General features: G+C 52.9%; 55 protein-coding genes, 1 tRNA gene and 4 pseudogenes (2 of these 60 only partly in view). 29 read left to right on the top strand and 31 right to left on the bottom strand.

Translation table 11 applies throughout. From position 1 onward, the window contains the following. Together pyrB and argF are read right to left on the bottom strand one after the other, a co-directional pair. Positions 1–413, bottom strand: partial view of an aspartate carbamoyltransferase gene (gene pyrB, locus ACVKSX_RS19915; RefSeq protein WP_010251681.1) — the start only. It extends 523 nt beyond the left edge of the window; the window shows 413 of its 936 coding nt (coding positions 1–413); it begins with the start codon at positions 411–413; the stop codon falls past the left edge of the window. 316 nt (positions 414–729) lie between these two features. Beyond that, a complete protein-coding gene (gene argF, locus ACVKSX_RS19910) occupies positions 730–1,737 on the bottom strand; it encodes an ornithine carbamoyltransferase (protein WP_061901816.1) in 1,008 nt (335 codons plus the stop codon). 160 nt (positions 1,738–1,897) lie between these two features. Here argF and rraB point away from each other — a divergent pair, with 160 nt between their 5' ends. From rraB to ACVKSX_RS19890, 4 genes are all read left to right on the top strand, one after another. Further along, a complete protein-coding gene (rraB, locus tag ACVKSX_RS19905; protein WP_010251675.1) occupies positions 1,898–2,314 on the top strand; it encodes a ribonuclease E inhibitor RraB in 417 nt (138 codons plus the stop codon). 54 nt (positions 2,315–2,368) lie between these two features. Then, on the top strand, positions 2,369–3,130 hold the full coding sequence (gene miaE, locus ACVKSX_RS19900) for a tRNA isopentenyl-2-thiomethyl-A-37 hydroxylase MiaE (RefSeq protein ID WP_010671789.1): 762 nt from the start codon (positions 2,369–2,371) through the stop codon (positions 3,128–3,130). Positions 3,131–3,500: 370 nt separating this feature from the next. Then, positions 3,501–4,829, top strand: coding sequence for a hypothetical protein (locus tag ACVKSX_RS19895; protein WP_354438964.1), 1,329 nt, complete (start codon positions 3,501–3,503; stop codon positions 4,827–4,829). 10 nt (positions 4,830–4,839) lie between these two features. Further along, entirely contained in the window at positions 4,840–5,625 is a 786-nt protein-coding gene (locus ACVKSX_RS19890; protein ID WP_010251666.1) for a histidine phosphatase family protein, read from the top strand. Here ACVKSX_RS19890 and ACVKSX_RS19885 read toward each other — a convergent pair. From ACVKSX_RS19885 to pepA, 4 genes are all read right to left on the bottom strand, one after another. After that, on the bottom strand, positions 5,620–6,129 hold the full coding sequence (locus tag ACVKSX_RS19885; RefSeq protein ID WP_354439079.1) for a GNAT family N-acetyltransferase: 510 nt from the start codon (positions 6,127–6,129) through the stop codon (positions 5,620–5,622). The genes ACVKSX_RS19890 and ACVKSX_RS19885 overlap by 6 nt on opposite strands. 79 nt (positions 6,130–6,208) lie before the next feature. Then, a complete protein-coding gene (locus ACVKSX_RS19880) occupies positions 6,209–9,064 on the bottom strand; it encodes a valine--tRNA ligase (RefSeq protein ID WP_010671782.1) in 2,856 nt (951 codons plus the stop codon). A 5-nt stretch (positions 9,065–9,069) separates the two neighbouring features. After that, complete coding sequence (locus ACVKSX_RS19875) at positions 9,070–9,528, bottom strand: DNA polymerase III subunit chi (protein WP_010251657.1); 459 nt, start codon at positions 9,526–9,528, stop codon at positions 9,070–9,072. Between the two features lie 65 nt (positions 9,529–9,593). After that, the gene (gene pepA / locus ACVKSX_RS19870; protein ID WP_010251654.1) at positions 9,594–11,105 is read right to left on the bottom strand and encodes a leucyl aminopeptidase; all 1,512 of its coding nucleotides are present in this window, start codon (positions 11,103–11,105) and stop codon (positions 9,594–9,596) included. Positions 11,106–11,373: 268 nt separating this feature from the next. On the opposite strand from pepA, the gene lptF reads away from it, so the two are divergent. Together lptF and lptG are read left to right on the top strand one after the other, a co-directional pair. Further along, positions 11,374–12,474: an LPS export ABC transporter permease LptF gene (gene lptF / locus ACVKSX_RS19865; protein WP_010251651.1), complete on the top strand. Its 1,101-nt coding sequence runs from the start codon at positions 11,374–11,376 to the stop codon at positions 12,472–12,474. Next, positions 12,474–13,550 (top strand): LPS export ABC transporter permease LptG, encoded by a 1,077-nt coding sequence (gene lptG / locus ACVKSX_RS19860; protein WP_010251648.1) that lies wholly within the window; start codon positions 12,474–12,476, stop codon positions 13,548–13,550. Before lptF ends, lptG begins: the two co-directional genes overlap by 1 nt. Positions 13,551–13,696: 146 nt before the next feature. On the opposite strand, the gene ACVKSX_RS19855 is transcribed toward lptG, so the two are convergent. Continuing rightward, on the bottom strand, positions 13,697–14,332 hold the full coding sequence (locus tag ACVKSX_RS19855) for an NADPH-dependent F420 reductase (protein ID WP_354438967.1): 636 nt from the start codon (positions 14,330–14,332) through the stop codon (positions 13,697–13,699). Positions 14,333–14,433: 101 nt separating this feature from the next. On the opposite strand from ACVKSX_RS19855, the gene ACVKSX_RS19850 reads away from it, so the two are divergent. Then, positions 14,434–15,342, top strand: a complete 909-nt coding sequence (locus ACVKSX_RS19850) for a LysR family transcriptional regulator (protein WP_346553623.1) — start codon at positions 14,434–14,436, stop codon at positions 15,340–15,342. A 9-nt stretch (positions 15,343–15,351) separates the two neighbouring features. On the opposite strand, the gene ACVKSX_RS19845 is transcribed toward ACVKSX_RS19850, so the two are convergent. From ACVKSX_RS19845 to ACVKSX_RS19835, 3 genes are all read right to left on the bottom strand, one after another. Further along, positions 15,352–16,632, bottom strand: a complete 1,281-nt coding sequence (locus ACVKSX_RS19845) for a DUF445 domain-containing protein (protein ID WP_187494584.1) — start codon at positions 16,630–16,632, stop codon at positions 15,352–15,354. Between the two features lie 26 nt (positions 16,633–16,658). Next, entirely contained in the window at positions 16,659–18,161 is a 1,503-nt protein-coding gene (locus ACVKSX_RS19840; RefSeq protein ID WP_010251635.1) for a helicase HerA-like C-terminal domain-containing protein, read from the bottom strand. A gap of 120 nt (positions 18,162–18,281) precedes the next feature. Beyond that, positions 18,282–19,853 carry an ABC transporter substrate-binding protein gene (locus ACVKSX_RS19835; protein WP_354438969.1) on the bottom strand — a complete coding sequence of 524 codons (1,572 nt, stop codon included), beginning with the start codon at positions 19,851–19,853 and terminating at the stop codon, positions 18,282–18,284. 688 nt (positions 19,854–20,541) lie between these two features. Here ACVKSX_RS19835 and ACVKSX_RS19830 point away from each other — a divergent pair. From ACVKSX_RS19830 to ACVKSX_RS19820, 3 genes are read left to right on the top strand one after another with little or no spacing between them, the layout of a single operon-like run. Then, positions 20,542–21,270, top strand: coding sequence for a gluconate 2-dehydrogenase subunit 3 family protein (locus tag ACVKSX_RS19830; RefSeq protein WP_010251628.1), 729 nt, complete (start codon positions 20,542–20,544; stop codon positions 21,268–21,270). A gap of 36 nt (positions 21,271–21,306) precedes the next feature. Beyond that, a complete protein-coding gene (locus ACVKSX_RS19825) occupies positions 21,307–23,076 on the top strand; it encodes a GMC family oxidoreductase (RefSeq protein ID WP_010251625.1) in 1,770 nt (589 codons plus the stop codon). Positions 23,077–23,080: 4 nt separating this feature from the next. Continuing rightward, a complete protein-coding gene (locus ACVKSX_RS19820) occupies positions 23,081–24,343 on the top strand; it encodes a c-type cytochrome (RefSeq protein WP_033769526.1) in 1,263 nt (420 codons plus the stop codon). A 43-nt stretch (positions 24,344–24,386) separates the two neighbouring features. On the opposite strand, the gene ACVKSX_RS19815 is transcribed toward ACVKSX_RS19820, so the two are convergent. The 3 genes from ACVKSX_RS19815 to ACVKSX_RS19805 form a co-directional block, all read right to left on the bottom strand. After that, positions 24,387–25,055 carry a MarC family NAAT transporter gene (locus ACVKSX_RS19815; RefSeq protein ID WP_010671772.1) on the bottom strand — a complete coding sequence of 223 codons (669 nt, stop codon included), beginning with the start codon at positions 25,053–25,055 and terminating at the stop codon, positions 24,387–24,389. A 24-nt stretch (positions 25,056–25,079) separates the two neighbouring features. Further along, the gene (locus ACVKSX_RS19810) at positions 25,080–25,715 is read right to left on the bottom strand and encodes a hypothetical protein (RefSeq protein WP_010251615.1); all 636 of its coding nucleotides are present in this window, start codon (positions 25,713–25,715) and stop codon (positions 25,080–25,082) included. Between the two features lie 129 nt (positions 25,716–25,844). Further along, entirely contained in the window at positions 25,845–26,354 is a 510-nt protein-coding gene (locus ACVKSX_RS19805; RefSeq protein ID WP_010251612.1) for a DUF2501 domain-containing protein, read from the bottom strand. Positions 26,355–26,897: 543 nt separating this feature from the next. Here ACVKSX_RS19805 and ACVKSX_RS19800 point away from each other — a divergent pair. Both ACVKSX_RS19800 and ACVKSX_RS19795 read left to right on the top strand, forming a co-directional pair. Continuing rightward, entirely contained in the window at positions 26,898–27,299 is a 402-nt protein-coding gene (locus ACVKSX_RS19800) for a DUF2382 domain-containing protein (protein WP_010251609.1), read from the top strand. A 16-nt stretch (positions 27,300–27,315) separates the two neighbouring features. Beyond that, entirely contained in the window at positions 27,316–28,311 is a 996-nt protein-coding gene (locus ACVKSX_RS19795; protein ID WP_033770902.1) for a YsnF/AvaK domain-containing protein, read from the top strand. A gap of 104 nt (positions 28,312–28,415) precedes the next feature. Here ACVKSX_RS19795 and ACVKSX_RS19790 read toward each other — a convergent pair whose 3' ends face one another. Further along, positions 28,416–29,018, bottom strand: a complete 603-nt coding sequence (locus ACVKSX_RS19790; RefSeq protein ID WP_354438974.1) for a class I SAM-dependent methyltransferase — start codon at positions 29,016–29,018, stop codon at positions 28,416–28,418. Positions 29,019–29,080: 62 nt separating this feature from the next. Further along, entirely contained in the window at positions 29,081–30,094 is a 1,014-nt protein-coding gene (locus tag ACVKSX_RS19785; protein WP_354438975.1) for an HNH endonuclease family protein, read from the bottom strand. Positions 30,095–30,472: 378 nt separating this feature from the next. On the opposite strand from ACVKSX_RS19785, the gene ACVKSX_RS19780 reads away from it, so the two are divergent. The 4 genes from ACVKSX_RS19780 (at position 30,473) to ACVKSX_RS19765 (ending at position 32,825) form a co-directional block, all read left to right on the top strand. Beyond that, the gene (locus tag ACVKSX_RS19780) at positions 30,473–30,934 is read left to right on the top strand and encodes a hypothetical protein (protein WP_354438977.1); all 462 of its coding nucleotides are present in this window, start codon (positions 30,473–30,475) and stop codon (positions 30,932–30,934) included. A gap of 41 nt (positions 30,935–30,975) precedes the next feature. Beyond that, positions 30,976–31,350 (top strand): hypothetical protein, encoded by a 375-nt coding sequence (locus tag ACVKSX_RS19775; protein ID WP_069025766.1) that lies wholly within the window; start codon positions 30,976–30,978, stop codon positions 31,348–31,350. A 149-nt stretch (positions 31,351–31,499) separates the two neighbouring features. Next, positions 31,500–32,531 carry a DUF1176 domain-containing protein gene (locus tag ACVKSX_RS19770; protein ID WP_354439081.1) on the top strand — a complete coding sequence of 344 codons (1,032 nt, stop codon included), beginning with the start codon at positions 31,500–31,502 and terminating at the stop codon, positions 32,529–32,531. A gap of 209 nt (positions 32,532–32,740) precedes the next feature. Next, positions 32,741–32,825, top strand: a tRNA-Leu gene (locus ACVKSX_RS19765). Between the two features lie 246 nt (positions 32,826–33,071). On the opposite strand, the gene ACVKSX_RS19760 is transcribed toward ACVKSX_RS19765, so the two are convergent. The 3 genes from ACVKSX_RS19760 to ACVKSX_RS19750 form a co-directional block, all read right to left on the bottom strand. Next, entirely contained in the window at positions 33,072–33,305 is a 234-nt protein-coding gene (locus tag ACVKSX_RS19760) for a MarR family transcriptional regulator (RefSeq protein WP_354439083.1), read from the bottom strand. A gap of 184 nt (positions 33,306–33,489) precedes the next feature. Continuing rightward, the gene (locus ACVKSX_RS19755) at positions 33,490–33,765 is read right to left on the bottom strand and encodes a hypothetical protein (protein ID WP_033759756.1); all 276 of its coding nucleotides are present in this window, start codon (positions 33,763–33,765) and stop codon (positions 33,490–33,492) included. Next, entirely contained in the window at positions 33,759–34,811 is a 1,053-nt protein-coding gene (locus ACVKSX_RS19750; protein WP_354438978.1) for a hypothetical protein, read from the bottom strand. The genes ACVKSX_RS19755 and ACVKSX_RS19750 overlap by 7 nt, the downstream gene beginning before the upstream one ends. 203 nt (positions 34,812–35,014) lie before the next feature. Between ACVKSX_RS19750 and ACVKSX_RS19745 the strand changes: the two are divergent. From ACVKSX_RS19745 to symE, 3 genes and pseudogenes are all read left to right on the top strand, one after another. Further along, positions 35,015–35,260 (top strand): annotated as a pseudogene (locus ACVKSX_RS19745) (type II toxin-antitoxin system RelE/ParE family toxin); the annotation flags it as partial. Next, positions 35,244–35,567: a helix-turn-helix domain-containing protein gene (locus ACVKSX_RS19740; protein WP_354438980.1), complete on the top strand. Its 324-nt coding sequence runs from the start codon at positions 35,244–35,246 to the stop codon at positions 35,565–35,567. The pseudogene ACVKSX_RS19745 and the gene ACVKSX_RS19740, both read left to right, overlap by 17 nt. Positions 35,568–36,081: 514 nt before the next feature. Further along, the gene (symE, locus tag ACVKSX_RS19735; RefSeq protein ID WP_033770916.1) at positions 36,082–36,411 is read left to right on the top strand and encodes an endoribonuclease SymE; all 330 of its coding nucleotides are present in this window, start codon (positions 36,082–36,084) and stop codon (positions 36,409–36,411) included. 78 nt (positions 36,412–36,489) lie between these two features. Here symE and ACVKSX_RS19730 read toward each other — a convergent pair. Next, positions 36,490–36,731: pseudogene (locus tag ACVKSX_RS19730) on the bottom strand (hypothetical protein); the annotation flags it as partial. Positions 36,732–37,142: 411 nt separating this feature from the next. Here ACVKSX_RS19730 and ACVKSX_RS19725 point away from each other — a divergent pair. Both ACVKSX_RS19725 and ACVKSX_RS19720 read left to right on the top strand, forming a co-directional pair. Continuing rightward, positions 37,143–37,670, top strand: coding sequence for a DUF2778 domain-containing protein (locus tag ACVKSX_RS19725; RefSeq protein WP_354438981.1), 528 nt, complete (start codon positions 37,143–37,145; stop codon positions 37,668–37,670). A gap of 1,381 nt (positions 37,671–39,051) precedes the next feature. Beyond that, positions 39,052–39,690 (top strand): acyl-homoserine-lactone synthase, encoded by a 639-nt coding sequence (locus ACVKSX_RS19720; protein WP_354438983.1) that lies wholly within the window; start codon positions 39,052–39,054, stop codon positions 39,688–39,690. Between the two features lie 14 nt (positions 39,691–39,704). Here ACVKSX_RS19720 and ACVKSX_RS19715 read toward each other — a convergent pair whose 3' ends face one another. Continuing rightward, entirely contained in the window at positions 39,705–40,397 is a 693-nt protein-coding gene (locus tag ACVKSX_RS19715) for a helix-turn-helix transcriptional regulator (RefSeq protein WP_061703595.1), read from the bottom strand. 754 nt (positions 40,398–41,151) lie between these two features. Between ACVKSX_RS19715 and ACVKSX_RS19710 the strand changes: the two genes are divergently transcribed. The 5 genes from ACVKSX_RS19710 to ACVKSX_RS19690 all read left to right on the top strand — a co-directional run bounded on the left by ACVKSX_RS19710 (position 41,152) and on the right by ACVKSX_RS19690 (position 43,641). Further along, complete coding sequence (locus ACVKSX_RS19710; RefSeq protein WP_307381034.1) at positions 41,152–41,475, top strand: putative T6SS immunity periplasmic lipoprotein; 324 nt, start codon at positions 41,152–41,154, stop codon at positions 41,473–41,475. A gap of 110 nt (positions 41,476–41,585) precedes the next feature. Further along, positions 41,586–42,011: a hypothetical protein gene (locus ACVKSX_RS19705; protein WP_307381032.1), complete on the top strand. Its 426-nt coding sequence runs from the start codon at positions 41,586–41,588 to the stop codon at positions 42,009–42,011. A gap of 59 nt (positions 42,012–42,070) precedes the next feature. Continuing rightward, complete coding sequence (locus tag ACVKSX_RS19700) at positions 42,071–42,808, top strand: CDP-diacylglycerol diphosphatase (protein WP_354439085.1); 738 nt, start codon at positions 42,071–42,073, stop codon at positions 42,806–42,808. Positions 42,809–43,113: 305 nt separating this feature from the next. Continuing rightward, positions 43,114–43,362, top strand: a complete 249-nt coding sequence (locus ACVKSX_RS19695) for a CopG family ribbon-helix-helix protein (protein WP_022625341.1) — start codon at positions 43,114–43,116, stop codon at positions 43,360–43,362. A gap of 3 nt (positions 43,363–43,365) precedes the next feature. Beyond that, on the top strand, positions 43,366–43,641 hold the full coding sequence (locus ACVKSX_RS19690; protein ID WP_307381028.1) for a type II toxin-antitoxin system RelE/ParE family toxin: 276 nt from the start codon (positions 43,366–43,368) through the stop codon (positions 43,639–43,641). Positions 43,642–43,778: 137 nt separating this feature from the next. Here the strand turns inward: ACVKSX_RS19690 and ACVKSX_RS19685 are convergent. Further along, positions 43,779–44,042: pseudogene (locus tag ACVKSX_RS19685) on the bottom strand (class II fructose-bisphosphate aldolase); the annotation flags it as partial. Between the two features lie 238 nt (positions 44,043–44,280). Here ACVKSX_RS19685 and ACVKSX_RS19680 point away from each other — a divergent pair. From ACVKSX_RS19680 to ACVKSX_RS19670, 3 genes are read left to right on the top strand one after another with little or no spacing between them, the layout of a single operon-like run. Further along, positions 44,281–44,796: a DUF2778 domain-containing protein gene (locus tag ACVKSX_RS19680; protein ID WP_307381026.1), complete on the top strand. Its 516-nt coding sequence runs from the start codon at positions 44,281–44,283 to the stop codon at positions 44,794–44,796. After that, positions 44,777–45,298: a hypothetical protein gene (locus ACVKSX_RS19675; RefSeq protein WP_354438986.1), complete on the top strand. Its 522-nt coding sequence runs from the start codon at positions 44,777–44,779 to the stop codon at positions 45,296–45,298. The genes ACVKSX_RS19680 and ACVKSX_RS19675 overlap by 20 nt, the downstream gene beginning before the upstream one ends. 1 nt (position 45,299) lies before the next feature. Further along, complete coding sequence (locus tag ACVKSX_RS19670; protein WP_287061189.1) at positions 45,300–45,785, top strand: Hcp family type VI secretion system effector; 486 nt, start codon at positions 45,300–45,302, stop codon at positions 45,783–45,785. A 230-nt stretch (positions 45,786–46,015) separates the two neighbouring features. Here the strand turns inward: ACVKSX_RS19670 and ACVKSX_RS19665 are convergent, their stop codons facing one another. From ACVKSX_RS19665 to ACVKSX_RS19620, 10 genes and pseudogenes are all read right to left on the bottom strand, one after another. Then, the gene (locus tag ACVKSX_RS19665; RefSeq protein WP_354438987.1) at positions 46,016–46,876 is read right to left on the bottom strand and encodes a ketose-bisphosphate aldolase; all 861 of its coding nucleotides are present in this window, start codon (positions 46,874–46,876) and stop codon (positions 46,016–46,018) included. A gap of 5 nt (positions 46,877–46,881) precedes the next feature. Continuing rightward, positions 46,882–48,306, bottom strand: coding sequence for a PTS fructose transporter subunit IIC (locus tag ACVKSX_RS19660; protein WP_354438989.1), 1,425 nt, complete (start codon positions 48,304–48,306; stop codon positions 46,882–46,884). Between the two features lie 106 nt (positions 48,307–48,412). Continuing rightward, positions 48,413–48,886, bottom strand: a complete 474-nt coding sequence (locus tag ACVKSX_RS19655) for a PTS sugar transporter subunit IIA (RefSeq protein ID WP_050679765.1) — start codon at positions 48,884–48,886, stop codon at positions 48,413–48,415. A gap of 18 nt (positions 48,887–48,904) precedes the next feature. Then, the gene (locus ACVKSX_RS19650; RefSeq protein WP_229518688.1) at positions 48,905–50,110 is read right to left on the bottom strand and encodes a BglG family transcription antiterminator; all 1,206 of its coding nucleotides are present in this window, start codon (positions 50,108–50,110) and stop codon (positions 48,905–48,907) included. Between the two features lie 126 nt (positions 50,111–50,236). Then, positions 50,237–50,416: pseudogene (locus ACVKSX_RS19645) on the bottom strand (HTH domain-containing protein); the annotation flags it as partial. Between the two features lie 282 nt (positions 50,417–50,698). Next, on the bottom strand, positions 50,699–52,090 hold the full coding sequence (gene uhpT / locus ACVKSX_RS19640; protein ID WP_010251526.1) for a hexose-6-phosphate:phosphate antiporter: 1,392 nt from the start codon (positions 52,088–52,090) through the stop codon (positions 50,699–50,701). Positions 52,091–52,242: 152 nt separating this feature from the next. Then, positions 52,243–53,571 (bottom strand): MFS transporter, encoded by a 1,329-nt coding sequence (gene uhpC / locus ACVKSX_RS19635; protein WP_010671736.1) that lies wholly within the window; start codon positions 53,569–53,571, stop codon positions 52,243–52,245. A gap of 9 nt (positions 53,572–53,580) precedes the next feature. Next, complete coding sequence (gene uhpB / locus ACVKSX_RS19630) at positions 53,581–55,080, bottom strand: signal transduction histidine-protein kinase/phosphatase UhpB (protein ID WP_354438992.1); 1,500 nt, start codon at positions 55,078–55,080, stop codon at positions 53,581–53,583. Further along, on the bottom strand, positions 55,077–55,670 hold the full coding sequence (uhpA, locus tag ACVKSX_RS19625; RefSeq protein ID WP_010251517.1) for a transcriptional regulator UhpA: 594 nt from the start codon (positions 55,668–55,670) through the stop codon (positions 55,077–55,079). Before uhpA ends, uhpB begins: the two co-directional genes overlap by 4 nt. Before the next feature lie 181 nt (positions 55,671–55,851). After that, positions 55,852–56,273, bottom strand: partial view of a YecA/YgfB family protein gene (locus ACVKSX_RS19620; RefSeq protein ID WP_033769584.1) — the 3' portion only. Its footprint extends 247 nt past the window's final position; the window shows 422 of its 669 coding nt (coding positions 248–669); its start codon lies off the right edge, out of view; the stop codon is at positions 55,852–55,854.

Here is a 56,273-nt window from a genome sequence, read left to right as displayed (position 1 = left end):
TGGGTCGGATGCTGGTTCGCGCCGTCACCGGCGTTGAGAATCGGGATGCCGCCGGAGAACTCGGTCGCCAGCCGCGCCGCGCCTTCCTGCGGGTGACGCATCACGATCGCATCGACGTAGGTGCTGATCACTGAAATGGTGTCGGCCAGGGTTTCGCCTTTTTTGCCCAGCGACGTATTACTGCCGTCAGCAAAGCCCACCGCTGACGCGCCGAGGCGATGAATGGCGGTTTCAAACGACAGGCGGGTACGGGTAGACGCCTCAAAGAAGCAGCTGGCGATAACCTTGTGCTTCAGCAGTTCCGGCTGCGGGTGGGCTTTCAGCTTTGCGGCGGTGTGCAACGCCAGTTCCAGCTCTTCACGACTGAGGTCGTTAATTGAAATAATGTGTTTGCGATATAGCGGGTTAGCCATAGCTTTCTCCTCTGCGCGGCCGGATTGCGGACAAAAAAAAGCCCCTGCTTAAGGGGCTTTTTTAAGATCGGGTCGATGACCGAAAGAAACAGTAGCACCGCCTGCGGTCAGGCGTGATTGAGCGTCAAGTTGTCCGCTGTGCTGTAGCATATTTCCTCCGGCAAATTGGGCCGCATTATACCCGTTCGCGGTGGGTCAGCAAGAGGAAAACGTTTGCGCCTGCCTGGCCGATCGGCGTCCAGGCCAGATCCGGCGGATGAATAGGCCGGTATGAGCGGGCGCGACTCAGCGTCCTCAGCCGCGCGATGCTGGTCGGTCAGCGCTGGCCCAGCGTGGCCACCATTACCGCTTTAATCGTGTGCATCCGGTTCTCGGCCTGGTCGAACACAATGCTGTGTGGCGACTCAAACACCTCGTTGCTCACTTCCATGCCGTTGGGCAGATCGTACTGTTCCGCCATCTGCTGGCCCAGCGTGGTCTGATCGTCGTGGAAGGCGGGCAGACAGTGCAGAAATTTAACCTGCGGGTTGCCGGTCAGATCGAGCATCGCCCGGTTCACCTGATAGTCACGCAGCAGCGCGATACGCTCGGCCCACACCGCTTTGGCTTCGCCCATCGACACCCAGACATCGGTGTAGATAAAGTCAGCGCCTTTCACGCCGTCGGCAATATGTTCGGTGAGGGTAATTTTCCCGCCGGTCTGCTGCGCGGCTTCACGGCACTGCGCCACCAGTTGCTCCTCTGGCCAGCAGCTCTTTGGTGCCACCAGACGCAGATCCAGCCCCACCTGTGCGGCGGCTTCCAGCATGGTGTTGCCCATGTTGTTGCGCGCATCACCCACATAAACCAGCGTCATCTCGCTGAGTTTTTTGCCCGGCAGATGCTCCTGCATGGTCAGCAGGTCGGCCAGCAACTGGGTCGGATGAAACTCGGTGGTCAGGCCGTTCCACACCGGCACACCGGCATGTTCCGCCAGTGTTTCCACCAGTTCCTGTCCGTAACCGCGATACTGAATGCCATCGTACATCCGGCCCAGCACCCGCGCGGTGTCGCGCATCGACTCTTTATGGCCGATCTGGCTGCCACTCGGGCCAAGATAGGTGACGTTCGCACCCTGATCGTAAGCGGCAACTTCGAAAGAGCATCGGGTACGGGTCGAGTCTTTTTCGAAGATGAGCGCGATGTTTTTACCTTTCAGATGCTGTACTTCCTGGGCGCTTTTTTTCGCCCGTTTCAATTCAGCGGAAAGGGTAAGCAGGTGATCAATTTCGGCGGGCGTAAAATCCAGAAGCCTGAGGAAATGGCGCTGATACAGCTGACTCATACAACACTCCGGTAATCATTAAAGTGAATTAAAATTCAATCTAACCGTATGAATATGCATTTTCAAGTGCGGGGCTAATAAACTTTTCGTTTTGTGTAGTGGCGCGACGGGCAGTATGGGAAAATAATTGATTATTGCCGAACTCAGAGAGGATATCGTCATGGCATATGAAGCATTACTGGAAGAGCAGCAGGAAGAGACGCGGCAGATTATCGAAGAGCTGCTGGAGGATGGCAGCGATCCTGATGCGCTCTATACCATCGAGCACCATCTCTCATGCAATAATTTTGATTCGCTGGAAAAAGCGGCCGTTGATGCGTTCAAGCTGGGTTATGAAGTGACCGAGCCGGAAGAGCTGGAGCTGGAAGATGGCACCACCGTGATGTGCGTCGATATCATCAGCGAATCCGCCCTGAAGCCTGAACTGATCGATGTGCAGGTTGAGCAACTGGTGAACCTGATTGGTAAGTACAACGTCGATTACGACGGCTGGGGCACCTATTTCGAAGATCCCGATGCCGAAGATGAAGATGACGACGCCATCGAAGATGAAGATGATGATGGTATTCGCCACTAAGTAGCCGGGGCGGAGAGTTCTCCGCCTGTCACCCCTGCCACCTGTTTTAACATCATGAACTACGCACCCTTACTTGAACCGATCTATCAGTTTCTGCACTGCCGCACGCCACAGGCCTGGATTGATGAGGCGCGCAAGCCGGAAAATCTGACCCTGCTGTTAACCGACCATCTGGTGTGCGAACTGAAAGCCGCGCAGACCGCGGTGTGGTTGATCCGCAAATATGTTGCCGACAAACCCAGCGGCGACGCCATTCTGGCGTGGCTGAAACCCTATGAAGATTTTATCTTCCGCGAAGATGGCGACAGCGACTTTATCAACGCCCATAAGAACCTGACAAAACGTATCATCGTGCGCAATGCGCTGCCGTGGGCGGATGAGCTGGTGGAGAAGATGGTGCTGCTGATTAAAGAGGAGCTGCATCACTTCTATCAGGTGTGGGAAATTATGCAGTCGCGCGGGCTGGTCTATCAGAAGATCACTTCCAGCCGCTATGCCAAATCGCTGCTGCGCGAAGTCACCACCCATGAACCGGAAACGCTGGTGGATAAGCTGATATGCGGCGCTTACATCGAGGCGCGCTCCTGCGAACGTTTCGCCAGTCTGGCACCTTATCTTGATGACGAACTGGCGAAGTTCTATCTGTCGCTGCTGCGCTCAGAGGCGCGGCATTATCAGGACTATTTAACCCTGGCGGCGCAGATTGCCACCAGAGACATCACGCCGCGGGTGCAGGTGATTGGGGCAACAGAAGGGCGGTTAATTAGCGAACCCGACAACGAATTACGCTTTCACAGCGGCGTACCGGCGTTCTGAAAAGAGTAAACGGCGCTCTTACGATGGCCGTTTATTTTTTATATTGAACCGGGTTGATTTTATTAATAATAAAAATATAAATATTAACTGTTAATCTAATGTGAACGCGTTACCTCCGAAAAATATAATTTGAGTGACCCCTCACAAAATATTTTATCTCTTCTGTTTTTTCTTTGCGGAATAACTATAGTGCTCTTGCCGGATTAGGATTGTTATTTTTCAAGCAAAACCTGATTCATAACGCCTCTTTGCCAGAGAGGGTTGTGAATCAGGTTTTTTTTTGCACCGGGTATAGCCGGGGAAAAGAATCAGCGACTTTTTTTTGGCGTCCAGTTTTGCTAATAAGCATTTAATGGAAGGAGTCATTAACATGAGGGGAAAGCGCGGTATTCCGTTATTTATTTTACTGTTTTTGCAGCCACCTGGCGCATGGGCTGACTTTTCCGACGCATTATCGTTCTCTGACACTGCTTTCCTGCGTGATTCGCAACTCGATCTCAGACTGCGTAATCACTGGAAGTATCTCAAGGAAAATGAAGCGCAGCCTACCGCTGTTCATAATGCCTGGGGACAGGCGTCAAGCCTGAATTTTCGTTCCGGCTATCAGTGGGACTGGCTGGGTTTCGATGCAACTTATACCCGAGCGATCAGGCTGGGAGCCAGCGACTACTTTGCCACGCGCAGCCTGCTTTACGACAGCGGCGGTCATCAGCAAAAAGCTGACGCGCACGGCTTCAGCAAGTTTGGTGAACGCTATCTGAAAGTGAAGCTGGGGGACGCGAATGCGGGATTTAAAGGAAAAGCGGGCTGGCAGGAGTTTAAAAACATCGGCGTGCTGACCACCACGGACCGCTTGTCACGCAACAGTTACTCAGGCTATAGCGGCGCGCTGAACGTGCAGAAGATACGGCTGGATTTGGCTTACGTGACCAAAACGCTTCGCCACGACTCGCCGGAGAGTCTTGCCCTGCAAACCCAGGACCGACGAAAAATTAATGCGATCTATACCGGCGCACTGAGCTATACCGGTGATCGCGGACGTCTCGCCTACGCATTTGGCGAAGCGGAAGCCTACCAGCGGCGTCATGTTATCGAAGCGAATTATTCGCTCTCGCCGGACTGGCGCTTGTCCTCTCAAATTTATGGCAGTCAGGGGCTGGAAAATTATAAAAGCATGGCGGCCAGCAAAAGATCGTACGATAACCACGCGTGGCACTATGTCGGTGAAGCAGACTGGATTAACGACAGATGGACACAGAAATTCGCTGCCGCCTGGACTTCGGCACCCAAACATAATGCGGTGGGATATTATGTGCGCCCGCTGACAAAAAATACCCGTGGGCGTTTCAACGCCCTGACCTCTGCCGGAAAAGATTATACCCGTGATAAAGAACTGGCGCTGGTGTCGCAGACGGAATTTGAAATTTCAAAAGGCATTTTTAGCGGATTTCAGATTAACTATGGACAGTTTAATTATCGTAATACGCGTATACGTTCGGGGGAAGTCGCGCTCATAAACCGCTTCATCGAACCCCATCCGGTCCTGAAGGATTTATCGGTCTTTACGCTATTCGGTTATGGCTGGTCATATAAGAATAATAAAGAAACCCCGGTTTTTAATGCGCAAGGGAAATATATGCGTTCTCCCAGCCTTTCTGCAGAGATCGCGGTTGAATATAAATTAAATCTGTTCAGATAAGGAAAATACGATGAAAAGAATTTTTAAAGCGTTGCTGATTCTTATTGTGGTTGGGGCTGTCGCAGGCGAAGCCTTTGCCGCCGATGTCACTCTCTACGTTACGCGGCATGGTAAAACGATGTTCAACACGGTGCATCGCGCGCAGGGATGGGCAGATACTCCGCTAACGCCAGCGGGGGTAGAGGTGGCGCAAAAGCTGGGACGCGGTCTGCAGACGATCCCGTTTATCGCCGTCTGGTCCAGCGATGCTGGCAGAGCGAGAGAAACCGCGCAGCTTGTGATGCAGGCATGGAAAACGCCGCTGCCGCTGAACGAACGCCGGGAATTGCGGGAAGTGGGCTTTGGCCTGTATGAGGGCGATCTGAATAATAATATGTTGAACGATGCCGCCCATCAGTTGGGATTTGCATCCGATACGGCGCTAATGGAGGCCTATGGCAAAGGCAAGGTTCATGTCGACAGGATCATAGACGCTATCCGGCAGGCAGAAGCGTCAGGCACGCCGGCACTGAGAGGCATTAAATCAGCAGGCATGGCCGAAAGCTATCAGCAGGTTGCGAAGCGAATGGTCGATAGCCTGACTGAGATAGCGCAGCAGGCCCGGCAGCAGGGCGGCGGTAACGTTCTGGTGGTCACGCATGGCCTGGCGATTACAGCGCTACTGCAGGCGCTTGGCGATACGTCGTTAAACCAGACGCTGGACAATGCGAGCGTAACCCGGCTGCGCTATACCGACAGCGGAGAGTTCGTGATTGAATCCATCAACGATATGAGTTACGTAGAGCGCGGCTTATAACTTCCGCAACATACGCAATTCGCAATCGACATGGCCTGTGCAGCCCATCGCGCTGTCGATATGCTCGAAGCCGAGTGACTCATAAAGTTTAATGGCCCGCGTCAGGCTGGCGGTGGTTTCCAGATAGCAGCGACGGAAACCGTGGCTGCGTGCATGTTCTATCGCCCGCAGCGCCAGTTCGCGTGCCAGACCCTGACCGCGCACCTCCGGCAGAAAGTACATCTTTTGCAGTTCGCAGATATCGGGCGCGCTGCAGGCGAGCGGCGCAACACCGCCGCCGCCGACCACCTTGCCCTGATACTCAACAATCCAGTAGGCGCTCTGTTCTGCACTGTAGAGCTCAAACAGCTGGTCGAGCTGCGGATCGGAAACGGTGTAGCCCTTGTCAGCCGTCAGGCCGAACTCCGCGGAAACGTCGCGGATCACCTGGGCGATATGCGGATTATCGGCGGCAGTAATCGGTCGCACCTGGAGGTCAATAAGCGGGGTGGCGCTGGTCGTCATCATCTCTTCCGGATTTGTACGAGGTCAATAAAAAAGCCGGGCAAGCCCGGCTTTATGAATAAGCTGTCAGCTAAGACGCTTACAATGCCGCAATGACCGCCTGCTGTTCAATCAGTTTTGCTTTTGATTGTTGCAGGTCCGCTACGCGTTCGCGCTCTTTCGCCACCACCGCTTCCGGGGCGCGCGAAACAAAGCCTTCGTTCGCCAGCTTGGTCTCGATCTTCTCGATTTCTACATCCAGCTTAACCAGCTCTTTCGCCAGACGCTCCAGCTCGGCGGTTTTATCCACCAGATCCGCCATCGGGATCAACAGCTCTGCGCCTTCAACCAGTTTGGTCACCGACACCGGACCTTTCTCGCCCGCAGGCAGAATGGTCAGGCTTTCCAGACGCGCCAGGCGCGACAGGAAGTTGCGGTTAGCTTCAACGCGACGCAGTGCCGCAGGCGAGCAGTCACGCAGCAGCACATCCAGCGGCTTGCTCAGTGCGATATTCATCTCGGCACGGATATTACGCACCGCCACGATCGCCTGTTTCATCCACTCGATGTCCGCTTTCGCTTCGGCATCTTCTTTCGCCGCATCGTACTGCGGGAAAGGCTGCAGCATGATGGTGTCGTCGCTGATATTTTTCAGCCCCTTCACGCGCTGCCAGATGGTTTCAGTGATAAACGGAATGATCGGATGCGCCAGACGCAGCAGCGCTTCCAGCACGTGAACCAGCGTATGACGGGTGCCACGCAGTTCAGATTCACTGCCGCTGTTCATGACCGGCTTGGTCAGCTCCAGATACCAGTCGCAGAACTGGTTCCAGGTGAAGTCATACAGCAGGTTAGCCGCGATATCGAAACGGTAGCTATCCAGCGCTTCACGGTACGCTTTCACCGTGTTGTTGAACTCGGTCAGGATCCAGCGATCTGCCAGCGACAGCGTCATTTCGCCGCCATTCTGTCCGCAATCCTGCTCTTCGGTGTTCATCAGCACAAAGCGGCTGGCGTTCCACAGCTTGTTACAGAAGTTGCGATAGCCTTCCAGGCGCTTCATGTCCCAGTTGATGTCGCGACCGGTAGAGGCCAGTGCCGCCAGGGTGAAACGCAGCGCATCGGTGCCTGATGGCTCGATGCCGTCCGGGAACTGCTTCTCGGTACGTTTGCGGATTTTCTCCGCCAGCTGTGGCTGCATCATGTTGCCGGTGCGTTTTTCCAGCAGCGCTTCCAGTGAAATGCCGTCGACCATATCCAGCGGGTCAATCACGTTGCCCTTGGATTTCGACATCTTCTGACCTTCTTCATCACGGATCAGACCGGTCATGTAGACGGTTTTAAACGGTACCTGTGGTTTGCCGTTTTCATCTTTGATGAAGTGCATGGTCAGCATGATCATGCGGGCAATCCAGAAGAAGATGATGTCGAAGCCGCTGACCAGCACGCTGGTCGGATGGAAAGTACGCAGCGCTTCGGTGTTTTCCGGCCAGCCCAGGGTGGAGAAGGTCCACAGACCTGAGGAGAACCAGGTATCCAGCACGTCATCATCCTGACGCAACGCGACGTCGGCGGCCAGGTTGTTCTCAGCCCGCACTTCGTCTTCGGTGCGACCGACATAGACGTTACCGTTGTCGTCATACCACGCCGGGATGCGGTGACCCCACCAGAGCTGACGGGAGATACACCAGTCCTGAATATCGCGCATCCAGGAGAAGTACATGTTTTCGTACTGCTTCGGTACAAACTGGATGTCGCCGTTTTCAACGGCTTCAACCGCGACTTTCGCCAGCGGTGCGGTACGCACATACCACTGGTCAGTCAGCATCGGCTCGATAACCACGCCGCCACGGTCGCCGTAAGGCACAGTCAGATCGTGGGGTTTGATCTCTTCAAGCAGGCCGAGTTCATCGACAGCGGCAACAATCGCTTTGCGCGCCGCGAAGCGTTCCATGTTCTGGAAAGCCGCCGGGATCTCATCGGAACAGGCATCGCTGGCTTCGCCATTGGTGTCATACACCTGAGCACGGTCGCGGATATCGCCGTCGAAGGTCAGGATGTTGATCATCGGCAGTTTGTGACGACGGCCGACTTCATAGTCGTTGAAGTCATGCGCCGGGGTGATCTTGACGCAGCCGGTGCCTTTTTCCATGTCGGCATGTTCGTCGCCAACGATAGGGATCAGGCGGCCAACCAGCGGCAGCATCACAAATTTGCCGATCAGATCTTTGTAACGTGGATCTTCCGGGTTAACGGCGACGCCGGTATCACCCAGCAGGGTTTCCGGACGGGTGGTGGCGACCACCAGGTAATCTTTGCCGTCGGCGGTTTTTGCGCCGTCAGCCAGTGGATAGCGGATATGCCACATCGAGCCTTTGCTCTCGCGGTTTTCCACTTCCAGGTCGGAGATTGCGGTACGCAGTTTTGGATCCCAGTTCACCAGGCGTTTGCCACGGTAGATTAGGTTCTCTTTATAGAGGCGAACAAACACCTCTTTCACGGCGTTGGAAAGGCCATCGTCCATGGTGAAGCGCTCGCGCTCCCAGTCGACGGAGTTGCCCAGACGGCGCATCTGGCGGGTGATGGTGCCGCCGGACTCTGCTTTCCACTGCCAGATTTTGTCGATGAACGCATCACGGCCATAGTCCTGGCGCGTCTTGCCCTCTTCAGCCGCAATTTTGCGCTCAACTACCATCTGCGTGGCGATGCCCGCGTGGTCAGTACCGGCCTGCCACAGGGTATTTTTCCCCTGCATGCGCTGGTAACGGATCATGGTGTCCATGATGGTTTGCTGGAAGGCGTGACCCATGTGCAAGCTACCGGTGACGTTCGGCGGCGGGATCATGATGCAAAAGCTTTCCTGGCTGGTATCGCCATTCGGTTTGAAGTAGCCCTGCTTTTCCCAATGCTCGTAAAGCGGCTGCTCGATATCTTGCGGGTTATATGTCTTTTCCATTTCTGCTATGTCGTTTGCGGCTGTGGTGGCGCTGCCGTATTCAATTGGAATCCAACGCTGCGATACGCTTTATAGCGGTCGCGCGCCAGTTGTTTGAGCGTGTCTTCGTAAGGAACGAAGTCTATCACTTCATGGAAAGCAGTAGCAAAATCTGCGAAGTGGGGCAGCAGGCTAATCAGCAGGTCACGCGGTGAACTGCCGCGACGCTGTGGCCAGGCCAGCTCAACCGGCGCACCGTAGCGCGGGCCTTCACCCGCCAGGTTATGCGGCACGAAGGCGTTTGCCGGTCGTTGCCACAGCGCTTCGTCAAGTCGAATGGCTTGCTGTTCATCTTCGCAGGCGATCAACACCCGCTTTCCGGCCCGCCAGCGTGTTTCCGCCAGATTGCACACCAGCGCTTCAACGGCGCTAAGGCCATCGCTCGTTGCATCGGTTTCCAGCACGTAGAAGGTTGCGTTTTTCATCGGTTTGCTCATCAGAAGATCAAGGGCGGAATGATATCCGCCCTTGCTGTCAGAAAAGAGGGCGCTTAATCGTCGCCGTTCAATCCTGCCCGATTCAATAGAAATTGCGATAGCATCGGCACCGGACGTCCGGTGGCGCCTTTGGCCTTGCCGGAGCGCCAGGCGGTACCGGCGATATCCAGGTGTGCCCAGTTATATTTGCGGGCAAAGCGTGCCAGGAAGCAGGCGGCGGTAATCGCGCCGCCGGGACGGCCACCAATGTTCGCCATATCGGCAAAGTTGGACTCCAGCTGCTCCTGGAATTCATCCGCCATCGGCAGACGCCAGGCGCGATCGCCTGACTGCTCCGAGGCGCTGATCAGCTCATGCGCCAGCGGATTGTGGTTCGACAGCAGGCCGCTGATGTGATGACCCAGCGCAATCACGCAGGCACCGGTCAGCGTCGCGACGTCAATCACCACTTCCGGATCGAAACGTTCAACATAGGTCAGCGCATCGCACAGGACCAGGCGGCCTTCGGCATCGGTGTTCAGCACCTCAACCGTCTGGCCAGACATGGTGGTCAGCACGTCGCCCGGACGCATCGACCGGCCATCCGGCATGTTTTCACAGCCCGCCAGCACGCCAACCACGTTCAGCGGCAGATTCAGCTCTGCCACCATACGCATCACGCCATAGACGGCAGCCGCGCCGCACATGTCATACTTCATTTCGTCCATGCTGTCGGCAGGCTTGATGGAGATGCCGCCGGAGTCAAAGGTCAGCCCTTTACCCACCAGCACAATCGGACGCGCTTCCGCATCCGGATTGCCTTTGTACTCAATTACCGACATCAGCGATTCGTTTTGCGATCCGGCCCCGACAGCGAGATAGGCGTTCATGCCCAGCTCTTTCATCTGCTGTTCGCCAATGACGCGGGTGGTGACATTTTTGCTGAAGGCATCCGCCAGCTGACGCGCCTGTGACGCCAGATAGGCGGCGTTACAGATATTAGGTGGCATGTTGCCGAGATCTTTAGCCGCTTTCATACCGGCCGCGACTGCTAATCCATGCTGGATCGCCCGTTCGCCGCTGGTCAGTTCACGGCGGGTCGGCACGTTAAAGACCAGCTTGCGCAGCGGACGACGTGGCTCTGCTTTGTTACTTTTCAGCTGGTCAAAGTTGTAGAGCGCCTCTTTGGAGGTCTCTACTGCCTGACGCACTTTCCAGTAGGTGTTGCGGCCTTTGACATGCAGTTCGGTCAGGAAGCAGACCGCTTCCATTGAGCCGGTGTCGTTGAGCGTGTTAATGGTTTTCTGAATGACCTGCTTGTACTGGCGTTCATCCAGCTCACGCTCTTTACCGCAGCCAATCAGCAGAATACGCTCGGACAGGATATTTGGCACATGATGCAGCAGCAGTGTCTGGCCCACTTTTCCTTCCAGCTCGCCGCGGCGCAGCAGGGCGCTGATGTAGCCGTCGCTGATTTTATCCAGCTGCTCGGCAATCGGTGACAGACGACGCGGTTCGAAAACGCCAACGACAATGCAGGCACTGCGCTGTTTTTCCGGGCTTCCGCTTTTTACACTGAACTCCATGCACTCTCCTGAATCTTAAAGACAACGGCCGCTGCTGCCGCTAGAATGTAGCGCGCTCATGACCCATTTATTCATCGTCGCAGCATGACATTCTGCTGCTGGAGGTCATAATGAATCAGGGTGACAAGATGTTGTTTTTTCACCACCCGGACGCGTTTTTCATACAAATTTAGCTACGGCGACGGCCATTGATGAAGAAAAATGGCTGATAAGCGTTGAAACTAGCGATTTTCCTGCAAAAAGACAAGTTTTCACAGGCGTACTAAGCGTGATCATCATTAGATATCTGGTTCGGGAAACGCTCAAAAGCCAGCTGGCTATCCTGTTTATCCTGCTACTCATCTTCTTTTGTCAGAAGTTAGTCAGGATCCTGGGTGCCGCGGTGGATGGCGAAGTGCCGACAAACCTCGTTCTGACCTTGTTAGGACTCGGTGTGCCTCAAATGGCACAACTTATACTGCCCTTAAGTCTGTTTCTGGCGATCCTGATGACGCTGGGGCGGCTCTACACGGAAAGTGAAATTACCGTGATGCACGCCTGCGGCCTGAGTAAGGCCGTCCTGGTAAAAGCGGCGATGGTTCTGATGCTGTTTACCTCGATAGTGGCGGCCGTGAACGTCATCTGGCTGGGGCCATGGTCATCCCGCTATCAGGATGAGGTGACGCAGAACGCCAAAGCGAACCCGGGTGCGGCAGCAATGGCCGCCGGACAGTTCCAGACCTCCAGCGACGGCAGCGCCGTGCTGTTTGTCGAGGATGTGAAGGGCAACAACTTTGGTAACGTGTTCCTGGCGCAGTTACGGCCAAAGGGCAACGCGCGGCCTTCAGTGGTGCTGGCTGACAGCGGTCACATGGAGCAGCATAAAGATGGCTCGCAGGTGGTGACGCTGGATAAAGGCACCCGTTTTGAGGGCACCGCTCTGCTGCGTGATTTCCGTATCACCGACTTCACCAATTATCAGGCCATCGTAGGCTATAAAGCGGCAACGCTCGATCCTAACGATGCAGAACAGGCAAGCCTGACCGACCTGTTCGCGAATAAGACACCTGAGTTTCAGGCCGAGCTGCACTGGCGTCTGACGCTGGTGTTCTCGGTGCTGGTGATGGCGCTGATGGTGGTGCCGCTCAGCGTGGTGAACCCACGTCAGGGGCGCGTGCTGTCGATGCTGCCCGCCATGATGCTCTATCTGATTTTCTTCCTGTTGCAGAGCTCGCTGAAGTCGAGCGGCGCGAAAGGGCGGCTCGATCCGGCGCTCTGGATGTGGGTGGTGAATATCAGCTATCTGGTGCTGGCGGTGCTCCTTAACCTGTGGGATACGGTGCCGATGCGTCGGATTCGCGCCCGCTTTACCCGCGGAGGGTCGGTCTGATGTTTCGCGTACTTGACCGCTATATCGGTAAAACCATTTTCAATACCATTATGCTGACGCTGTTCATGCTGGTGTCGCTTTCCGGCATCATCAAGTTCGTCGATCAGCTGCGCAAGACCGGCCAGGGCAGCTACAACGCGCTGAGCGCCGGTTACTACACCCTGCTGAGCGTTCCCAAAGATATTGAGATCTTTTTCCCGATGGCGGCCCTGTTGGGCGCACTGCTGGGACTGGGCGCGCTGGCGCAGCGCAGTGAACTGGTGGTGATGCAGGCGGCGGGCTTTACCCGCATGCAGGTTGCGCTGTCAGTGATGAAAACGGCGATTCCGCTGGTGTTGCTGACCATGGCGATTGGCGAGTTTGTTGCGCCGTCGGGCGAGCAGATGGCGCGTAATTACCGGGCGCAGCAGCTTTACGGTGGCGCACTGGTCTCGACGCAGAACGGTCTTTGGGCGAAAGATGGCAATAGCTTTATCTTTATCGAGCGCATTAAAGGCGACAACGAAATTGATGGCGTGAGCATCTACAGCTTTAACGATCAGCGTCGTCTGCAGAGTGTGCGTTACGCGGCGACGGCGACCTGGGATGCGGCTAAGAAGCGCTGGATACTGTCGCAGGTTGATGAGTCTAACCTGACCGATCCTAAGCAGATTACCGGTTCACAGAGTCTGAGTGGCGAGTGGAAAACCAATCTGACGCCGGACAAGCTGGGTGTGGTTGCGCTGGATCCTGACGCGTTATCGATTCGCGGTCTGCATAGCTACAGTAAATATCTGAAGCAGAGCGGCCAGGAATCGGGACGTTATCAGCTGAATATGTGGAGCAAAATTTTCCAGCCGCTGTCGGTGGCGGTGATGATGCTGATGGCGCTGTCGTTTATCTTCGGACCGCTACGTAGCGTGTCGATGGGTGTGCGTGTCGTAACCGGTATCAGCTTTGGCTTCCTGTTCTACGTGCTGGACCAGATTTTCGGTCCGCTGAGCCTGGTTTACGGACTGCCGCCGATTCTGGGGGCGATTTTGCCAAGTTTTGCGTTCTTCGCTATCAGTATGTTTATGTTGATTAAGCGGCGCTAAGCGCAATAAATGCAGTAAAAGAAAAGGCCGCGCAAGCGGCCTTTTTTATGACCGGTTCAGGCTCAGGGCAGGCTTCCATCGCTTTACGTTTGGTCTCCGTCTGGAAGATACGGTTTCAGCGGCTTTATTCTGCGCTGATGCCCTGTTTATGCGGAGTGCCGGGTCGTCTCTTTCAGTGTCCTGATGAGTTGCTCTCTGTTCAGGGCTACGCAATAGGCGGGCGTCGCACGCTCGAAACGCCAGCCTTCCGCTAATGCTCCCGCATCCACCGCATCAAATCCAAAGGCTTCATATAATGCCGTGGCGGTCGCTTTCCCTTCGCTATCATCTCCCGCCAGCGGTAACGCCTGCCGGTTAGCATCGCCCGGCGGCAGGCCCTGAGTTTCAAGATCGGTCATGCGGATGGCATTGAATGCCTTGGTGACGCGGCTGTCAGGAAGCAGGCGGGCAAGCCGTTCACTGGTGCTGATGCGGCCATTGAGCAGCTCTTCAATTTCGCCATCGCGGTCGGGATAGTAATTGACTGCATCAAGCACGATTTTTCCCCGCAATTCTGTGGCCGGAAGTTGTTCCGTTGCCGTGAGCGGCACGGCAATCACCACCACTTCGCCGAACTCTGCGGCCTCGGTGGCGGTGCCGGTTTCACAGCCAATCATCGGTTTCAGGCTGAACAGCGTTCGTGGATCGCGCGAGTTGCTGAGCATCACCTGATGTCCCGCCTGAATCGCCAGTTTTGCAATCGCCCGGCCAACAAAGCCTGCGCCAATAATGCCTATTTTCATACGTTTCTCCTTGATGAGTTTCACGCACTGACCTTAATTAAAAACAGGAGGTGAATAAATCGACAAACAGACGCAATATAAACAACCAACAGGAGGGAATCATGGATCGGCTTACCAGCATGAACGTGTTTGTTACCGTCGCGGAATCGGGCTCGTTTGCCGCCGCCTCCGGGCATTTGCAAATCTCACCGCAGATGGTGGCGAAGCATATCGCCATGCTGGAGAAGCATCTCGGTACGCTGCTTCTGCATCGCACCACCCGACGGCAAAGCCTGACGGATGTGGGCCGCAACTATTACGAACGCTGCAAAATCGTGCTGGCAGAGGTGCAGGAAGCGGATGCGATCGCGCTGGATATGCAGCAGCGGCCGTCCGGTACGCTGAAGGTCAGCGCCCCGGTCACGTTTGGTTCTTTTAGCCTGGCGCCGTTTGTGACCCGCTATCTTGACCGGTTTCCGGAAACGCAGGTCGATCTTGAACTCAGCGATCGGCTGGTCGATCCGTTTGAAGAGGGTTATGAGGTGGTGATCCGGATTGGTGCGCTGGCGGACAGTTCGATCATCGCCCATCCACTGCAGCCCTACCGGCTGATAGCCTGCGCGTCGCCAGCCTATCTGGCGCGGCACGGTGTGCCCGCCACGCCAGCGGAGCTGGTGAACCACGCCTGTCTCGTTTATGGCATCTGGTCGCCCTCAAAACCCTGCCGCTGGGTATTCAGCCAGGCCGGTAAGGTTGAAGAGGTGCATCCGCAGGGGCGCATGCGATCGAATGACTGGAAAGCGCTCCTGCATGCGGCGCTGGAGGGTTATGGCATTACCCTGGGGCCGGCCTCCATTCTCTCTGAAGAGATCAGACAGGGCCGGCTGGTCCAGGTGCTGCCCGATTATGCCGGGCCAGCACGACCCATGCATGTGCTGATCCCGGCGGGCCGCCGCCAGACGGTGAAAATCCGCAGCTTTGTTAGCGCCATTATCACCGAGTTTGGCCTCTATCCACCCCAATCCGGCTAAACCAGGCGGTTATCGGCTCAGCAGCGGGAGTAACTGAGGCAGCTGCGACAACAGGTAGAGAATCAGCCCGATGGTGCCGCCAACCAGCGTGCCGTTGATGCGGATAAACTGCAGATCTTTGCCGATATTAAGTTCGATCTGCTGCGACATGTCGCGTGCATCCCAGCTCTTCACGGTGTCGCTGATATGGCGCGTCAGGAAGCCAGCAAACTCTGGCGCAACGCTGCGTGCGGCCTGTTCCAGATGCTGATTCATCGAGTCACGCAATGCCGGGTCGGCCGCCAGGGTTTCGCCCAGCCATAAGGCTGCACCGCGCACTTTCTCCTGCACCCGTGAGTCATCGCTGCTGAGATCCGCTTTGAGCCAGTTGCGCATATCATTCCACAGCTCGCCAATGTAGCGGTTGAATGAGGCATCTTCTTTCAGCCAGCCTTTAATCTCCTCGGCACGCTCTGCCATTTCCGGGTCGTTCTGCAGTTTAACGATCAGTTTGTCGACCGCCCGATTGAAGCCGAGGCGCAGCTCATGGCCCTGATCCAGCGCCACATCATCCAGCAGTGAATCGACCGCGTTTGCCACCAGTTCGGCGCTGTGCTCGCCCAGCCATTCGGTCGGCAACATTTTGGCTTTGATCGGATGCTCGCGTTTCAGCCAGCGCACCAGCTGCATGGCAATAAACTCGCGGGTACTGGGCTTGTGCAGCAGCTTCAGCAGCTGTTCGATTGCCGCGTCCAGCAGCGCCTGATGACGGTTGTTTTTCGTCAGGCTCTCCAGCAGCAGGGCGCTGGTCTGGCTGAGATCGACCTTGTCGATGGCGCGATGTACTGCGCGGCGCATGAAGGTCTGGATCCGCGCATCATCGGTCAGATCAAGGAAGCCGCGCATGACCTGCAGCAGATGACGTCCGATGCGGTCAGCATTGCCTGGCGCATTCAGCCATTGCGCCAGCAGGTTGGAAGGATCGTGACGGCGAATCAGATTGAGCAGCGAGTCGGTATCAAGAAACTTCTCCTGCACAAAGCGACCGAGGTTTTCACCGATACGATCTTTGTTGCGCGGAATGATGGCGGTATGACGCGAGATAAAGGGCACCGGCACGCGCCGGAACAGTGCGACCACCGCGAACCAGTCCGCCAGCGCGCCGACCATCGCAGCTTCCGCAATCGCTTTTATGCCGCTGACCCAGAAGCCGGGCGGCAGAAAAAGCGTAACGATAAAGGTAATTGCAGCCAGCAGTAACAGCAGCAGCGCCAGACGTTTCGTCCGTTTCAGTTCGTGTTGTTTATCCATATCCTGATCTTAGGAGAGAGCCGGTTTCATCGGCGACGACCACCCAGCAGGCTGCCGAGTACGCCGCGGATGATCTGATTGGTAATCTGGCGCGTGGCGCTTTTCGCCATGGTCTGTACCACGCCATCGTGCTTGCCGCCGCGCGGGCCGGTTCGGCCAAACAGGATCTCTTTCAGCCCGCCGAGAATGCCGTTATCTACCGCGACATCGTCGCCTTTCGCCGGAGGCGCACTGGCCTGATCGCTGGCGGCCTGAAACCCTTTTTGCAGCTTCTCAAACGCCGATTCGCGATCAACTTCGTTGTCATATTTGCCATAGAGCGGTGAATGGTTGATCAGGCCGTTGCGTTCATCGCCTGTGACCGGACCCATACGTGAGCCGGGGGCGATCACCATGGCCCGTTCTACCACCGACGGACTGCCTTTGGCATCCAGGAAGGAGATTAGCGCTTCGCCGGTGCCCAGCGCCTGAATCGCCTCGACGCTGTCAAACGCCGGATTGGCGCGCAGGGTATCGGCGGCGGTTTTTACCGCTTTCTGATCTTTAGGGGTGAAGGCGCGCAGGGCGTGCTGAACGCGGTTGCCGAGCTGGCCCAGCACCCGATCGGGAATATCTGCCGGGTTCTGGGTGACGAACCAGACGCCGACCCCTTTGGAGCGGATCAGCCGCATGACCTGTTCTATTTTCTCCAGCAGCACCGGCGGCGCGTCGGTAAACAGCAGGTGCGCCTCATCAAAGAAGAACACCAGCTTTGGCTGATCGAGATCGCCCGCTTCCGGCAGATGCTCATAAAGCTCCGACAGCAGCCACAGCAGGCTGGTGGCGTAGAGTTTTGGCATCTGGTAGAGCTTCTCAGCAGAGAGGATGTTGATGACGCCTTTGCCGTTGCTGTCGACGCGCATCCAGTCGGCGATATCCAGCATCGGTTCACCAAAGAAGTGCTCCGCGCCCTGTTGCTCCAGCGTCAGTAACCCGCGCTGGATGGCGCCGACCGAGGCGCTGTTGATGTTGCCGTAGTGGGTCTGGAAGCTTTTGGCGTTGTCACCGATGTACTGAGTCATGGCGCGCAGATCTTTGAAGTCCAGCAGCAGCAAACCCTGGTCATCGGCGATGCGGAAAATAATCTGCAATACGCCGCTCTGCACCTCATTCAGGTTCAGCAGCCGCGCCAGCAGCAGCGGCCCGAGATCGGAGACGGTAGCGCGAACCGGATGGCCTTTCTCGCCGAAGATATCCCACAGCACCACCGGATTGCTCTGCGGCTGCCAGTCGGTGACGCCGATTTTCGCCAGCCTCTCCTGCAGTTTTTCGCTGGACTGCCCAGCCATCGCCACGCCGGTCAAATCGCCTTTAACGTCAGCCATAAAGACCGGTACGCCGCTGGCGGAGAACGATTCAGCCAGTTTCTGCAGCGTAACGGTTTTACCGGTGCCGGTCGCGCCGGTGATCAGGCCGTGGCGGTTGGCCATTTGCGGCAACAGATGAAGTTCGACGTCTGGCGTACGGGCAATCAGTAGCGGGGAAGTCATGATTTTCCACTCTCAGGCATTGGGTTATGCCTGAAGGATAGCAAGCCGGAGCGGCACAGGAGGAGAACTATTCATCAAAAAAAGGCCGCTGCCCGGGGAGCAGCGGCCTGCAACAGTGGTTTACTTCTGCACCTCTTCAAAATTGAGCAGGCTGACTCCGATGCCCTGCTGCAGGTGACTGAGGTTGCTGCGCACCGCGACCTGGGTTGCGCCCTGTAACAGCATGACAAACGGCGAATCCTGCTGGATGCGGGTTTGCAGCCCGGTATAGAGGTTGCGACGTTTCACCGCATCGCTCTCTACGGCGGCGGCGCGGGTCTGTGCACTCAGCTCCGGAATCGTCCAGCCGACGCGCCACGCCAGGGTTTTGCCGCCGCCCGGCACGTTATAGGCAAAGGTGCTGGCATTGGTATTGGGATCGATGTAGTCCGCGCCCCAGTAAGTAAAGATGGCCTGAAAGTCACGGCTGCGCATTTTGCTCCACAGCTCCGATTCCGCCACCGGCTGGATATCAAGCTGCACATCCGCTTTGGCAAAGCTGGCCTGCAGTGCCTGCGCCACATCAATGTAAGGCGGCTGGTTCACCACCGTCAGCGCGATATGGGTGCCAGGTTTAATGCCGCCTTTTTGCAGTATCGCCTGCGCTTTTTTCAGATCGTAATGGAACGGTGTCGTGTTCAGCGCACCATCGAAGCCGTCCGGCAGGAAGCTCTGATGAATGCGGTACTGACCTTTCAGCAACTGGTTGGCCAGGCTGTCATAGTCAACCAGCCAACGCGCCGCCTGCCACAGCGCCGGATTCCCCAGCGCCGGTTGCTGCGGGCTTTGGGTATTAAAGCCGATGTAATAAACCAGGCTGGACGGGAAGGCATCAATACGCACATTGGCGGTGTTCTTCAGCGCGGTAATCTGATCCGGGCCGAGCTGATAGGCGACATCCACATCACCCTGCTGGATCAGCAGACGGCGGCTGCCCGGATCGGCCACACCTTTCAGCAATACCCGCTTCAGATGCGGCTTCCGGATGCTGTTGGGATTGGCTTCCAGCACCAGCGCCTGCAGCGGGACAAACTGTTTGATGGCATAGGCGGCGCTGCCGGCGGAGTGCACCTTCAGCCAGCTATTGCCGTAATCGTTGTTGCTGGCGTGTTCTTGTGCCAGTTTGCTGTCGACGATGGAGGAGACCGGTGCGGTCAGCAGGCGCAACGCCAGATCGCTGCCGATCTCAGCGGGCCAGCGCAGCTCAAGCTGGTGGTCGTTGATCACCGTGAACTGCTGATCGATATTTTCTGGCGTCCAGCCAAATTCACCCAGAATAAAAGAGGGCGCTTTATTGAGTTTTACCGCGCGGGTTAATGAGAAGACCACATCCTGTGCAGTCACGGGATGACCACTGGCGAAGCGGGCCTGTGGATTAAGATCAAACACCAGGCTGTGAGGCGTTTTGCCTGCCTGCCAGCGCGTGGCAGCCAGCGGCGAGAGCTGCTGCGGATTCTGATGATCCGGCTCCAGCAGCGTCTGGTAGATATTGCGCAGGCTACTGTTGCTGACGGTCTCAAAACTTTCAGCCGGGTCGAAACTGATGATGCCATCAAGCGGAACGGCAATCACCAGGGTGTCGCCAGGCGTGGCGGCGTGAGCCGGGTGAACCAGTGCCAGAGCCGTAAACAGGGACAAGAGTGTTTTTCGCATGGAGGGTTATCCTGAGTCGTTGATAGCTCTACTCTATCGGGCGCCGGATAATCTCCAAATGCGGGTTTCTTATGAGCTTTGCACAATTATTAGCGTAGTCATTCAGGCAAAGAGACAAAATAAGATAATGACGGTCAGTCATTATTTCATTGTCATTTACAGTGGGCGGAATAAAGCCGGTTTTACTCAGCCGATCACAAATTGCGCACAGTCTGATTGTATGACTATCAAAGTCACTATAGTGTTAACGATGAGAATGATTCTCTTGTATGGAAGTATGATATTTTTTTATCGGTTATCTGGCGTGATGATGACAGGGCGAAAATAATAACCCTCATTCCTGCGTTAAAAGAGTTAAATACCCGATGTTTATGCGGTTTTACCCCCGATTTCCGCGCTGTAAATCTTTTACCTCTACGCAACCCTTTCGCAACACCATGATAAACTTTTACTAAGACACATCTTAAATTCAATTTTTACATCCAGACATATCTATATCCCTAAGATTGCCAGGTTATTAACCGATAAGTTCCGTTAGTCACCGAACCATAATTCTACCTGCCCTTGTCTGTTCTGCCGTCGTCTGTGCCGCGTGCGTTAATCTCTGCGGGGAGTTTTCCGCCTGCACTCAGCCTTTCAGCTTCATAACAAATAAAGCGGGTATTTAGCAGATGAGAGTCGTGCGGATATGCTTTTAGAAAAACCCACCACCAGGCGTAAATTTTTGCTCGGTTCACTGCTGGCGTTGCCATTAAGTGAACTGGTCTTCAAAGGCATTACTGCGGCACAGGCGGCAGAGATGGCCGCACCGGAGTTAGCCGATTACAAACCGATCTTTTTTAGTGCCGATGAGTGGCAGTTTATCCTGGCTGCCACTGACCGTTTGATTCCGGCAGGCGGCAAAGGCAAAGCGCCGGGCGCGCTGGAAACTAACGTGCCGATCTTTATCGATCAGCAGCTGCACAGCGAAGCGTTTGGCAGCGAAATCTACATGCAGGGGCCGTTCAATACGCAGGCGCCCGCAACCATGGGTTACCAGATCCCGTTCCGCCCACAGCAGATGTATCAGACCGGTATCCGGCTGATTAATCAGTGGTCGCAGAACACCCATCAGAAAGCGTTTCATGCGCTGACGCTGGAAGAGAAAGATGCGGTGCTTACCCAGGTAAACAAAAACGAGATCGACTTTGCCGCACTGGGCGAAGCCGATCTTAAGCCTGCGCATTTCTTCAGCCAGCTGCTTTCCGATACCAAGCATGGCTACCTTGCTGACCCGATGTACGGCGGTAATAAAGGCATGAAAGCCTGGATCGCCATCGGCTTCCCCGGCGCGCGTGCCAGCTTCACCGAATGGGTGAAACAGCACAACGTTCCTTATCCGCTGGGTCCGGTCAGTGTGAAGGGCGAACGCGCGTAGGGCGCGTCCACATCAGGTATTTGAAACAGGATTATCATGGCACAGGTTACTAAAAAAGAAGTCGACGTCGTGGTCTGCGGCCTCGGCTGGGCAGGCTCGCTGATGAGCATCGAGCTGGCACTGGCAGGTCTGGATGTGCGCGCCCTTGAGCGCGGCGGCGATCGCGATTATGACGAGTTCGCCTACCCGAAACCGGCGGATGAATACGCCTATGCGGTGCGCAATAAAGTGTTTGCCACCCCTGCCGAAGTGGCGGTCACCGTCCGCTACAACAGCAGCCAGACGGCATTGCCAACCCGTAAATGGGGTGCGTTTGCACCGGGCACCGGCGTAGGCGGTTCCGGCCTGCACTGGACGGCGGTACTGATCCGTCCGACACCGACCGATATCAAACTGAAGACCTATGTCGACGAGGCTTACAAGCCGGGCATTCTGCAGGATGATATGCGGGTGATGGACTTCCCGTTCAGCTGGGAAGAGATCGAGCCTTACTACTACAAATTCGAACTGATTTGCGGCCAGTCGGGCAACACCGGCAACCTGCGCGGCAAAATTCTGGAAGGCGGCGATCCGTTTGAAGGCCCGCGTTCTGAGCCTTATCCGCTGCCTGCGCTGGATGACACGCTGAACAACGTGATGTTCAAAGAGGTGGCGACCAAACTCGGTTACCATCCGTTCCCGAACCCGTCGGCCTGTGTGTCGCGTGCGTGGAAAAACCCGTACGGCAACCAGATCGCGCCGTGCAACTACTGCGGCTACTGCAGTAAATATCCCTGCCTGAACTATTCCAAAGCGTCGCCGCAGACCGCCGTAATGGATTCACTGAAGCGTATGCCGAACTTCTCCTATGAAGTGAATGCGGAAGTGATCAAGGTCGTGCTGAACGATGATAAGAAAACCGCGAAAGGCGTGATCTACATCGATGCACAGGGCAACGAGTGCTTCCAGCCAGCGAAAATCGTGGTGCTGAGCAGCTTCCAGCTCTACAACGTGCGTCTGATGCTGCTCTCCGGCATCGGCAAGCCTTACAACCCGATTACCGAAGAGGGTGTGGTAGGGCGTAACTACGCGTTCCTGTCCAACGGCGGCGCGACGCTGTTCTTCAAAGATAAAAACTTCAATCCGTATGCGACGGCGGGCGCGACCGGCCAGATGTTCAACGATATCTCGCCAGGCAACTTCGACGGCCCATCCCTCGGCTTCCTCGGCGGCGCGAAGATCCACAGCTCACAGGCGACCGGTACGCCGATCAGCACCGCGCTGCCAAAAGGCACGCCGACCTGGGGCATGGGATACAAGGAAGGTCTGGAGGAGTGGTACGGTCATTCGATGAAGATCAGCATCACCACCACCTGTCAGTCTTACCGCGATATCTATCTGGATCTCGATCCGAACTACAACGATCACCGTGGCCTGCCACTGCTGCGCATGACCTTCAACTGGAAAGAGAATGAGCTGAAGCTGCAGCAGCACCTGAAAGGCATCGTCGGCAATATCGCGAAAGAGCTGAACCCTGACAGCATGAGCATGAGCTTCCTGCCAATGGGCGCGGATTTCGATCTGACCAAATATGTCTCTACCCACAACGTGGGCGGTGCCGTAATGGGCGATAACCCGAAAACCTCGGCGCTGAACAAGTATCTGCAGAGCTGGGACGTGCATAACGTCTTTGTGCCGGGCGGCAACGCTTTCCCGCAGAACTTCCAGGCGAACCCGACCGATACCATCGGTGCGATCACCCTGATGGCGGCTCAGGCGATCAAAGATCAGTATCTGAAAAATCCCGGCCCACTGGTACAGGCATAAGCGCATGAATAAGCTGAAACTGAAATCTTTTATCTTTGCCAACGCGGTGCTGTTAGCCAGCGGATTTGCGCTGCCGGTTCACGCCGAAGATGAAGCGCAACTGATTAAGCAGGGCGAATATCTCTCGCGGCTGGGCGACTGCATGGCGTGCCACTCACTGCCTGGCAAGCCTGACTATTCGGGCGGGCTGGCGATTGAGTCGAACCTTGGCACCATCTTCTCCACCAACATCACGCCCGATAAGCAGCACGGTATTGGCAACTACAGCGAGCAGCAGTTCTCTGACGCGGTGCGCAAAGGGGTATTACCGGACGGTTCGCATCTCTATCCGGCGATGCCTTATCCTGATTACGCCAAAATCAGTGATGCCGACATCCACGCGCTTTACGTCTACTTCATGAAAGGCGTGCAGCCAAGCGCAGAACAGCCGCCGGAAACCGATCTGAGCTTCCCGTTCAGCCAGCGCTGGGGCATGCGTTTCTGGAACTGGGCGTTCGCCTCGGATAAGCCATTCCAGCCGATTGGTGGTGCGTCAGCAGAGGTCAACCGCGGTGCCTATATCGTGGAGAGTCTGGGCCACTGCGGCAGTTGCCATACGCCGCGCGGTCTGGGCATGAACGAGAAAGCGCTGGATAGCGGTGACGATAAATTCCTGGCAGGCGGCAGCCTGAACAACTGGGATGTGCCGTCACTGCGTGGCCTGCCACGCTGGAGCGAGCAGGAAGTGGTGGACTACCTGCAGACCGGCCGTAACGATAAAGCGGCGGTGGGCGGCGAGATGACCTCGGTGATTGAGCACAGCAGCTCACACATGACCGACGCCGATCTGAAAGCCATCGCGGCCTACCTGAAGTTCCTGGGCGGCAACCCGCCATTGCAGGCGTACAACGTGCAGGCGCAGCAGGCAACGGAAGCGAAACTCACTGCCGCGAAGAACCTGAGCGAAGGCGAGCGTCTCTATCTGGATAACTGCGGTGCCTGTCACTTCGTGACCGGCAAAGGCGCACCGGGGATCTTCCCGGAGCTGGATCAGGCGACGATCGTCAATGCCAAAGATCCAACCGGTCTGATCCACACCATCCTGGCCGGCGCACAGCAGCCTTCCACCGCGAAGGCCCCGTCGAAACTGGCGATGCCAGGCTTTGGTCAGCGTCTGAGTGATGAAGAGGTGGCGCAGCTGGCGACCTTTATTCGTCAGGGCTGGAGCAACACCGCGCCAGCGGTGAGCAAAGATCAGGTTGCTGAAGTGCGTAAAACGCTGAAGTAATCGAGCTTTCCCCTCTGCCCGTTCGGAGAGGGGAAATTCCGGATTAGTGAAAGGTGCGCACCACTTCCAGCACGCCGTTAATGATAAACTGCACGCCCATACAGACCAGTAAAAATCCCATCAGGCGCGATATCGCCTCAATGCCGCTTTTACCCACCAGCTTCATGATGGCACCCGAACTGCGCAGTGAAATCCACAGAATCAGACTCACCAGCAGGAAGATTAGCACTGGCGCGACGGTGATGACCCAGGCCGGAAAGTCGACGCCGCTTCTTACCGTCGAGGCGGAAGAGATGATCATCGCAATGGTACCCGGCCCGGCCGTACTCGGCATCGCCAGCGGCACAAAGGCGATATTCACCGGCTCTTTGGCTTCATCCAGCTCATCCAGTTTCTGCTTTGCTTCGACAGAATGGCCGGCAGGTTTAGCCGGGAACAGCATCCGAAAACCGATAAAAGCGACGATCAGACCGCCCGCCATGCGCAGGCCAGGAATGGAGATGCCGAAGGTATTCAGCACCGCGCTGCCCGCGTACCACGCCACCATCATGATGGCGAAGACATAGATAGAAGCCTGGCGCGCCTGTCGGTTGCGCTCCTGGAAGTTCATCTCACCCGCCAGCCCCAGGAACAGCGCCACGGTGGTGAGTGGATTGGCGAGCGGCAGGATCACCACCAGCCCCAGACTGACTGCTTTAATTAACTCCAGCATGACAAATCGCCTTTTCCGTGGTGATTAGTGCTTCGGACGCTCCAGCGCCTCAAGCAGTTCCGGAAAGAAGTCCTGCAGGATTTCAGGCGTCATCAGTTCGGGATACTGCATCAGATGCTCGCGGATACGCTCATTGATGTCCGGCAGCAGACGCTGGGCCGCAGCGCTGGCGGTGATTTTGTGCTTCTTCATGGCGCGCAGCAGATCGCCTGGCAGCGCGTCTTCATCGTCGGCGTCATCCACCATCTCCAGCGCGTCCAGCTCGTCGAACATCTCCATCAGCGCTTCGGTCTGCGGCGTGCGCGACTCATATTCACGCGGATGTTCATCTTCCAGGAAACGCAGCATGGCGCGCATTGGCGTGCCGTCTGGCGTGGATGGCGGCTCGGTAGCGAACCAGCTCAGTAGCTGATGCATGGTAACCTGATGAACGCGAAAGCCGCTGTCGACCAGCTCATCGGCCAGCAGCTCGGCGGTTTCGTTTTCAATCACGCAGATGTGAGTACGTTTGGGTTCGTACTGCTCCAGCCACTGGTAGATCTCTTCAATCACGCCATCGTCATACTCGAATTTTTTGGTGACATAGCTGTCGTCCTGTTCGTGAACGCAGGCCTGAATCTGATCGGGGTCGAAGTAAAGTGCGATGTTGATGCCTTTCATGCGTGCTGTCCTGTAGAAATCAAAACAACACTATAGCGCTCAACCCCAGGTTAAGGGAATGTCAGGCATCACAGCATGGGGGCGTTTAACGCTCCCCTCAGAGCAGAGAGGGGAGAGAAGGGAAGGAGATTACGAGATAAAGTTTTTGCCCTGCTTCAGCACCACGTCACAGGCTTTGGTTTTCAGCTTCTCACCCATCGGCGAGTTGCTCAGGCTTTGCAGATTCAACTGCTGGCCATTACCGGTATTCAGCAGACCGGCCACGCCCTGGGTGTAGTCGGTTTTCTGTTCCTGCGCGGTGGTGGTGTTCAGACCGAGCTTGCTCAGCACCTGATCTTTGACCGACTGCACATTGTTTTTCACCACGTTATGTTCGACACAGTACTGCATCACACCGGCGGCGTTGGTCATGCTGTTGGCGCTGACCGCTTTATCGCCGCCACCCAGCATGCTGGTAATGGTAGAAAGCGACATGCCGCCATTCTGCTGCGTGGTGCCGGTGGTGCTGCCGTTGTTCTGCTGGCTGAGCTGCGATGCTGCACTGCTCAGCTGATCCTGCCAGCTTGCCGCTGATGCACTGCCTGCGACCAGAAGTGCCGCCAGTCCCCATCCCCACGCACTGCGTTGTGCTTGCTTCATTTCAACCTCGGTATGTGCTTATTCAGTTTTCCTAAGAAAGGCTGAAGAGCAGAAAGTTCCTGACTTCCTTTTATAAAAAGCGTCTTAAATAGCACTTTGGGAATCTTCTGTAATAAGAGCGATAAAATATTCAGATGCTTGTGGGTGTTATTATTCTGTGAAGTGATTTTCTGAAGGCAGTAATAAGTACATCCCGCGGAAACATTATTTAATATCCTTGCGATTTTTATCAGGAATTGTCCTGGTTTAAATTAAAGTTACCGCTTTGCTTATAGCGTGTTTTCTAAGCGCTTGCGTCTGGGTTGGTAATATTTACCTGAGGAATTACTTTTATATAACTGAATGTATTTTAGGTTTTTTTATTTTTAGCGTAGCGGTGATTTAAGCCAGGTTGCTGTTTTTTGATGCAATTTTCTGTGCCGTAATTAAATTGAGTTAGCGGAGTTTTTTATTATTCCGGCTTGCGAAATCAGCCAGAGTGTTCATGCTTAATCACTGTGTCAGGCAGTTGTGGCAGATATTTAATTTAACGGGAGCGATATTATGGCTGGACAGCCAGAGCACAATAATAATGCAGAGGTCACGCTTAAACTCGCTGAAGAGCAAATAGCCCTGACGAAGCAAAAGATTGTGGATGGACATGTCCGTGTTACCCGTTCCACAACTGAGCATGACGAGGTCATCAGTACACTGCTTAACCGGGAGAAGGTTGAGGTTGAGCATGTAGCGAAAGCGCAACCTGTTGAAACGATGCCCGAAATCAGGGAAGAGAACGGTGTACTGATTGTCCCGGTAGTAGAGGAAGAAATCCAAATCGTCAGAAAGCTGGTGCTTAAAGAGGAGATCCACATCCGAAAAGTGCAGGAGAATGTTCCTTTTCAGGAAGTGGTGACCCGACGTGAGCAGCAGGTGAACGTTGAAAGAGATGACGATCAAATTAGCTAACAGAGAGGAACCTATCATGGCACATGAAAAAATCGTAACACTGTTCGATTCTGCAATTCAGGCAGAGGCCGCGAAAAGAAATCTCGTGAAAGCAGGCTTTTCTGATCGGGACATCAGTCTTATCAGTGGAGAACGTTTGCAGGAGGAAGGACACTCTATCCGCCATCCAAGCATCTGGCAGCGTCTGTTTGGTCACTCCGTTGATAAAGAGCAGGCCGATGTTTACACCAGAGCGATGGACAAGGGCGGCGTAGTGCTGACTATCCGCACCGAGGAGGAGAAGCTGGCTCGCGCCATGACCATTCTCCATTCTCATGACTCGGTGGACGTTCCGTCACGTATGCAAAGCTCGGTTGAGAATGGCACCACCGCGCCGGGCATCAACCCGACGACGGCCGGTAAGCAGTTTGCCGGTGAGACCAACGACCGCCAGGTTGAACCGCGACGCACCTCACTGACCGGTGATGAGAGCGAAGCTGATATTCTGCGTCTGGCCGAAGAGCAGGTAGAAGTGGGTAAACGTCTGGTGAGCGAAGGCTCTACTCGTGTTCGCCGCTATACCGTGACCGATACCGTATCTGAAGATATCTCGCTGCATGAGCAGCACGCCGACATCTTCCGCCGTTCGGTGAATGAACCCGCGCTGGCTGGTGAAGTGGACTGGTCAGAGAAAACCGTCGAGGTCGCTGAGACCCATGAGCAGCCGGTAATCAACAAAACGACCCACGTGAAAGAAGAAGTGGTGGTCCGTACCGACGGCAGCGATCGTACCGAGACCATTAACGACACGGTGCGTCGTCAGGAAGTGGATATCGACCATGCACGAGGTGGTCTGGAGCGCGAACTGCCGGGTACGACCGCAGGGGTAAAACCTGCGACCGCCGCCGCAGGCACGCAGTCGCCAGGGGTGCATAACCGTGACCACAAAGAGAGCCTGACTGAGAAGGTGAGTGAGAAAGCCAGCGAAGTGAAGGATAAGGTCGGGAATAAACTGCACGACCACTCGCATTGAGGCGCTTATCCTGACAACAACAGGCGCTAATGGGCACCGCTGATGCCCGATGCTGAGCATGCAAGATGCAAGAAGGGGCCAACCGAGAGGTTGGCTCTTTTGCGTTATTTTTTCCTGATAATCGCATTCAGCCAGGCTTCGTCGCCGCGTCCCGCTCGTACATCACCGGTCTGCCAGGTTTTTTCTGTTTCAAGTGCGAACCTGTTCCCCATTATGCCCTCAGAGCCAGCCTCTCTTTTTATCCCCATCTTATTTTTAGTCAGAATGTCACCGCCGAGTGTGTTTACCCGGTCTACCAGTTTCTGTAAGCCAGCCACATCCATATCTGTGAATCTGCGCCCATCCTTTTCCCGTTCGCCGTGGCCATGTTTAAAAGAGAGATACCCGACGCCGCCAGGCTTCAGCGCTATGGCCAGTTTTGTCATGACGCCGGGTAGTTCAGCTTGAGAGACATGCAGTAGCGAGGCGCAGCACCAGATACCGTCATATCTTTCAACCGCATCCACATCCTGAAAGCGCATCTGCGCTACAGGCTTTCCGGATAACTGGCGGGCCAGCGCAACCAGCTCCGCCGAGGCATCAAAGGCTTCGACGGCAAAACCCATTTCGCTGAAGGCTTTAACGTCACGACCTGAACCACAGCCTGCATCAAGAATGCGAGCGCCCGGCGGCAGGCAGTCAATAAAAGGCGGGTAAAGCGCAGACATATCCACGCTTGCCGTATCGGTAAAAAATCGTTGAGCATTCTGTCGGTAATAATCTTCGTTGCTCAAAACAGGCTGTCCCCTTGTGCCGCTGGCTGCCACTCGTGGAGCAGGGAAAATTTTGCCGTATCCCAGCTGTTTTGCAGGAAACTATGCCGCAGTATCGGCGTTGCGCCTGTCTGGCGGATTAACGTCTCCCGCAGTGGCAGATGACTGTTAATAAAGTATTCGTTTCGATCATGCAGTCGCTGCAAAAGTGTTATCGAAGGGATACGCGCAAACTTACCCTGTGCGCCGCGATTACAGGTCTGGCAGGCCAGCACCAGATTCCAGACGCCGTTGAGGTTGCCGATTTGCTCGCTGAGCATCAGCGGCAGAAAGTGATCGACATCCGCCAGGTTCTCTTCGCCACCCGTCACGCCAATGGCACGAAAGCAGTAAAAGCACCGGCCTTTCTGGTAGCCGTTCAGGCTGCTGCGGCAGCTGGTAATGGTGACGCGGCGACCGCTCTGGCGGCTGAAAAGCATCTTGTCATTATCGTCATAATCAACCGCAATCAGGTTACGTGAAACGTTCATCGCCCAGGCTTCTTCTACCAGCCGCCATCTGGCATCCGTTTCCGCTTTCAGACTGGCAAACTGTTCGTTTTCCGTCAGCTGATAAAAGTTCTCCGTCAGCCGGATGCCTTTAAGGCTTCGCCGTTCATCCATGAAAAAGCGTTTGTCGATCTCGGCGTGATTCACATTGTGAAAAGCATCGATGACGTTAGCGAACCCGCGCTTAACGGTAATAGCAATTAATTGCTCTTCGCTGATTTCGCCTGCGTTGAATTGTCTGCATGCCTCCAGAAACTCGCTGCTTTTGCTGGTGATCTGCTTTGGCGCATGACGCAGGTGGGCACATAAATGCCGCACAAAAGGCACGGCCAGCGCTTCCAGCGTAATCAGGTCGTTGTCCGGCTGCTTCAGGTCGTAAAGCGCATGGGCAAGAGCAAATTTATAAGTGGCGACGTTTTTGCCAAAAAGGATAACGCCGCGCCAGTAGTTTTCAAGGCGGGGATCGGCCTGGTAAAAGCGCATGCAGGATCCTGTTTTGCGAGACAGCTCGAGGAATTCATGTAACAGGATCACATAACAAATGCAGGTAAATGTAAACCGTAAAGGTGGGGAGGCGTTTGGAGCGTTTCTAAGGGCGAACAGGCGCTGTAAGGCAATCAAGACAACATCAGCGTGAGAGGTAAGTAGAGGGAGGATGCTCAGGCTAAAACGTTGGGCCATCGCCGGATTTATTCAGGCAATTCAGTTGTGGGGCAGGTGCGCAGCAATTTCTGTCGCTGGTACGCGTCAGACAGATCGTACTGCACTGAAAGATGATCGGGCAGGGCAGTAAAAACGGATAACGGCGTCATATCTTCTTCGATATAATCAGGAGCTATCCGAACAGGTCGGGTCATTTAAATGCATCAGATTTTTTCGTTTATTATTTCACTGCTGTCGTTAGTGTTCATCATTTTGCTCATCTGGTCTTTCTTCAGGCCTTTGCCCTTTAAAAAAGGGCTCCCTCCTTCTCCTGGCGAGATGAAAAAGATATCGGCTAACACTCCGATATTGAAAAAATTGGGCATGAACACGGAAGATTATTACTATGACAGCGACTTCCTGTATCAGCAGCGTGAAGGCGAAACACTTTGCAAAGTTCCGCTGGAAAATATTATCAGGATAAAAGTCACCGGAACTGAAGTCAGCAGTCGCCGGGTATGGCTGGTTCGTTATGTCACCGGGTCTTATAGCACCGAAAGGGAGTTCAGAGTCCTGAACAACTACACCCTTTTTAATCGGGATTTTGCCGGTTTTCTTGCCGCCGTGAAAGAGGCCAATCCAGCGGCTGAGGTGCAGGAAATGACCTTAGGACGACTGTAAATTGGCAGGATAGTGCGGAGCGCTTTAGCAGGAGCAAAGATATGGAACCCCCATTAGCTGACGTTATCGCTTTTGTCCGAGATTTTGCAGGATGCAGACGTGAAATAATCGATGAAAATACCTGGCTGGAAAAGGATCTGGGGATTACCGGCGATGATGGTGTTGAATTGCTGGAGGAGGCCGAAAAAGTTTTCGGCGTGAGCTTTTCTGCAGAAGAAGGTGGTTTCAGGAAGGCGTTCTCTCTGAAAGAAAACGAATATCTTTTCCATAGTGAAGGCATCGATTTTTTTGGCATTGTTTATCTTTGCAGACGACTGCGCGGTATTCCTGCGCCTGTCATCCGCGATCTCTCTGTCGGCCAGCTGCATAGCGTGCTGGTTGAAGCGCTTAACAAAAAAGAGAGAGTTACCCGATAGGCGCATCGCCCAGGACGGGGCGTAGCCTTTTTTCAAAGCCCGTCGGCGATTAACAATGGCTTTGGGTTCCCTCACACCGATGGTGAAAGAGTGATACCTGTGCTGATATCAGAAATACAACCTGAGGGAATAAAGTGAACTATAAACCGATGCTTTTCGTGCTGGCGGCGTTCTCCCTGTCGGCTCAGGCCGCCCAGAGCGGAAAAACGCTTGAGCACAAAGACTGGGAAGTTGTTTGTGATAACACCCTGACCTGTCGCATTGCAGGTTATGCCAAAGAAGAGGATCCCTCTGGCTCCATCCTGCTTACCCGTGCCGCTGGACCTGGAACGGAGCCAGTGGGAGAAGTGACGCTGGGCGACACCGAAGATGACAGCGCGCCGGCGCAAAAGCTCACACTGTGGATCGATGGAAAATCAGCAGGCGATCTGGTGGCGGCTGATGATAACTGGCGGCTGTCTGCCAGCCAGACCGCTGCGGTAATCAGCGCCGTCAAAGGCAGCGGTAAAGTCGAATTTAAAGGCGGCACAAAGCCTTTCCTGCTTTCCGGCGAGGGCGCTTATGCCGTGCTGCTGAAAGCGGACGACGTACAGGGCCGTATCGGCACGCCAGGCGCGCTCACCAAAAAGGGCAGTAAACCGGAAAGCAGCGTGGCTAAGGCTGTGCCCGCACCGGTTATTCAGGCGGCTAAAACCCTCAGTGGCGAACCCCGTTTGCTGACCGCACCAGAAATGGACGCGCTGAAAACCCGACTGCTTGCAACGGTCAATCATAATGACGATGACACGTGCGACAGCCTGTATTCACCTGCAGAAAACAGCGATCCGGAAACTGACGGACTCACTCTTACGCCACTGGACGACACACACGCTTTGCTTTCGGCGCTCTGCTGGCGTGCCGCTTATAACGAAGGATATGGCTACTGGGTCATTGATAACCAACTCAAAGGCCAGCCAGTGCTGGTGACCATCTCCGGTTCGGATTACGACAAGGGCGAGATTACCAATGTGCAAAAAGGCCGGGGGATCGGTGACTGTATGAGCCAGGAAAGCTGGGTGTGGGACGGCAAGGCTTTTCGCAAAAGCTATGACGGCGGGACCGGTATGTGTCGTTATATCCATGCAGGCGGCACTTGGGATCTGCCGACGCTGGTAACGGATGTGAAGCCTGTTTCGGGTTAGCGCTTTTGTTACGCCAGTGAAACTGATGGCTGACGTGAGTGCTTTGCAGCGGACGAAGTAAGCGAAGAATTTCTGACAAGGATGTCACGCAGCGTCGCTGAGAACCCGAAAGACGTTTTTTTCAGCAGTTGCACCTTAGCCTGCCGATAAGGGTTGCGGAAACAGGGGGTAACGGTATAATCCTCAACGTTTTCCGCATACCCTTCAGTGCCGAAGTGGCGAAATCGGTAGACGCAGTTGATTCAAAATCAACCGCCGCGAGGCGTGCCGGTTCGATTCCGGCCTTCGGCACCAGGTATGGAAATTAAAGTCGCTCAAGGGCGGCTTTTTTTGTGTCTGGGATTTATGCTTCCAAAGCCTGAATCAACCTGCCTCAATCCCCATCAGGTAATGGATGCAGGCAGATCTTGGGGTCCATCCCGTTTCGATAAGGTTTTACCTGCACATGATCCGGAAGAAAGATTTTTCGTAGCCATGGTTATATGAAGGTCCATACAGCAAAGCCTGAGATGTCTCGTATCCATAATAATTAGCCACAAATCATGGGATATCGGATGGGTTTATAACCTTGCCGATTTGCCCCAATAACTGGTGTCCTTGCTCAGATACGCGATACCTTGGTTTTGATGAGGTCTCGTTATAAACAGTATCTACCATTCCATCGTTCGTCAGGTTGGTTACTATCGTCGCAACATTGCTAAATCCGGGAATACCCCGTGTAGCAAGGGTGCGATCCAGTATCATCCATGTCCAGTCTATGTCTTTTTCTGCCATGATTTTCAGGACGTTGAGCTTTGTAGTGGTTAACACGTATTTCTTTGATATCATGAGAAATTATGCCAAGTGTGAATGACGCCTTCCCGGAATGTTTTAAGGCGAGATACTTCATCAAGCCATTAACCAAAAATGAATGGCTGAACCGCCAACAGAGCTTCTGAGGCGGTTCCTGAAACGACTGTTATGATAAATCGGTCTGGATTAAATCTTGATGATCAAGTTCTTCCAGAAGTCGAGAGCCTTGCTCTGATATCTGATAGTGATCCATACCTGCTGGGGTTCTTGGTATTATGTCAACTAATCCCGCTTCGGATAAGCCCCTAATAAGCCGTGCAACATTACCCACTCCATCCATTTTTCGCTTTGACATAGCGCGATCAAGATTATACCAATTCCAATTTACGTCATTTCTTGAAGCTAACAGCTTAAGAATGTTTAGTTCAGTGTTGTTTACCATGATGGGGCATCCGGATGATAAAGGTCATCGCCAGTTATTCTATAATCTTCGAGAGTTGCAGTGTGCGTGTTGTTCCATAAATCATAAGATTCAATGTCATCGGCTGGCCTGCCTGTTTCCCAACCTAAATTACAGTAACGCTGATATTCTCGACACTCATGAGTATAGTAATTCAAGTCTACTTTTTCAGGAGGTATTTCACCGTTTGCAATTTTTTTCAATCTGGAAACCATAAAGTCGTTGCCAGGATCGGGATCAAACCGTGATATGTGTTTTTCTACGATTTGAATCCCTTCATGAGTGATTTTTATTCCGTCTGTTGTCAGGTGCTCTATTGCCCCACCTGCTTTTTCTGGGTCAAATGTTCTTGACGTAAATGTGCCTTTAGCCCCGAATACTTCTGGTTTCTCTAACTCAGGAAATCGCATTCTTCCCATTGTTAGCCCGGCAGCAACAGATGCACCGGTGATAAGTAACCCCTTGTTATCCATGACCTGTTCGTAACCCGCTGGTGCATCCCCGCCGAGTTGCTCTGCGGTCTTCCTGAATCCCTCAATATTGCCGTTGTAAACACCCCCAGCGGCCAGAAGCCGACCCGCTGCTTTACTGTTGATGGTTTTTGCAGCCTGAGCATGTTGAATGGGTGCTGACGGAAGAACGCAGTACACCGGACGTTTTAGTTGATGTGTGATGAGGTAGCTAAGCCGGGAGTGGAGAAACAAAGGCAGGTCATTTCGGAGGTTGCCAGAGGATGTTTGCACCCCCGTTATGACATGACCAATTGCGTCATTTCCCAGTAAAACAACCTTCCCGGATCGAATGTCATCCAGCACGTCCCGGTACGCCATCCAGGGCTGCTGAAAGTGGAACTGACGATATCGGCTGACAAAAAGACCATAATTGCCCGGTAAATCCCACTCCCGGATGATTCTATTTGGCCGAGCGGTCTCCTCAAGGTAACGCACTGCCATATCCGGGTGGATGATGTCGGGAAAGTCATCAAGGTAGATATCATTCGCTGATTTTGCCTGATAGTGATGAAGCATAATGTCCCTATTAGCGCTACCATTGCACACAGCTTACAAAACGACCGATGTTGAGTGAGGTTTAAGACTATCCCTTCATTTAAGAAGAGTGAAGTGTCTGGCGATATTCAGGCGACTAATCAAAAGGTATTTTGGGACTACATGTAAATTATTGTCTGGCACCTCTAACAGAGAGGTCATACAGGAAAAATACCAATCATCCTGGTGGTGGTGTTTACAAGAAGCGCCTGAACCAGAATCTCGATCGCGCCATTATCCTGGCGAAAGGTGGGGAGCACTGGTTTTACACGTTCCTTTATGACAAACAGGATATGGCAAATATTGATAATCGCGAGCTGGCCGGATTTCGCGAGTTAGCAAAGCACTATGCTGCTCTTAGCGATGAAAAGATCACGGCACTGATTAAGAGGAATGAACTGGTGGAGATTTGCCATGACTGCAAAAAGTAAATTTAACAGTCCTGCATTTGAGGCCATCCACAGCGCGGCTTCTGGATTATTAAGCGTCGATGCTATCCCGCAGGAAAAGATGCGCAACTTTGATAAAGCGTGCCTCAACAATGTGGATGAGCTGCAACCCATCGAGATTAAGGCGTTGCGTGAGAAGCTGAACGTCAGCCAGCCCGTTTTTGCCAGCTATCTGAACACCAGTGTGTCAACGGTGCAGAAATGGGAAAGTGGGGTAAAGCGTCCAGGTGGATTATCGCTGAAATTGCTTACCGTAGTGCAGAAGCATGGGTTGAAGGTATTGGTTTGAGTGAGTTGTACTGGCTGCAGCATTAAATGGAAACCTGACTGAATCACGGCAACAATTTTAACCTCGATAATTGGGATAAATCGGCTTTAAGCCATACACTGAAAAATTGAGGCCGGGAAAATTCTTAAATGTATTGAAACACCATCTCATGAGCAACAATATGAGATTGTAAGGAGTAGTGCAGTAACCTGGGTAGAATACAATGAGGAAGAAAGTTAAACTCTCCCTGATAACTCTCTATTTATTGAGTCAGGAAAAATAGCTGTTGGTGATTTTATGATATCCAGGGCTAATGCTCTTGAGCAATTTTTCTGGCGTGTTTCTTATTATTTCCTGCCAGATAAACCTTACGATTTATAATAAAATGATTTTATAACTTACTTATTTCACTCTGTTTTTAGCTGGACTTTTCTTCTCTTTCCTGATGATATATACAGGTATTTAGCGCGGCGCGGATGTGCGCCAACACACCCGCGCCGCTAATCACAATCACTATTTAGAAGGAATAGTAATCATGACTGACGCCCATTCTATTGCACAACCGACTGAACCAGAAGTCTCTCCTGCAGATAACCGGCAATTAACCGTTAGCTATGCAAGCCGCTATCCGGATTACAGCCGTATACCCGCTATCACTATGAAAGGACAATGGCTGGAAGCAGCCGGCTTTGCCACGGGCACAGCAGTAGATGTAAAGGTAATGGAAGGTTGTATTGTGCTCACCGCCCGGCAGGAGAGCGAACTGATGCAGTCTCTACGCCAGGTATGCAAGCTGTCAGCGCGGAAACAAAAGCAGGTTCAGGAGTTTATTCAGGTCATTGCCGGTAAACAGAAAGTCGTCTGAATGGAAAGACGCTCCCGATATCGCATCGGGAGCGGTTAACTATCAGGATGCGATCACTTCCACAAATACATCAGTTGCCTAACTTTCTTCGCTGTTGACCACATTTTCCTCCTTGCAGACCAGCGCCTTATTACCTGACCGCAAAGAAACGTTATCGCTGAACTTAAAGCTATACCGCTGTGATACAAAGTTAATGCACAGTATCCCATTCCCTGATCGAAGCGAGTATTCAATACCTGACCATCTTCAGCGGTCATCGCCAGCTTACGATGATATTAAATATTACGTGGCGAACAGAATGCCATCACTTTGACTGGTTTTGACCTGCTTACCATTAATTAACATATTGCAATGTTAGTGCTGTCTTCATCGGAAATTTGAAGACGTGCGTATAAAAATGGCATTCCAAATCAGCATCCTTCGTGAGGCCAGAGCCGATTTTTTTGCCCCGACACTCTCCGTAAGCATACTATTCACAAAGCTACTTTCTAAACCTGGTGCAGGAAATCTGGCGGTAGAATTATAAAGAGTGTTATCTATATTCAGCACTGAGTTATCAAAGTCTATCAGATTTTTCAGCACGTTGGCGAAATAGAAATACAGTAAATATTAGATATGTCACTAACTCATGATTGTGTTGAATATTAGACGCAGATCATTTTCATTTTATGATGAGGCATTATGATAAATCACACTCATCTATAAAATGATCAAAGTAGAAGGAGCCAGACATGGCATTAAAAGGAATTTTCACTGTAAATGATGCAGATTACTCACCTTTACTCATGTATGGGATAGGGACGTTTATGGCGTACTCTGGTAACAGGGAATATCGCAATCGTGCAGGATGCATTGCAGTTCCAGACAACGGGCCAATACCTGATGGTTTATATCACATCGTTAAGCGCCCAAGCGGTGGCTGGAAAGGTATAATCCGAACTGACTTGCATGATTTCTACTCATGGCCTACTTCAACGCCAGTTATCAAGTATGAATGGTTTGCTTTGTATCGTTATGATGGAAGGATAGATGACCATATGTGGGTTAATAATGTAGAACGAGGGAGTTTCAGACTACATCCTCGCGGGCCTCTTGGTGTATCTTTAGGTTGTATCACTTTGCAACACAGAACTGATTTCATCGCTATTCGGCAAGCATTGCTCTCTACTTCACAAGTGAAATTACGTAATGGACTAATGTCTTTTGGCACAATTGAGGTGGTTTTAAATGGAAGCAAAACGTGTCCCAGCGGGGTTTAGAATCCTTATCGCAGTATCTTTGTTTGTAATGACGTTCCTTCTGGTAAGACCGTCAGATCCATCGACACAAGGAGAGCAGCAGTTTTGGACAGAGTTAGCAAAGCTATTTAATCAGCGTGATATCGAGGGTTTCGTGGGGATTGCGCTATTAGTGATATGTACAATGGTAACACTCATTGGTTATCAGATTATAGTCAGAGCGATTGAGAGGAAAAGTAACATTAAGAAATGGTTTTTATAAGGTGTGAATTAATTCTGGCAGAAGTTAAAAAATTACTTATAAATTGAATGATGTAAATCCTCTCACATTGTGCATTAAATTATTATGACATGTACGGCTAACTCGTAGATTTTCTTGCCAAAAAATACGTGCATGCGCAATTGATTGAGTTGCATTGTAACCTGCTCACTGTATTCTGGTATACCTCCACCGGGACATCGGGTTTTCGTTGCCAGATTATTTAATTCACTTTCCTGCAGTCCGATTATCCCCCTGGGAATGAAAGAGACAACACAGGGATGCTTATACGGGATTGAGCCTGCCAGAAAACCGTCTGATTTGCCTGTCGATAGATAATCCGGAACGCTTTCCAGACACGGAGAGCGGTCAAAGGAACAACTAAAAGCCATGATAGAGTGTGGTGATGTGGTATGCCTGAATGATGTGTCTGTTCTGTCCGCCGGGCTGTTTTACATTGACGACAACGGTAAGTTAATTTGCGGCAATGAAAATGTCTTCAAATTCGGTGGAGCGAAAACATTATCGGTGCGTTTAATCCTGCAGTGAGTAAGCGCGATCACCGACGCTCTGACGGAAAACCTGCGCCAACTTCATTAAGGCAGCTCAGCGTGGGAGGCGGGAGGCAGCCACCCAGTAACCTACGGAACGCTTAACATCAAAAACGTCGGCCGTTACTCGCTGCTGGCGGTATCTGTAACGATAATAGTGAGGGGTTTCGTATAACGGCTGAACAGTTTGGCGGCGATGTCTTCAGCAACTGATTAGTGTCAGGCGGGGAAACCCCCGGTTAACCTGTATCACAGATTAGATAATAGTTGCTTTAGTCAATTCAACAGGAAAGCTTGCCCCTTAAAATTATAAAGGGCAATAATTAAACTATAGTTAATTGATGTTTTTCGTATTTTAATATAATTATCGTTTGAGCGCTTATTGCACTCTGTACCCGGTACCTGAAATATCAGATAATCGCGGGTGGGTTTTCCCTGGTGTTGACTTGGTCTTTGACCTCCTGACCGCTAAGCATGGTGAGTGCCTGGTGGTCAGGTACTTTTTTAAGTATAGGGTCTGTGCAGGTGTAATAAAAGCTGTCTTAAAAGACAGGGGTAATGGTTCCCATGTGTGATTATCAGGAATGAATGAATGAATTCTGCTATTGAGTTTTTTTTGCGTGATTACGATGAATTTCCGCCAGAATTAGCAACCGAACTCTACCGGCTCAGAAGAAAAACATTTCGTGAGAGGCTCGACTGGAAAGTCGAATGCATTGACGGCATGGAAAAGGATCAATTTGACAACGAAAATACGACTTACCTGCTGGGCATACATAACGGGAAGTTGCTATGTGGTGCACGGTTTATAGATTCGACGCAGCCGACGATGATGAGCGAAATTTTTCATGAATATTTCGAGGGTATAAGTGGTCTCCCCACAGATATCCCCTGCTGTGAGATTAGCCGGCTGTTTTTAGATAAAGAAAGACGTGACTCTGCAGGCCTTCATGGCTTGCCCGCCAGTAAAGTGTTATTCCTTGCAATGATTTTTTATTGCATGAAGAGAAACTATCGGGGGATGTACGCTGTGGCAAGTCGCGGCATGTATGCAATATTTCGCCATGCAAACTGGAAAATAGAAGTTATTCAAAAAGGCCTTTCTGAAAAAGGGGAAGTTATCTACTACATTTTCATGCCTGCCAGCATGAGCATCGTGGAAGATATTATCACCAGGGACAAAGCCAGTGGCTGGCTTCGTGAGATGTCCCGGCATTTACGCCATCTTTAACCAGTAACGCTGGCTCAGTTGTCCAGCAGCCGGAGCTCCGTTCCAAGTTTTACCGCATGTGTGGCGTTATTCACTCCGAGCTTTTTCATGACGTTGCCCATATGAAATTTTACGGTGCGTTCCGCAATAGATAAAATGACCGCAACTTCGGCGTATGTTTTCCCGGCGCCGACCCACTTAAGTATCTGCCGCTCACGCGGTGACAAAAAGACGTTCTTTTTCTGATTGTGTTGACTGTATAAGTTAAGCGTCTTCTGATGTAATTTAATAAGAAAGCTAACTATTTTTGAACGATTTTTTTCCATGTCGATACCAGAATCTTTCTGACTGATAATGGATAGCAAAGCCAGGTTGTTCAGGTAGTCATGCAGAGGGAATGTCTGTCCCTGGAAAATATTATATTGAAAGCTTTCATTGAAAATTCGCGTGAGATTGTAGCCGCCTGACAGAATGACGTTGTTTTCCCAAAAAAAATCTTCAACACAACGTAAACTCTGAATAATGACAGGATCAATAAACTGATATTTTCTTTCAAGGTATATATCAAACCACTCAGGGTTGTTATTTATAATACGCATCTGTGAAGGGTCTTTCTTGTTCATAATGGCGTAGGCATAGATAACACCCTTGTAATCCTCAAAGAACGCATTCAGTTCATTCTGGATTAACAAATTGATTCTTGTATCGTTGTAGTATGTATCCTTCACGTCAGTATCTACCTCCGGGATGAGTGGATAAACCAGTATAATCCGCTTCGTTAGCTGTTGCTAATCGTATTTTAAACCAGTTAAAGTACAGTGCAAACGACATCTGCCAGCAATATTCTTGATATTTTTGCTTTACAAAACGGATGGAAAGAGCAGCTTACAAGACTACAGATGAATTATCGGGATTCACAAAAATCTGTGGGGACAGCAGGAACATTCGAATAATGATTCGCGATTTTAAGTTATTATTGACTGGAGTGAACCGACAGCAGCATTTTTCATAACAAAACTCATGCTGGCAGGAGTAATTAAACAGACACCGAGTCAGTATCTGACTGCTGACTGTTTTTAAATCCTGATGCTCATGCACCCCTTCGGCTACCCGGCGTTATCGGGTCGTCAGTTCTGCTGTGCTAACCCCTGTGGGTTTCGGACATAGGGCCTGATGGCAAACGTTCAGGTCAACCCTGCAGCCGGCTTAACGCCTGCGCTTTCACTGGTCATATAGGTGATGACAAGCGAGTGTTAATCAGCAGGAGGCACATCAGGTCGTGTAAGTAGGCCAGTAACCTGATTACTCTCCTGAACAGCAAGTCTCTATTTTAGCTGACTATTGGTTACTACTGGTTTATGGGATTGATAAGTGGTTTTTCTATCAGAGGCCAGGGCGCATGGGGATGTACAGGGGCAATGATATGTTGCAGGATGTCCCCTCGCTTTATCAGAAAATCGTAACAGGGAAGGGGCGTTAATCATGAAAAACAAGATGATGCTGGGTGTCGTATTTTTCTTAACGGGATGCCCTGGGCCTGGCGACCGAATGGTGGAGCGAGAATCTACAACGGCATTTATCAAAGACAAGCAAGTTTGTGTGGTGTCGCCACTGGAGCCACAAGAAAGGATTACTGCCATTCAAATCAACAGCGATAAAAGCAACTCTCTTCACAAAATTTTTGATGACAAGCCTGTTTATATTCCAAAAGGTGAGTACCTTCCTGTGTTCGGGTTTAAGTTCACAACTGGAGAACGTTATTATTTCGCCTATGATGTTCAATCTGATAAATCAGCGGCCCTTTGATTCTCATAAACGCACGCATGTCATCAGGCCAGGCTTAACGACTTCACATCTGCGGTAGTTAAGATAGTTACCAATGATGGGACATCACTCTTATTCATGGCGGCGAGGCAATGAAAAACCTGTTTAAGTGGTCCGCACTTGTGGCTGCCGCCGTCCTCATTCTCATTGGCTTGTTTGTCTGGTTTGTTGCATCGGGCTCTGATGAAACGACTGTCTACAAAGAAAATGACTTTTTCAGCTATCACACACTGACAGACAAGGACATTGAAAACGCGCCGCGTATAACGGACAACTACTATTTTGAAGCGCACCCTGGCGACGGTTACTCACCTTCAAATAGCATCATATTTAAGGGGGCTACAGATACTGCATCGCTGCAGGCTTATCTCGAAAAGCTGGGATACGTGAAGCAAAATCGCAGTCTGGGCGAGAAGGAAATATGGGCAAGGCCTGATCAGTTGGATGGGGATCAGTTCTATCTGTACTTTAATCCCACAACCCATGAGGTTGAGCTGACCAGGGTTCTGAATAATTGAGTCGGCTGAACGGGAAATTATTGTGGCAATGCAGGTCTCTGCCGCTGGTCATCGCGCTGATGCTGACAGGATGCGCCCGCTCTGACGCGCTGTGGACGGTAACGCATGACCTCTGCATGAACAACTATCACTATCGTCGCGATCCGGCTCCCTGCCAGCAAATCTATCTGCCGCAAGACAGCACACAGGGCTACAGCATCATCCAGAATCCTCGCCACAGGCTGCACTTTATTCTGGTGCCCACGGTGGCAATGTCCGGCATTGAGAGCATTGCGTTGTCGCGCCCCGGACGTCCTGACTATTTCGGCTACACCTGGTTAATGCGCTATCGTCTGATGGCGGCCTATGGCGCTGAAGTGCCTGAGGATCGGCTCGGCATGGCGCTGAATTCCGCTTATGGCCGCAGCCAGAATCAACTGCATATTCATCTGACCTGCCTGCGGGAAGATGTCTATCGCCAGCTTCAGGCCGAGCGGCCCTATATTAATAATGACTGGCGACCCTTGCCCGACCGTTTGATGAACCACACCTACTATGCCCGCCGCGTTATGCAGCCTACGGCGATGGGGATCTATCCTGTTGCCTCCGTGGCACGCCATTTCCGGCTGTCCCCGCCGCAGCTGGCAGAGTCTGGTGTGGCGCTCATCCCGGCGACGTTTTCGGGAGAAAAAGGGTTTATCCTCCTAACCACCCGGCGCGGCTGGGATAAGGGCAATCGGGCTTCCGTTGAGTCGCTACTGGATAAACGCTGCGCTATTCTTTCAGCGCCGCCAGCTGACGTTTCAGACGGGAAGTAACTAAACCTTATCACCCTTAATCCTCCACCGACCCAGCCACTCTGCTGTAATCAAACGCTCTGCCAGCAAGAACCCGGCTGACGAGGACGATCGCCCGTGCATCGGTTTCGTAAACATTGAATCAGGTTCGTGTCCGCCCAATATAGTGAGATCGCATAGTCATTTATCAGACCAGTCCATAGGTGACAATTAGTGCGAAACAAACCTCAGGATGCTGCCCGCAAAATAAGCTCTGATGTTTTTATAGACAAACCCATGCTAGACTTAATAAAAATTATTAACTGTTATTAAAAGAGGTGATCTCTATGGGTTCTCTTACAAAACAGACCATTAGCGCACAGATACCCACCGATTTGGCTAATGCTGTAGAAAATCTGGCTGTGGAGCTGGATCGTTCTAAAAGCTGGATCATCAAGGAAGCGTTGACCACTATGCTGGCTGAAAGGGAACGGCGTCATCAGAGCATTCAGGCTGGTCTTGCCGATGTAGATGCCGGGCGTGTAGTAAGTCACTCTGACCTTGTTGAATTTGGTAATCGTTTAAAGAAAAGCTGATAAATGGAAATTTACTGGACGCTTAAAGCTCAGGATGACCTGGAACGCATCTACCGTTTTGCTCTTCAGTACAGCCGCCAGCATGCTGATGATGTCTTAGACTGCCTGATAACCGGCAGTGCTGGCCTCAAGGCACACCCAGCAATCGGCATACAGCAGGTTCGATATGAACCTCGGGAAGTTCGAAAGGTGATACTGGATGACTACGAGATTCACTACGAACTTCGTGATAATGCCATCTACATCGTGGATCTCTGGCATACAAAAGAAGAGCGATGAGCAGATCTCTTTTCATTGATGGCTGTTGCTTACTGACCTGATACTTATTTAAAGCTCACTTCTCAAAACCCAAAAAAGACACCGATCCATCAGTGCCTTTCCCATACTCAACTCGCAACCAATCCCCCACCAACCCCTTACCGATACAACGCCGCTTTCCCCACCGAACTAAACAGCGCCATCTTCGCCGCGACCACTTCACTCGCCGCCTGCATCGGTTTAACAAAGAGGGAATTAGGCTCGTGACCCCCAAGCTTCAGCTCATGTTCCAGCGCCACGAAGAACGCCTTCTTCATATCGCTGGAGATATTGATTTTACCGACGCCATAACGGATCGATTCCGCGACCTCGCTATCTTTGTTGCCCGAACCGCCATGCAGTACACGTGGAATATTAATTAATAGTAAGCTTGTTACAAGCTTGTGATTTATACATGGTTGTTGAGCTATAACATCTCTGTTACTCTCAGGTTAAATAACAAGCCATAAACGCATATTAATTACATCTGTTAAGTGACTTATTGCTAACATAATCATCCTGTTTCTTAAACTCAGACTTTTTCCAGGGGAAATTATTGCTCATTTTCTTTTCACCAGCGTAGGATAAGCGCACAAAGGATTATAGATGTAAGGATTATCAATGGCTCTACATGGAAAGTTTGTTATTAATGATGCTGACTACTCACCGTTATCCTTTCCGGGTGTGGGAACGTTTTTAGCGTTCTCTGGCAATGGTGCTTATCGTAATCGTGGTGCCTGTGGAATGATTCCTAAAGAGGGGCCTGTACCAGCGGGTAAATACTGGATTGTTGACCGTCCTGAGGGAGGTCTCCGATCACAACTAAATGCCGGTGTAAGGGATATTTATAATCATTTTGCCAGCGGTGCTACGTTCAGGCATTCCGAATGGTTTGCAATATGGCGGGATGATTGGGCAATTGATGATTACACCTGGGTTGATAGCGTTAAGCGTGGTAACTTTCGTTTGCACCCCGGCGTTCTTTCTGAGGGTTGTATCACACTTCCGCATGATTCTGATTTTTCCCTGTTACGCAATGCATTATTAAGGACCCGGAAAATAGAGGTTCCTTGTATGAGGAAGTTAAAGGCCTATGGAACGATTGAGGTAATTGCCAATGGCAAAACATGTCCTTAGTCTCTTTATAAAATTAGCGCTCTTTACTGTGATTATGCTGTTCGTTGCTAAAGAAGTTCCCTATGATGGATTAGTTGACTCTATAACAGCCTTATTTGATTTCCAAAGCGCTCTGAACGTTACCCATTTCATTCTGGGTGAATCTGACTTAGAGGCCTGGGAGTCGTTGCGGGATTACTTTTCTATTTTAATTAATACTCTAATCAGCATTCCGGTTATGAGTGCGATTATCACCCTTTTTAACGGCCTTACTCACAAAGTGAACCCATCTTGCCTCCCTAAAGAGTGGGCTTTCTCTACCGTGCGACGATTGATAAAAATAATCATTTTTGTAATGCTGCTTTGGTTATTCGTCCGCTTTGTACCTTACCAGGTTGTTTTTCCGGACATAGAAAAATTTTCAGATGTTGCTATGGCTGCACTTATGGCTTTCAACCTGATTTTAGCCATTTTCTGCTATTACTTTATTATGAAGAAATTCACATTCAAAAGGAGTTTGTAAAATGCCTATTCCAGCTTACATGTGGCTTAAAGATGACGGCGGTGCAGATATTAAGGGATCTGTAGACGTTCAGGATCGTGATGGTTCTATCGAAATTGTTGGCTTCAGTCACGGTTTAAATATTCCAGTGGATAGTGCCAACGGTAAAATCACCGGCAAGCGATCACACTCTCCCATTATGATTGAAAAAGAGTTTGATAGCGCCAGCCCATACTTATACAAAGCCGTTGCTACTGGTCAGACGCTGAAAAGTGCGGAGATTCGCTGGTATCGCATTAACAATGCCGGGCAAGAGGAATGCTATTTTGTTATGACTATCGAAGGGGTGAAGGTGACTGGCATTAATCCGGGGATGCCAAATGTTAAAATGGCAGGAAACTCGCAGATCAACCATATGGAAAGCCTTTCCCTGATGTACGACAAAATCACCTGGCGTTACGTTGATGGTAATGTGCAGTATACGGATGACTGGAATGTTCGGTCCTGAGATTAAAATCCTGTTTCCTGTGGTATAGCTAAGTTCTCCTTGGCAGTGAAGCACTAATTAAAACGTTACCGGGGTGTAATGGGGGATTTAGTGACGACCTCCATCCATGCTCGAAAAACGTTACGACCGCGTTATCCGGTTGTACAACATTTAAAAAAGGCACCTATTCATCGGTGCCTTTTCCCAGCCTCCCTGGCAGTCTTCAAGCCACCATCCACGCCACCAACCCCTTACCGATACAACGCCGCTTTCCCCACCGAACTAAACAGCGCCATCTTCGCCGCGACCACTTCACTTGCCGTCTGCATCGGTTTAACAAACAGAGCATTAGGTTCGTGCCCGCCCTGTTTTAGTTCCTGCTCCAGCGCCACGAAGAACGCCTTCTTCATATCACTGGAGATATTGATTTTACCGACGCCATAACGGATCGACTCCGCGACCTCGCTGTCTTTGTTGCCCGAACCACCATGCAGCACCAGCGGAATATCAACCACCTTACGGATCTGCTGCAGGCGCTCGATATCCAGCTTCGGCTGCTTCCCTTTGGGGTAGAGGCCATGCGAGGTGCCGATGGCGACCGCCAGCGTGTCAGTGCCGGTCTCGCGCACAAAGGTCTCGGCCTGCTGCGGATCGGTGTAGAGAATCTCGTTACTGCCACCTTCGCCGCTGCCTTCTGCTACACCGATGGTGCCCAGCTCCGCTTCCACAGAGACATTAATCGTGTGCGCTATCTCGACAATCTTCTTCGTCAGCGCAATGTTCTGTTCGAAAGGGTGAGACGAGGCATCAATCATCACCGAGGTAAAACCGGCGTAGATCGCTTTCATCACCTCTTCCAGCGAGCGGCCATGGTCCAGATGGATCACTACCGGCACACGCGCCTGAATCGCCAGCGTCCGCAGATAGCCGATAAATTCCGGGCCGGTGAAGGCCATCTCTTCAGGATGGATCTCCAGAATCAGCGGTGAATCCAGTCGCTCGGCAGTCTCAACCGCCACACGTCCAAACTCCGCGCTGGCGATGTTAAACGCGCCAACGCCAAACTGATGACGCTGGGCAACGCTGAGCAGATCTTTCATGTTGTAAAGCATAGGTTTTATCCTTGTTTTGCAGGAACGGAGATATCTTTTTTCAGGAACAGCAGGATCAGCGCTGTCAGCAAACTGCCTGCGGCAATCGCAAACAGATAACCCATGACGTTGCTGATCACGTTAGGAATGAAGATGACGAAAATGCCGCCGTGCGGAGCGCGGGAAGCACAGCCCAGCATCATTGACAGGGCGCCCGCTAATCCGGAGCCCGCCACGATGGCCGGGATGACGCGCAGCGGATCGGCGACCGCGTATGGGATCGCGCCTTCGGTAATAAATGACAGACCGAGGATGTAGGTGACCTTGCCGGTCTCGCGCTCCTGCTCGGTAAATTTGCGGCGGAAGAGGGTGGTTGCCAGCGCGATGCCCAGTGGTGGCACCATGCCCGCCGCCATACAGGCGGCAATCGGTCCGTAAACCCCGCTCGACATCAGGCCAATCGCAAACATACAGACGGTTTTATTCAGCGGGCCGCCCATATCAAAGGCCACCATCATGCCGAACAGCAGGCCGAGAATGGCCGCATTGGTGTTACCCAGCGAACTGAGGAAATCGGTCAGCCAGCCGAGCAGCATTTTTATCGGCTCACCAATCAGCAGCGCCATCAGTGCGCCGGTCAGCAGCACGCTCAGCAGAGGCACGATTAAAATAGGTTTCAGTCCGGCGACCGCTTTGGGCAGATGGATATGGTTATTGATCAGCAGCGTGATGTATCCGGCCAGGAAGCCGGCAATCAGCGCGCCAAGAAAGCCGGAGCCGGTGTGGATCGCCATCATCCCACCCACGGCGCCCGCCACGATGCCCGCTTTGCCGCTGACAGACTGGCTGATCCCCAGCGCAAGAATCGGCAGCATCAGGGCAAAGGCGGAACCGCCACCAATGTCAGAGAGCATCTTCGCTATCGGGCTGAAGTTCGCGTCCCCTTGTGTGGCCGCCGTAATCCCGAATGAAAAACTCAGCGCGATCAGAATGCCGCCCGCCACCACAAACGGGATCATCAGGTTCACGCCGGTGATGAGGTGCACATAAATCTCTGAAATCCAGGAACGGGAACCGGACGCCTCACGGGCACTGTTAGCCGGTTCCGATGCACTGGCCTGCGGCGCAGCGTCTACCAGCCTCGGAGCCAGTTCGCCGTTAACAATGGCATTTAACAGGCCTTCAGCGTCCTTCGCGGCACGGGTAACGGGCACCTCAATCACGTTTTTATGCTGGAAGCGCGCCATCTCAACTTTTTTATCTGCGGCGATTAACACGACGTCCGCCCGATGAATATCGTCGTCGCTGAAAATATATTCGCTTTCAATCGCGCCCTGGGTTTCAACTAATACATTCAGGCCCAGTTTTTTAGCCGCTTTTTTTAAATTACTTTCGGCAAGGTAGGTGTGGGCGACACCTGTAGGACAGGCGGTAATGGCAATAATGTTCATAAATGTTCTCCAGTGAAAATTTTATATTTATGTTTTTCTGTCTGAAGGGATGGCTACAACCTGGAATACCTCCTTTATTTTTAATTCATGCTGTTCTCCGGTTTATTCAGGCTCCCGATCGGGATAACAGTAAATGAAACATCTCTTCGCGATGCGGGACATTAAGTAATTGCTCGACGACATCCTCATCGCCTAACGCGATGGATATTTTGGCGAGCATTTTGATATGGCCCACATCTTTATCGGACTCTTTTACCGCGAACAGAATAACCAGCCGGACTTTGGTGCCGTCGATGGTCTCCCACGGAATGTCGCGGCGTAATCGCCCCACGGCAATGCGGGTTTTGGCGACGGCGGCAGATTTGCCGTGCGGAATAGCAATATGGTTTTCAAATCCGGTGGAGCCTAATTCCTCACGCAGATAAACATCTTTCAGGAAAGCGGCTTTATCAGTGACGGCCCCGGTCTGGCAGAGCAGATCGGTCAGTTGTGAAATAATCTGCTCTTTGGTCTGGCAATCGACATCGAGAATAATGCACTCTTCTTTTAATACTTCGTTAATAGCCACGGCTGTCGTCATTTTGCTTCTCCATTATCATTAATTAATCGAATTCGATACCAGACATTCTGTTACCCGTGCGATATCTTTCGCCGAGAACAGGGCCGAGACATACACCACCGGTTTTTCCAGCGGTTCCAGCCGGATGGTGGAAATCACCACGTCACACTCATGTCGTTTCAGGGAGTCAGCAATATTTTTCCCTGGCACGATGTCGATAATTTTCCAGTCGGGAAAGGCACGGATAATCCGTCCGTAAAGCAGCTGCGAGGTGCCCAGGCCGCTGGAGCAGACCAGCAATACCCGTTTTACCTTGATGCTGTTTTCGATGGCTGCCTGAATGTGCACCGTCAGATAAGCCACTTCGTCATCACTGATCTCATCCAGGCTGTACTCCTGCGTCAGCTGGCTGATCACCGCTTTCACGGCGGCAAACACCGTGCCCAGTTCGGTCTGAATATCATGCAGCAGCGGATTTTTAATCCGGATGTGATATCTGAGGCGGTTCAGCATCGGCTTGATATGCGAGGACAATGACGCCTGCAGGTTCTGGTCGGTAGTGATTTCAATGTTGATGCGCTGCGCTACCCGGGCGATCAGCGCCTCAGCAAAGCGGGTTTCACGTTCCGAAATCAGCGAGTCATCGTGCTGTGGTGACTCACCACCCGCCTTACCGGAGGAGACCAGATACTGATAGATGGAGTGAGACTCCTCGGCCACCAGTACCGTGTTGTAGGCGGTCTCAATGCGCTCTATCACCGCCAGTGACACCTGCCAGGCGTGATGGTCGCTGACCCGGTTCATCGACACCGCGCGGGCGTCGGTCCTGTGCATCGGCGAGTGACTGCGGTGGATCAGTACCAGAATATGCGTAAATAAATTGATGTAGTAAGGATCGCTTATCGTATATTGCAGTTGCTGTTCAATAAAATTAATTAATTGCAGGGTAAAATGGACAGCCTGCTGACCAAACTTCTCTGAAAGCTCCTGCAGCGTGCTTTCATCCAGACGGCTTTCCATCATGTCCTGACGGTTATAAATCGATTTTAACACCAGCGCTTTCATCGCCATGCGAATATTATGGTCGCTGCCTTTTATGCTGGTTCCGACACGACTTTTTAACAAGGTTAAATCAAACTGATGTAACCATGCTTCTAATGTTTTTAAATCATTCACTATCGAAGCGCGGCTGATAAAATATTTATCCGCCAGTTCGCTGATGGATGAACTTTTTGGTGACAGCATTAATAAATCCGACGCTATTTTCAGCATCCTGAAGTTACTGCTGAAATCATCCACCTCGACAGAGAAAATCCGGCGCGCGGCTATTTCCGACTGCGCATCAGCGAATTTAATTGTGATCCCTCTCCCACTTTTTCCGCTGAGATTGATTCCCTGGTCAGAAAGTTTTTCGTTAATGTCGGCAATATCGCGGCGTAGAGTTCTGGGTGTAATAGACGTTTTTTCTGAAATAGCGTGCAGGCTCACATAACTGTTATGAGAAATAAGCTGTCGCATAATCGTCAGTTGCCGTTCAGTCAGCGCCTTCATCATCATCAGGTTCCGCTTAATCCGTTATTCGCCTTGTCAGTTATCATCTAAACAAAGGCACTATGCCATGTAAATATTAAAACATGGCCACAACCTGGTGGTCAGGCTGACCACCTGACAGTGAATTTCTTAAATAATCGGGGACGAGATGAAAGAATAAGTGAAAGGGGGTGGGAGGGTTTGGCGGGCTGACTGGCAGTGATCCGATTGGTGGGGCTACATCAATGGCTGAGGGCAGAACCTGGCGGGAAAGCCCGGCTTACGCCGGGCCAGATTTTATCTTTACGCCATCTTCAAACGCTGCAATCGTTTCTCGCGGCGAATCTTGCGCTCTTCCATCACCGCAACCAGCGCCATCAGGCAGATACAGGCGATAGCAGCGGCATCCAGTGCGGCAAAGGTGCCTGCCCAGCCGGTCAGGCCAAATATCGGCGTGCCGTCGGCAATCATGCCCAGGCCCAGTTTGGCGAAGCTGTCACCAATCAGATAGGCGAAGGTGCCTTTGATGCCATCCGCTGCGCCAATCGCTTTTTTCGGCACAAAGCCGACCGCGGCGACGCCGATTAACAGCTGCGGGCCAAAGACCAGGAAGCCCAGAGCGAACAGCGACGCCAGATAGACATACTGGTTGCTGGCATGCTGATAGATCCCGAGCGTGGCAATAATCAGTGCTAATGCAACGCAGGCGACCAGCGCACGGCGGCCATTGGCCAGATCGGATAACCAGCCCCACATCAGCGTGCCGACCAGTGCGCCCACTTCAAACAGGGTAAAGCCCTGAATCGCCACCTCTTTAGAGAGCTTCAGCTCCTGGAAGGCGTAAACCGTTGACCACTGATCGATCCCGATGCGCACCACATAGAGGAAGATGTTGGCGAAGCAGAGCAGCCAGATCACCTTGTTCTTCAGTACGTACTCAACAAAGATCTGCCATTTGGTCATCGACTCATCTTCGGCTTCTTTGTCCTCATCGCTCAGCTCTTCGTCAAACAGCTCTTCGGCCTTGCCCAGGCCATAAGATTCCGGAGAGTCGCTGCCGTAGCGCAGGCCGATAAAACCAACTATCAGCGCGATAATAGAGGGGAAGATAAACATCCCAATTACGTGGCCGTTGAACAGCACATTGGCGCCAAACAGCGCAACGCCTGCCGCACCGGCACCGCCGAGGTTATGCGAGATATTCCACATGCCAAGATAGGTGCCACGCTTACGGCGCGGCGTCCACTTAGTGATGGTGGAGTAGCTACAGGAGCCGCCGGTACTCTGGAAGAATCCGCTTAAGGCATAGAAGGCGATCATCAGGAACAGGCTGACGGAACCGGTGCCCATGCTGGCGCTGAAACCCAGCATACAGATGGCCGAGAGGATCAGCATAAACGGCAGGAACTGCTTGGTATTTTTGCCGTCAGCATAATAGGAGACCAGGGTTTTCCCGACGCCATAGGTGATGGAGAAGCCCAGACCGATCATTCCCAGCTGCGTCATGCTCAGTCCGTAGGTGGTGATCATATCGTTCTGCGCGATATTGAAGTTTTTGCGGATCAGATACATGGTCAGGTAGCCGATAAAGACCACCAGATAGGACTGCATAAACGGCTTGAACCACATCTTGCGCCGCAGTTCGATGGGCAGATCCAGCGTCGGTCTGCGCACCTGTTTGAGGAATGCCAGCATGGAAGGGGATTCTCCTGGTTGGAATAGCTGCAATGGGCAGCGAATGGCTGGCATTGTAAAAACCTGCCGCCAGACTGGCCTGAGACAGCATCCAGGCGAAACCAGGAAAATTTCTTAGTTTTGCCCCACTCGGGGCAAAAAGGAGAGGCGTATCACGCTTCAGGCAGGGGACGCGGTGCCTGAGCATTTAAAAACGGCAGCAGCAGCAGGGCGGATATCCCCGCCGCCGTGGCAATGACCGCAAAGAAGCCGCTCCAGTGCCAGACGTCGATAACCCACGCCAGCGGCCAGCCGGAGAGGGACGCGCCAAGATAGGCAAAAAGGCCGACGAAGCCGGTTGCTGCGCCTGCCGCATCTTTATGGGAACACTCGGCTGCCGCCATACCAATCAGCATCTGCGGGCCGAAGACAAAGAAACCGGTAGTAAAAAAGCAGGCTGCCTGCATCACATAACTGGTAAAGGGCATCAGCCACAGTGAGCCGACGGAAAGCAAAATCCCGGCTGCAAAAATCAGGTTCATCGGCCCACGGTTGCCGTTAAACAGCTTGTCCGAGCCCCAGCCCGCGACCAGTGCGCCTATCACACCGCCCAGCTCAAACAGGGTGACTACCGAGTTGGCCGTGACCAGATCCACCCCCAGCGTGTCGGAGATGTAGAGATTTCCCCAGTCATTAAGCGCCGCGCGAACCACATAGACCAGCACGTAACACAACGACAGCAGCCAGATGTAGGGGTTGAATAGCACGTAGCGGGTCAGGATCGCTTTGCGACTCAGACCTGCGCCTTCCTGCTGCTGCGCCATCTCCATCTCATCCTGTCGCCAGTCGCCTACCGCGGGCAGGCCGACAGTCTGAGGCCGGTCGCGCAGACGCCAGCAGAGAAACAGTCCGGCGAGGATCGCTAAACTGCCCGCAATCATCATCCCGATTCGCCAGCCATAGTGCAGCGCCACTGCGCCGATAACGATCGGGATAACCGCACCGCCAACGTTGTGCGCGGTGTTCCATAATGCCCACCAGCCGCCGCGCTCGTTACGTGAATACCAGCTGGTCAGCAGGCGCGCGCAGACCGGCGCGCCCCAGCCCTGGAAAAAGGCGTTGATGGTCCACAGCAGCGCAAAGGCCCACAGTGAGGTGGAAAAGCCAAACAGGATATTGACCACGCCGGTAGCGATCAGCCCCAGCCCCATAAAGTAACGGGCGTTGGAGCGGTCACTGACGATGCCGGAGAAGAACTTCGACAGGCCGTAGGTGATGTAAAATAGCGTCGCCAGCAGGCCGATATCGGTGCGCATCATCACGCCGCTGGCGATCACTTCCGGCGCTGCCGCGTTGAAGCTTTTGCGGGTAAAGTAGAACAGGGCATAGCCGATCCAGATGGTCGACATGATGTGCCGTCGCCAGTAGCGATAGCGGCTGTCAATCTCACTTTTGTCCTGCAGCGGAGCGGCGTTAGCGGGCGTTTTCAGAAAGTTAAACACGGTGGTTCCTCAGGCCATACGCAGCGGCAGATGCACGCTGACGCGGGTTCCATGGGTGCAGGAGATAGTCAGCGATCCGCCCAGCGCACTCACGCGTTCGCGCATCCCGACCAGACCAAAGCTCTGCTGACCGGAACCTGGCGGCAGACCGCAGCCATCATCTTCAATCACCAGCAAAACGCGACCATTCTGTTGCCAGCCTTTGAGCATCACGGCGCTGGCGCTGGCGTGTTTCACAATGTTGTTCAGCCCCTCCTGACAGACGCGAAACAGCGTGACGCGCTGCGCTTCGCTCAGCAGCGTCTCATCAATACGCCACTCAAGGTGACTGACGATGCCGCAATCCTCCAGCTCCATCTCACGCATCAGGGAGCGAACTGCCTGTTCAAGTGACAGGTCATCTAGCTGGCGGGGTCGCAGGCGTCCCAGCAGTCGCCGCACTGAATCGTAGACGCCAAGAGAGAGCTGCTCAATATGGACGCCGCTCTGGATCACCCGGCCATTATCCGGCGCCAGGCGCTGCACAATGCCCGCCTGGGTGCGGATTGCCGTAATCGTCTGACCGATATCATCGTGCAGTTCGCGCGCCACCTCCTGGCGCACGTTCTCTTCTGTCTCGACCAGCCGTTCCGCCAGGCGCCGGTTGCGTGCCAGCTCACTCTGCAGCGACTGATTCAGCTCGCGCAGCCGCTGAATACCGGCACCCAGCAGCAGTCCGGTCAGGCTTTGTGCCAGTAGCGAAAGCAGGAGATCGACCGGATGATCGTGCCAGGTCTGGCTGGCGATCAGCGCGATTGCGTTCATCAGCGTCGCGATCAGCGCACCCTGCCAGCCGTAGTGCCAGGCCAGCGCAATAATCGGCAGCGCCAGACAGAATGGCGTAAAGCGCGACAGTTCAGCGGGCAGGCCAAGCTGCAACCAGAGACTGATGACAAACAGCAGCAGATACCAGATAAGATGCCGGGCGCGCCAGTTGACCGGTTGCGAGACCAGCGCCGGTCCCAGCGGCTGCCAGCGGGTGCTGGTGAGGTAGTGCCAGATGACCAGGCAGGTCGGGGCCAGCGTCAGACCACCGGTGAGCGTCAGCAGCAGGGCGTTCAGCATCTCCTGCTGTCCCGCCCACGCCAGGGACTGCAGCAGCGCTGCGGCGATCAAAGCCGCGCCCTGGCTCAGCAGCGTGCGCCAGTCACGCTGATGGCGGTAATGGGAGATCAGCGCCACCGGCAGCAGCGTCAGTACACTGCCCGCCATTAACAGCGGCAGATGCGCCAGCGCGACCACCTTCGCCAGCCAGATCAGCATGATCCACTCAGCTACCAGCAACACCGGCCAGTAAGTGCGTGGACATTGCAGCATCAGCCCCAGACGCAGGCCAAACGGGAATAGCAGCACCGCCAGCTCCGGGCGTTCCACCAGGTGCAGGCTGATACTCCACAGGCAGAACCAGGCCGCCGAGAAGATGAAAAAGCTGGCGACAATGGAGATCAGCCGCGAGACACAGGGGCTCATTGCCAGCCATCAAACATGCGGCGCGCCAGCTCCACATCATTGCTGACGCCGAGCTTCTCCATCAGATTCGCGCGATGGACATGTACGGTTTTCGGTGACAGTGCCAGCTCAACGGCAATTTCCTTTACCGCCATGCCCTGCGACAGTTTTTCTGCCACCTGACGTTCGCGTCGGGTCAGCGGGTCCTGCCGACCAGCGGCCAGCTTGATCGCAATCTCTGGCGTCAGATAACAGCCGCCAGTGGAGACCGTGCGCACCGCCGCGATCAGCTCATCGGGACGACAGCGTTTAGAGAGGAATCCACGCGCACCGGCATTAAGCGCCTGCTCCACCAGGGCCGGACTGTCATGGACTGACAGCATGATGGTGGCCAGGCCCGTCGGCAGCTTGCTCAGCAGCTCCAGCCCGGAGAGATCCGGCATCGAAATATCGCAGATACAGACCTGAACGCCCCGGCCCGGTAAACCTGCCAGCGCCTCACGGCCAGAACCAAATTCCGCTACGACCTGGAAATCCGATTCCAGGCCCAGCAACTGGGCAAAGCCGGAGCGGACGATAAGGTGATCGTCAATAAGCGCGATGGTGATCATGTTTATTCCTGGCGGGTAAAATCGCGCTTACCTTAGCGATAAGCACGAAGCTGTTCAAGTCGTGAGCAGTCTATTCAGGTAAGGGAACGGGCAGAGTGATGCAGGTCAAACTGTCGTGGATCGTGAGAGAAGCATGCCGGGCTGAATCGCCGCCCGGCAGATCGTGAGGCTAAGGAGCCGATCAGTGCAGACAGCACTGCTTATATTTTTTGCCGCTGCCGCACGGGCAGGGATCGTTGCGGCCGGGCAGTTTCTCTGCCGCGACAGGCTTCTGGGGAACGGGGATCGCTTCTGGCTGGGAGATCCAGTGATCGTGCAGCGCCAGCGCAGCAGGACGGATAGCTTCAATGCTGGCTTCCATCTCGTCCGGCGTCATGGCATCGATCTTTTCAAGATTCTCTTCCACGCCGTGCAGAGCGATGGCGTCCAGCGCGGGTTGCAGGTCCTGCGGCAGGGCAGACCAGTCGGTCAGCGCGACACCGCGCATGTAACCGAAGCACCACTCTTCCACCACGGTAAATTCCAGACCTTCCATTTCGCGGATGCCAAACAGCGGTTCGAACTGCTCAGGGAATTCAGATAAGCGGTCAGCCACATCATTCA

This window comes from Pantoea sp. PvP021 (assembly GCF_054056055.1).
The sequence above is the reverse complement of the archived record's forward strand: the minus strand, read 5'-3'. Positions and strand labels throughout refer to the sequence as shown.

What these genes read in the sequence shown, in the direction of transcription:
- argF (WP_061901816.1), bottom strand. Translation starts at nt 1,737, where the DNA reads ATGAGTCAGCTGTATCAGCGCCATTTCCTCAGGCTTCTGGATTTTACG.
- rraB (WP_010251675.1), top strand. Translation starts at nt 1,898, where the DNA reads ATGGCATATGAAGCATTACTGGAAGAGCAGCAGGAAGAGACGCGGCAG.
- miaE (WP_010671789.1), top strand. Translation starts at nt 2,369, where the DNA reads ATGAACTACGCACCCTTACTTGAACCGATCTATCAGTTTCTGCACTGC.
- ACVKSX_RS19895 (WP_354438964.1), top strand. Translation starts at nt 3,501, where the DNA reads ATGAGGGGAAAGCGCGGTATTCCGTTATTTATTTTACTGTTTTTGCAG.
- ACVKSX_RS19890 (WP_010251666.1), top strand. Translation starts at nt 4,840, where the DNA reads ATGAAAAGAATTTTTAAAGCGTTGCTGATTCTTATTGTGGTTGGGGCT.
- ACVKSX_RS19885 (WP_354439079.1), bottom strand. Translation starts at nt 6,129, where the DNA reads ATGACGACCAGCGCCACCCCGCTTATTGACCTCCAGGTGCGACCGATT.
- ACVKSX_RS19880 (WP_010671782.1), bottom strand. Translation starts at nt 9,064, where the DNA reads ATGGAAAAGACATATAACCCGCAAGATATCGAGCAGCCGCTTTACGAG.
- ACVKSX_RS19875 (WP_010251657.1), bottom strand. Translation starts at nt 9,528, where the DNA reads ATGAAAAACGCAACCTTCTACGTGCTGGAAACCGATGCAACGAGCGAT.
- pepA (WP_010251654.1), bottom strand. Translation starts at nt 11,105, where the DNA reads ATGGAGTTCAGTGTAAAAAGCGGAAGCCCGGAAAAACAGCGCAGTGCC.
- lptG (WP_010251648.1), top strand. Translation starts at nt 12,474, where the DNA reads ATGTTTCGCGTACTTGACCGCTATATCGGTAAAACCATTTTCAATACC.
- ACVKSX_RS19855 (WP_354438967.1), bottom strand. Translation starts at nt 14,332, where the DNA reads ATGAAAATAGGCATTATTGGCGCAGGCTTTGTTGGCCGGGCGATTGCA.
- ACVKSX_RS19850 (WP_346553623.1), top strand. Translation starts at nt 14,434, where the DNA reads ATGGATCGGCTTACCAGCATGAACGTGTTTGTTACCGTCGCGGAATCG.
- ACVKSX_RS19845 (WP_187494584.1), bottom strand. Translation starts at nt 16,632, where the DNA reads ATGGATAAACAACACGAACTGAAACGGACGAAACGTCTGGCGCTGCTG.
- ACVKSX_RS19840 (WP_010251635.1), bottom strand. Translation starts at nt 18,161, where the DNA reads ATGACTTCCCCGCTACTGATTGCCCGTACGCCAGACGTCGAACTTCAT.
- ACVKSX_RS19835 (WP_354438969.1), bottom strand. Translation starts at nt 19,853, where the DNA reads ATGCGAAAAACACTCTTGTCCCTGTTTACGGCTCTGGCACTGGTTCAC.
- ACVKSX_RS19830 (WP_010251628.1), top strand. Translation starts at nt 20,542, where the DNA reads ATGCTTTTAGAAAAACCCACCACCAGGCGTAAATTTTTGCTCGGTTCA.
- ACVKSX_RS19825 (WP_010251625.1), top strand. Translation starts at nt 21,307, where the DNA reads ATGGCACAGGTTACTAAAAAAGAAGTCGACGTCGTGGTCTGCGGCCTC.
- ACVKSX_RS19820 (WP_033769526.1), top strand. Translation starts at nt 23,081, where the DNA reads ATGAATAAGCTGAAACTGAAATCTTTTATCTTTGCCAACGCGGTGCTG.
- ACVKSX_RS19815 (WP_010671772.1), bottom strand. Translation starts at nt 25,055, where the DNA reads ATGCTGGAGTTAATTAAAGCAGTCAGTCTGGGGCTGGTGGTGATCCTG.
- ACVKSX_RS19810 (WP_010251615.1), bottom strand. Translation starts at nt 25,715, where the DNA reads ATGAAAGGCATCAACATCGCACTTTACTTCGACCCCGATCAGATTCAG.
- ACVKSX_RS19805 (WP_010251612.1), bottom strand. Translation starts at nt 26,354, where the DNA reads ATGAAGCAAGCACAACGCAGTGCGTGGGGATGGGGACTGGCGGCACTT.
- ACVKSX_RS19800 (WP_010251609.1), top strand. Translation starts at nt 26,898, where the DNA reads ATGGCTGGACAGCCAGAGCACAATAATAATGCAGAGGTCACGCTTAAA.
- ACVKSX_RS19795 (WP_033770902.1), top strand. Translation starts at nt 27,316, where the DNA reads ATGGCACATGAAAAAATCGTAACACTGTTCGATTCTGCAATTCAGGCA.
- ACVKSX_RS19790 (WP_354438974.1), bottom strand. Translation starts at nt 29,018, where the DNA reads ATGTCTGCGCTTTACCCGCCTTTTATTGACTGCCTGCCGCCGGGCGCT.
- ACVKSX_RS19785 (WP_354438975.1), bottom strand. Translation starts at nt 30,094, where the DNA reads ATGCGCTTTTACCAGGCCGATCCCCGCCTTGAAAACTACTGGCGCGGC.
- ACVKSX_RS19780 (WP_354438977.1), top strand. Translation starts at nt 30,473, where the DNA reads ATGCATCAGATTTTTTCGTTTATTATTTCACTGCTGTCGTTAGTGTTC.
- ACVKSX_RS19775 (WP_069025766.1), top strand. Translation starts at nt 30,976, where the DNA reads ATGGAACCCCCATTAGCTGACGTTATCGCTTTTGTCCGAGATTTTGCA.
- ACVKSX_RS19770 (WP_354439081.1), top strand. Translation starts at nt 31,500, where the DNA reads ATGCTTTTCGTGCTGGCGGCGTTCTCCCTGTCGGCTCAGGCCGCCCAG.
- ACVKSX_RS19760 (WP_354439083.1), bottom strand. Translation starts at nt 33,305, where the DNA reads ATGGCAGAAAAAGACATAGACTGGACATGGATGATACTGGATCGCACC.
- ACVKSX_RS19755 (WP_033759756.1), bottom strand. Translation starts at nt 33,765, where the DNA reads ATGGTAAACAACACTGAACTAAACATTCTTAAGCTGTTAGCTTCAAGA.
- ACVKSX_RS19750 (WP_354438978.1), bottom strand. Translation starts at nt 34,811, where the DNA reads ATGCTTCATCACTATCAGGCAAAATCAGCGAATGATATCTACCTTGAT.
- ACVKSX_RS19740 (WP_354438980.1), top strand. Translation starts at nt 35,244, where the DNA reads ATGACTGCAAAAAGTAAATTTAACAGTCCTGCATTTGAGGCCATCCAC.
- symE (WP_033770916.1), top strand. Translation starts at nt 36,082, where the DNA reads ATGACTGACGCCCATTCTATTGCACAACCGACTGAACCAGAAGTCTCT.
- ACVKSX_RS19725 (WP_354438981.1), top strand. Translation starts at nt 37,143, where the DNA reads ATGGCATTAAAAGGAATTTTCACTGTAAATGATGCAGATTACTCACCT.
- ACVKSX_RS19720 (WP_354438983.1), top strand. Translation starts at nt 39,052, where the DNA reads ATGAATTCTGCTATTGAGTTTTTTTTGCGTGATTACGATGAATTTCCG.
- ACVKSX_RS19710 (WP_307381034.1), top strand. Translation starts at nt 41,152, where the DNA reads ATGAAAAACAAGATGATGCTGGGTGTCGTATTTTTCTTAACGGGATGC.
- ACVKSX_RS19705 (WP_307381032.1), top strand. Translation starts at nt 41,586, where the DNA reads ATGAAAAACCTGTTTAAGTGGTCCGCACTTGTGGCTGCCGCCGTCCTC.
- ACVKSX_RS19700 (WP_354439085.1), top strand. Translation starts at nt 42,071, where the DNA reads ATGCTGACAGGATGCGCCCGCTCTGACGCGCTGTGGACGGTAACGCAT.
- ACVKSX_RS19695 (WP_022625341.1), top strand. Translation starts at nt 43,114, where the DNA reads ATGGGTTCTCTTACAAAACAGACCATTAGCGCACAGATACCCACCGAT.
- ACVKSX_RS19690 (WP_307381028.1), top strand. Translation starts at nt 43,366, where the DNA reads ATGGAAATTTACTGGACGCTTAAAGCTCAGGATGACCTGGAACGCATC.
- ACVKSX_RS19680 (WP_307381026.1), top strand. Translation starts at nt 44,281, where the DNA reads ATGGCTCTACATGGAAAGTTTGTTATTAATGATGCTGACTACTCACCG.
- ACVKSX_RS19675 (WP_354438986.1), top strand. Translation starts at nt 44,777, where the DNA reads ATGGCAAAACATGTCCTTAGTCTCTTTATAAAATTAGCGCTCTTTACT.
- ACVKSX_RS19670 (WP_287061189.1), top strand. Translation starts at nt 45,300, where the DNA reads ATGCCTATTCCAGCTTACATGTGGCTTAAAGATGACGGCGGTGCAGAT.
- ACVKSX_RS19665 (WP_354438987.1), bottom strand. Translation starts at nt 46,876, where the DNA reads ATGCTTTACAACATGAAAGATCTGCTCAGCGTTGCCCAGCGTCATCAG.
- ACVKSX_RS19660 (WP_354438989.1), bottom strand. Translation starts at nt 48,306, where the DNA reads ATGAACATTATTGCCATTACCGCCTGTCCTACAGGTGTCGCCCACACC.
- ACVKSX_RS19655 (WP_050679765.1), bottom strand. Translation starts at nt 48,886, where the DNA reads ATGACGACAGCCGTGGCTATTAACGAAGTATTAAAAGAAGAGTGCATT.
- ACVKSX_RS19650 (WP_229518688.1), bottom strand. Translation starts at nt 50,110, where the DNA reads ATGCTGTCACCAAAAAGTTCATCCATCAGCGAACTGGCGGATAAATAT.
- uhpT (WP_010251526.1), bottom strand. Translation starts at nt 52,090, where the DNA reads ATGCTGGCATTCCTCAAACAGGTGCGCAGACCGACGCTGGATCTGCCC.
- uhpB (WP_354438992.1), bottom strand. Translation starts at nt 55,080, where the DNA reads ATGAGCCCCTGTGTCTCGCGGCTGATCTCCATTGTCGCCAGCTTTTTC.
- uhpA (WP_010251517.1), bottom strand. Translation starts at nt 55,670, where the DNA reads ATGATCACCATCGCGCTTATTGACGATCACCTTATCGTCCGCTCCGGC.